Raw genomic sequence first — 56,549 nt, 5'->3', positions numbered from 1 at the left:
CTTGTCCGGGTCCGGATTTTCGATGCCCGAGGCCGCCGCGTGCGCACCCTCGAACAGGCACGGCTCTCGGGCCGCAGTGACGAACTGGTGTGGAACGGGCGCGACGATGCGGGCGATCGGGTACGCGTCGGCCCCTACGTGGTCCTGCTGGAAGCCGTACAGGCCGAGGGCGGCACCACCACTGAACTCAAAGAGACGGTTGTGGTGGCCCGCCCCCTGAACTGACTCACAGCCGGTCGCTCTCATCCCCAACCGGCGCTATGCGCGCTCGAAAAGCGCCCCTTCGATCGTGAGGCCCGGCCCGAAGGCCATGGCCACCCCCTGATCGGGCGGGGCGCCGTCCCCCCGGTCGGCCTGCTCAAAGATGCGCTTCAGGACGAACAGAATGGTCGGGGAGCTCATGTTGCCGTAGCGCCGAAGGACCTCTAGGCTCGGCTGCACGTCGCTTGGGGCGAGGCCGAGGACGTCCTGCGCCCGCTCCACGACGGCCCGCCCCCCCGGATGAACGGCCCAGAAGTCCAGGTCTGCCGGCCCCCGGTTGTTGGCGCCCAGAAGCCCATCGACGTAGCCCGGCAGGTGGTCGGCAATCACATCCGGGACCCGCGACGAGAGTCCCATCAGGAAGCCCGTATTGCCAATCGCCCAGGTCATGTCCTCCATCGAGTCGTCGTCCAGGCGACTCTGGCCGTCGACGTAGGTCATCCGGCCGCGGGCCTCCCGGTCCGTCCGTGCAGAGAGCACCGTGGCCGCCGCGCCGTCCGAGAACAGGGAGTTGACGACGACGCTTTCCAGGGTGTCGTCGATCTGGAAGTGGAGCGTGCATAACTCCGCACATACGACCAGCACCCGGGCGTCGGACTGGCTCTGGCAAAAGCTGTGGGCCACCCGAAGCGCGTTAAAAGCCGCGTAGCATCCCATGAAGCCGATAAAGGTACGCTCGGTGTCCGCGGGCAGGCCCAGCCGCTTTACAAGCTCAATGTCGAGCCCCGGGGCAAAGAAGCCGGTACAACTCACGGCCACCACGTGCGTGATGTCATCCGCCCCTGCATCGGCCGCGTCGAGGGCCCGGCCTGCGACGTCTTCGGCCAGCGGAATGGCCGCCTCTCGGTACTTTTCGTTGCGCTCCTTCGTGGAGGGGGCCGGGTCGAGCGACCAGTTCTCCGGAAAGAAGGTAAACGCCTCTGGATCATCCTCCCCGTAGTCGTCCACACACGAGTATCGGTAGTCGATGGCCGATTGCTCATAGAGCGCCGGCAGGCGGGCCCGGAGCGGCTCGGGCAGGCGCTCGATCCGTTGCATGAACTCCGCGGCTTCTGGCTGGGGCTCACGGAGGGATGGGTTGCCGGTCGCAATCGACTCGATGACAGTATGCATGGGGACGCTGGGCGGTCGGGAGAGGGCGGAAGACGCAGGTACAATTTCCCCGAACGCGTAACCCGCGTGGGAGTTGGCCCCATCGCGTCACGGCTGGTTTCTCCGCCGTTCAGCCCGTCTATTTGCACTCCGACCGCGCCTCATGTCCGACCTTCCCGCTCTCTCCCGCGGCGACGTTCGCAACTGGACCGAGCAGCGATTCTTTGATCGGGGAGACACTTACTTCCAGCAAGATCGCATCCAGCATCCTCGGCGGGTGGGAAATACCCTCAAAGCCGAGTGTCGGGGCTCTCAGCCCCAGCCCTACCATGTCGAAGCCACGCTGGACGCAGAAGGGATTTTGGACGCGGAGTGCTCCTGCCCGATGGGCGGGGGCGGGTACTGCAAGCACGTCGTGGCCCTGCTGCTTACCTGGGTTGAGTCGGCCGAGGCATTCTCCACGCAGGCCTCCCTGGAAGAGACCCTCCATCAGCGACCGAAAGGGCAGCTCGTGGATCTTCTCTTGCGGATGGTCGATCGACACCCGGACCTCGAACGGCTCGTCACCGCGTCCGCTCAGGCCGACGCCCCTCTCGATCCCGACCGGTTGCGAAGGGACATCGAAGCGGCCTTCCAGGCCGCCGCCCCGAGCCACGACTACGGTGCGCACTCGACGACAAACGTCGTAGATAATGTGCAGCCGTACCTGAGCTTGGGGGACGACCTGGCCAGACAGGGGCGGCAAGACGACGCAGTGACGGCCTATCGGCTATTCACCGAGATCGGCTGTGAGCACTACCTGAAGATCCCGGGCGACAACGAGCGCCTGGCCGATCTCATCCGGGCCTGCACCGAGCGGCTCGGAGACGCACTCGCGGACATGGATGCCCCTGATCTCCGCGAAGAAATTCTCCGGACCCTCTTCGAAGCATACGTGACGGACCTTGACCTCGGCGGGAACGGCCTCGGCGACGCTGCCAAAAGGATTCTCTTGAACGCCTCCCGGCCCGCGGAGCGACAGCAGATTTCCGAATGGGTGCGCGCTCGTCTGCCCGAGATGGACGGCCCCGCAGACGGCCGCCGCGTGATCGTCCTCGGATCATCTGGGCCCTGGTCCCAAGACCGGACCCGCAAAGCCCTGGGCGGCTTTCTCTTGGACCTCCTCGACGACTCGCTCGACGAAGAGACGGCCCTTCAACTTTGCCGAGACACCGGACGGACGGAGGACCTTGTCGGGCGCCTGTTGTCACGAGGCCGGATGGAAGAAGCGCTCGGTGCCGTAGAGTCCCTCCCCGACCGCACGCTCTTTCGCCTTGCGCCCACGTTTGCGGAGCACGACGCCACCGAGGCGCTGTACAATCTCGGCCTCGACCGGCTCCACGCAGGGACCGATCCCCAGTTCATGTCTTGGATTCGAGACCAGGCCGAGGAGCGCGGCGACCTGGAGCGGGCCCTTTCCCTGAGCCGACGCCTCTTTTGGGATCAGCGCAGCCCCGACGCGTATGAGCGGGTCCGCGCCGTAGCTCGTCGACTGGACCGCTGGGCGGAGGTGCAATCCGACATTCACGATCACCTTCGGAGCCGGGGGGCCTGCCACCTGCTCACTCGGCTTCACCTCGCCGACCGCAATGTGGACGCGGCCCTGGAGACCCTCCCGGACGCCACACTCACCGACCCTCGGTCCTCCCTCGCCCTCGACGTCGCCGAGGCGGCCGAGGCCCCTCATCCGGAGGCGGCCATGGACATCTACACAGATCGCGGTCGGGCCCTCATCGAAGCGCGAGGGCGCGACAACTACCAGACCGCGGCTGCCCTCTACGGGCGCGTGAAGGCTCTGTGCGACCGAGTCGACCCCGATCGCTGGCCCGATGTGCTGGGGGCGCTCTACGACGAGGAGTTGCATCGTCTCCCGGCAGCCCGTGACGAGTTTGAACAGGCGGGGCTATTGTGAGCCGTCCCGCCTGAGGCATGGACCCACGTTGGGCTGAGGCGACCGTCGGTGTGCCGTTTAGACGCGGGGCCGTTGCTTCGAGCGTCGTTTGCGCGACCCAACCGGGCCCAGGCCGGCCGTTCGGAGGCGCCGTTCCATGAGGCGAAAGAACGCCTCCCGCTCCGACGTCCGCACCACGGCCTGCTCATGTGCCTCCGACAGGGCGAGCGGGTAGCCGTCGCCTTTTCGGCATTCCTGGAGGACCGTGGCGTGAACGCGATCCAGAAGCGCTGGGGTCTCGACCACCCATCGGGGCACCTCTACACGCCCGATCTCGCCCCCGGCCGGCCCCGGCACCTTCACGTAGAAAAAGGAGATGTCCGTCCCGGTCGGGTATTCGCCCTGAATGTGCGAGGCCGACCCGAAGACGGCCGATCGCTCCCCCGGAGCGAGCACCGCGTCCAGCACGTGACGGTCGAGCACACCATCCAGCCGGGGCTCAGGCGGAACGTTGGTCGGGCCAACTGGGGGATCAGGCTCAAGGTCACCCCCCACGAACCGGAGCAGGTTGACGACCTCGGTGCTGGCCGGCATGCTCACGTAGGATGCCAGCGCGAGGCCTGCATCCCGGATGTCTTCGAGGTGCTCCGTGTACCGGGCAATCAGCTCGTCTTCGAGGGCCTCGTGGTCCATGCCGCGCACCATCCACCGAATGAGCGTCCCGTCGGCCAGAGCCACGAGGGGACGATCCTGTACCCGAGCCGATGTCGCCGCGCTGAGAAGATGCTCCAGCTCCAATTCGTCACGGAGGGCCGAGACCAGCTCGGTCGTGATTGTCTCGACCCGGGCGTCAAAGCGGTTGTCGATTTCCTCTCGGAAGTGGAGTCTCGGCACCGCGTCGAGGCGCGCGTCTTCTGTAGTGCCGTACTGAAACGCGACCTGGCTCACGTTCAGCAGAAAAAAGGGCGGCTCCACGTGGCGGGCCGGGTAGATCTGTGAGCCGTCAGTCGCCACCACCGTGATGGGAGACGGACGCTCCGGAGGGGCGTGCACGGCGGCGGGCGGCTCGCGCATCTGCGCCACCAAACGACGGGGCTGGGCCGTGGTCACTGCCTCTCGCACCGCCTTCCAGTTCTCGTGGCCAATGCGGAGCAGGGCCCTACACCGTTCCCGCTGCGCGGTTCGACGGCTCGTCCGGTCGGCCTGGAACTCCGTAAACTCGTCCAACTGGTCTCGAAGCTGTCGAAGGTCAAGCATCTCTTCCAAGGATTGGATACGGTCACTTCGAGATTCTGCCGCGCGTTCCGGATATTGGGGATGCCGCTTTGTGCGGGGCGCCCCCCACCAACGTTTGATGCATCCCCTTCCTTCCCTCATGGCCGACCGAACAGCGCGCGAAACCCTGGGCCTCGTCGTGGACGTGGCGATGATGGTCCTCATCGTCGCCAACCTCACCCTCTTGATCGTGGACTGGGGGTTTGCCAGCCCGGTGGTCCAGACGCAAATGCAAAACTACGCCCCGGCGCTATACACCTGGTACGACCAGACGATCCACCAGCATTTTCTGCTATACGACCTCGCGTTCGTCGCGATCTTCGTGGTGGAAATCCTCGTGCGCTGGGGCCTGGCCATCTACCGGCAGCGCTACCACCGCTGGTTCTTCTACCCGTTCGTGCACTGGTACGACGTGCTTGGCTGCATTCCGGTCGGGTCGCTGCGGTCGCTCCGCCTGCTCCGGCTCGTGGCCATGATTCCGAAGCTGCAGCGCACCGGCCTCGTCGACCTCCGAGAGACGTATTTCTACAAGACGTTCGAGAAATACCGCGACATTGTGCTGGAGGAGATCAGCGACCGCGTGACGGTCCGGATCATTGAGGGCCTGCAGAAGGAGATTCGCACAAGCCAGGAGGTCACCCGGCGGATCGGACGCGAGGTGATTGCGCCGCAGCGAGAGGCCCTGATTGAAGCGGTGACGCACCGCCTGCAGGAGGCCACGGCGGTTGCCTACGAGCAACAGCAGGAGGACTTCCACGAGTACCTCGATTCGGTCATCGAGGACGCCGTGGATCGGAATCGCGAGATCAGCACCATTGCCGCACTGCCGGGCGTGGGGCGCCCCGTGGCTACATTGCTGGAAAATGCGATCAGCGACATCGTGTTTAACGTCGTCAACCAGATGGTGACCGACGTCTGCTCGTTCGACAACGACCAGGCGATCACACAGGTCACTTCGGTTTCGGCAGACGCTCTGATGAGTCCCAAATACGACCAGCGACTGAACCAACTCGCCCGGTCGGTCGTGCTCCAATCGCTTGACGTAATCAAGGACCACGTACAAATCCGGCGCTGGAAAGAATCGGCTCCCCTTGCCGCCTCCTCGGAGTAACCTTCTTGCCGTGGCTGCCCTGTACGTTCACGTGCCGTTTCGGAAGGCGCCCCGTCCCCACGACCACGCGTACACCACGCGTGACCCGGCGCCCGGCGCGTCCGCCTACGCGACCGCCCTGGCCCAGGAGATCGGCCGGTACTCCAATTCGCTTCTCACGGATACAGAGCTCCGAACACTTTATGTGGGTGGCGGACGGCCGTCGCTCTGTCCGCCGAAGGCACTGCGTCCGCTCGTGGAGGCTCTGGGGCGCGCGGTTGACCCTTCCGGCTTCGAAGAAGTGACCGTCGAACTGCATCCCGCCGACGCGTCCCCGGCGTACCTGGCAACCCTTCGCCGCTGGGGCGTCACACGGCTGAGCATTGAGGGCCTTTCGTTCGTCGGAGCAGACCGGTCCGAGGGAGGCGCGGCACACTCCCCGAACGACCTCGCGCAGTCCCTCCGACGAGTCCGACGAGCCGGCTTCGACGACTTCTCGGTGGACCTGCGGTTCGGCGGTGCCGGCCTGTCGCGGGCCGCCTGGAAAGCAAGCCTGCACCGGGCCGTAACGTTAAACATTCCCCACCTCACGCTCCACGAGATGACGACGGGCGACCCAGACAAGCGCGCTGACCAGCTGGCCTTCGCCCTCTCTTTCCTCCGGGCCAAGGGCTACGAGCCCTACGAGCTCACCCACTTCGCCCGGCCCGGCCACCGCTCCGGCCACCAGGAACACGTCTACGCTCACGGCTCCGTCCTGGGCCTCGGCCCCGGCGCGGAGAGCTTTTGGTGGCCCGCTCGGGCCGCTCCCTCAACGGCACAGCGGTGGGCGAACGTCGCGGACCTGCCGACGTACGTAGAGCGACTTCAAAACGGCGACTCCCCTGTCGCTCGGACCGAGACGCTGGAGACATCGGCCCTCGCCCGCGAATACGTTCTTCTCCGCCTCCGCACGCTGGAAGGACTGAACCTGAACACCCTTGCCGACCGATACGACGTCGCCCTGCGAGCCCGCAGGCCCAACACGCTGCGGCGCCTTCGCAACGAGGGTCTGACCCACGACGACCCGGACCGCGTGCGCCTGACGGACCGCGGCCGTCTTCTCACCGACGCCATCACACACCGGCTGGTTCGTACGACGTGAGGCATGGCGGGCCCGCTCGCGCTCCTCATGAAATAGACCCGTGGGCCCCGCCTTGGAACCGCCGCACGTTTGCCAAGGTGCTCTCCACAGTCGCCTCAATGCCAACAATTCGCCGCGCCAAGACCGAGGCCGACCTGGACGCCGCCCGTCGCCTGTTTCGGGCGTATGTCGAGGGCCTGGACTTCGACCTCGCCTTCCAAGAGTTTGAGGCGGAGATGAGGGCCCTGCCCGGCCCGTACGCTCCGCCGAACGGGGCCATTTTGCTGGCGGACGTGGAGGAGACGCCCGTGGGCGTCGTGGCCGTCCAGCCGCTCGACGAGGAGGGCGTCTGTGAAATGAAGCGCCTCTACGTGCGGCCGGCCCATCGGGGACAGGGGCTCGGCCGGGCCCTGGCATCGGCACTTATCGAGGAGGCCCGAGCCCTGGGCTACCACACGATGCGCCTCGACACGGTGGCCTCCATGACCGCTGCGCGGCGCCTCTACCGGTCTCTTGGGTTCGAAGAGCGGGACGCGTACTATCACAACCCGCTTCCGGAGGCCGTGTATATGGAACGTGCTCTCTAATCGCCCCCCTCACACTCGCATGCGTCTTGCCTCCCTCCTACTGGTCGTGGCCCTCGGCTCGCTTCCCTTCTCTGGATGCGCGGACGAGGGCGCCGAGACCTCAACGGACGGATTTGAGGTCGAAGGCTCCCTCTCCTTCCTCACTCCGAGCGCGGATACGCTGCGGACGATCGGTGTAGACATTGCCGATACGGACGCCGAACGCAAACAGGGGCTGATGCGACAACGCTCGCTGGGGTATGATCGGGGCATGCTCTTTATCTTCGACTCGGTTGACGAGGGGGGCATGTGGATGAAGAACACCCCGCTTCCCCTCGACATTGTGTTCGTGGCTCCCGACTCGCAGGTCATCAACATTGCCCGCCGGACGACGCCCTTCTCGGAGGAATCCATCGAGCCGGCCGCTCCCCGAAAGTTCGTCGTCGAGGTTCGTGCCGGCTTTGCCGACCGCTTCGGCCTCACGGACAGCACACGGGTCCGGTGGGCACACACCGACTGACCAGCCCGCTCTCCCTCATCTCTCATCCCCTCTCTCATGCGACGCCTACTTGGACTCACGCTCTCGGCCGGACTCCTGCTTCTGAGCGGACTCGCCTGCGGTACCCCCGACCCCTCCGGATCGACCGAGGCCGACACAACGGAGACGATCCCCTTCACCACGGAAGGCCGCCTGGCGTTCATTCAAGATGGAGACTCAACGGTAACCATCGACCTCGAGATTGCCGACACCGACTCGGCGCGGGAGCGCGGCATGATGCAGCGAACGGGGTTCCCCAACGATCGAAGCGGCATGCTTTTCCCCTTCGACGAAGAGCGGCCGCAGAGCTTCTGGATGTCGAATACGCCTGTGGCGCTTGACATCGTCTTCGTCGGCGCGGACTCGCAGATCGTCAACATCGCCAAGTACACCACCCCCTTCTCCAATGAGCGCTATGAGTCCGACGCTCCGGCCCAGTTCGTACTGGAGGTGCCGGCCGGGTTTGCCGACTCCCACGGGCTGCTGGAGGGCGACCGCATTCGGTGGCGACGGCTGGAGTGAGGCCTGGGCGGTCTCCCCGAGGGAAGGCGGGCCCAGAATCGGAAGACGGCGCGTCAGTCCACCCGGACGTACACCGACTCGGGGCCGTCCAGAAATGCACGACTAATCGCAAAGGTGTCCGCCCGGACGCCCCATTGCGCATCCTCAAGGTACTCGCCGTAGGTTGCCCGTCGCTCGAGCGTCTCGTCGCGGTAGACCTCAACGGTGTCGCGGTCCGTAAAGAGGACCGTCTCCGTCCTCCCCGTTGATCTCGGAGTGGACACCCCAAGGTCCCCAAAGCAACACACCGTGCGCCGCCACTCCCATTCGCCACGCAGCGCCGTGGTGTCCGGCGTGAAGCGTGCGAAATCAATCCGCTCCACGCCTTGGGCCGCTTCGTCGGACCCGACGATCGAACAGCCCCACGTGAGCAGGCACATTATGGTCACGGCGGTGAAAAGGCGGGACATGGCAGACGAGGGCATGGTCGGCTCGGGGGGGCGGAAGGTTCAGGCTCACCGTTCCTACACACATCTCCGTGCCAGATGACCACTCGGAAGCACTGCCTGCCCAACGGGTCCCTGACCGTTTCTACACCCCGAACGACTCGCCGCACGCGCACTCTCGAGAGGCCTGGGGATTAGAGAAGTGAAAGCCGTCCCCATTGAGTCCGTGCGTGAAGTCGAGCTCCGAGCCGTCGAGATAGAGCCGGGTCTTTGTGTCGAAGACCACCGGGACCCCGTTGTGCTCCTCCACCTCATCGTCCTCTTTGACGGTCGTTTCCCACCCGAGGTCGTACGTCAGCCCGGAACAGCCGCCCGGCACCACCGCCACGCGAAGGAGGGTCTCGCCCAGGTCTACCTCTTCGTCCGACGCGACCGACTCAATCTGGTCGAGGGCCCGGTCCGTGATCGAAAGGGTCATAGCGAGAGCGAAATGAGTCCACCAGTCAACGGGTTACTCCGTACCGCAGGCCCAAATCGAAAGTTTCTCCTCCCTCTCCTCTTTTCTTTCCGACGCCCCCAATCGCGTCAATCTCATTTCCGCGCCTCGTCATCGACCGCCAACATCCTATAAAAATGTAACGGGCCGAGCGCCCGCGGGAACGACCCCGTATCCCCCCTGTTGTAACCGCACGTTGACACAAGAGAGACAGCGTAAACATCGGTTTACACTCGGGTCCGATACGCCGCCCGAGTTTCCGATGACATTCCGCACCGGATCATGCACGACACCCCAAGGGACTGCTTATGAGCACGTCTGAGACGGAGTATCTAGAGGGAAAGGCCAGCGAGGACTACAAGCATGGCTTCTACACCGACATCGACGCGGAAACGGCCCCCGAGGGCCTGACCGAGGATGTCGTCCGCTACATCTCTCACCGCAAGGACGAGCCGGAGTGGCTTCTGGAGTGGCGGCTGAAGGCGTTCCGCCACGCCCGCGACCGAATCGACGGGGGTGAAACCATCGACTGGGCCCACCTCGACTACGAAGCGCCCAAGTTCGATGAGATTAGCTACTTCTCCGCTCCGAAGGAGACGGCCAGCTATGACAGCATCGACGAGGTGCCGGACGAGATCTTGGAAACGTTCGAGCGGCTCGGCATTCCGCTGGAGGAGCAGAAGGCCCTGACCGGCGTGGCCGTCGACGCCGTGATGGACAGCGTCTCCGTGGCCACCACGTTCAAGGAGAAGCTGGAAGAGAAGGGCGTGATCTTCAAGTCCTTTGGCGAGGCCGCAAAGGAGCACCCGGAGATCGTGCGCCAGCACATGGGCACGGTCATCCCGTACACCGACAACCTGTACGCCGCAATCAACTCGGCGGTCTTCAGCGACGGGTCGTTCGTGTACGTGCCGGAAGGCGTGACCTGCCCGATGGAGCTGTCCACCTACTTCCGCATCAACGAGGCGGGCACCGGCCAGTTTGAGCGCACGCTGATCGTTGCCGAGCCCGGCGCCTACGTGAGCTATCTGGAGGGCTGCACCGCCCCGATGCGCAAGGAGAACCAGTTGCACGCGGCGGTCGTCGAGCTCATTGCCCACGAGGACGCCGAGATCAAGTACTCCACGATCCAGAACTGGTACCCGGGCGACCCGGACACCGGTGAGGGCGGTGTCTACAACCTCGTTACCAAGCGGGGCCTCTGCAAGGGCGACAATTCCAAGATCAGCTGGACCCAGCTGGAGACCGGTTCGGCCGTGACGCAGAAATACCCGTCCGTCATTCTAGCCGGCGACGACTCGGTCGGCGAGTTCTACTCGGTGGCCTTCACCAAGGGGCACCAGCAGGCCGACACGGGCACGAAGATGCAGCACATCGGCAAGAACACGAAGAGCACCATCATCTCGAAGGGCATCTCGGCCGACGTGGCGGACAACAGCTACCGCGGCCAGGTGAAGGTGAGCAAGAACGCCGACAACGCCCGCAACTTCTCGCAGTGCGACTCGATGCTGCTCGGGCCGGACTGCGGGGCGCACACCTATCCGTACATTGAAAGCAACAATCCCTCGGCGCAGATCGAGCACGAGGCGACCACCTCGAAGGTGGGAGACGACCAGATGTTCTACTGCCACCAGCGCGGCCTCGGCGAGGAGGAAGCCCTCAAGCTGATCGTCAACGGCTTCTGTCAGGAGGTCCTCCAGGAGCTTCCGATGGAGTTTGCCGTGGAGGCGAAGGAGCTCCTCGACATCGAGCTCGAAGGCAGCGTTGGGTAGGATCACGAGAGCAGAAGCCCCACGGGGGCGTGCGACGGGGCCTTTCCGTTCACGCTCCCGGGTCTCTTCTGCTCCGGCCTCCAGACCCTGGCCTCTTCTTGCGACCGACGATATTCTTCTCGCGCTACACCACTCACACACAGATAAGACATGGCACTTCTAGAAATTGAAAACCTGCATGTTGGTGTCGAAGATGAAGACATTCGCATTCTCAATGGGGTAGACTTGACCTTGGACACGGGCGACCTCCACGCCATTATGGGCCCCAACGGCTCCGGCAAGAGCACACTCGCCTCGGTCCTCGCCGGGCGCGAGGAGTACGAGGTTCTAGAGGGAAGCATCCGCTACGACGGCGAGGACCTCTTGGAGCTGGAGCCCGAGGAGCGCGCCGAGGAGGGCATCTTTCTTGCCTTCCAGTACCCGGTGGAGCTTCCCGGCGTGAGCATGACCAACTTTCTGAAAGAGGCCGTCAACTCCGTCCGCGAGGCACGCGGCCAGGAGGAGCTTTCCTCCACCGAGTTCCTTCAGCAGATGCGCGAGCGGGCCGACATGCTGGACCTCGACGCCGACCTGACGAAGCGGTCGGTCAACGAAGGCTTCTCTGGGGGCGAGAAGAAGCGGAACGAGATCTTTCAACTCGCGATGCTAGAGCCGCGCCTCGCCATCCTCGACGAGACCGACTCGGGGCTCGACATCGACGCGCTGCAGAGCGTGGCCAGCGGCGTCAACAAGCTTCGGGATGGCGATCGGGGCTTCCTCGTGATCACGCACTACGAGCGCATCCTGCAGTACATTGTCCCCGACCGCATACACGTCATGATGGACGGTCAGATTGCACGCTCCGGCGACAAAGACCTTGCCGAGACGCTGGAGGAGCACGGCTACGAATGGATCCGCGAGGAAGTCGCCGCGGCCGCGGCATAACTGCCCCGCCGTCCCGGTCGCACCCCTGCGATCGGGCTTTTCGGCTGCCCCCTTCTCCGCGTTTCTGTCTTTCCAATCTCCCCCGTCCCCATGACCACCGCCCTTGACACCGACGTCCGTCCCGAAGACCGGTTCATCTCGGCTTTTGAGGTAAACCACGGGCAGGCCCTTAACGGAACGAACGCCTCGATCGCCCAGCAGCGCGAGGACGCCATCGAGCGTTTCGCCCAGCTTGGCATTCCGACCAACGACCTGGAGGCCTGGAAGTACACGAACATCGCAAAGACCATCGACCGGCCCTACACCCTCCCGCTGGCCCCGGAGGGCCCCTCGCTCGAGCCGAGTGACATCGCCCCTTTCACGATCGACGCGATGGATGCCCACCGTGTCGTGCTCGTCAACGGCCGCATCGACGAGTCGCTCTCCGACATCGGCGACCTGCCGTCGGGCGTCGTGATCAGCAGCCTCGCCCAGGCCGGCGAGGACCACCCCGACACCGTGGAAGAACATTACGGCCAGTACGCCGACTTTGAGGACGAGGCACTCACGGCCCTCAACACCGCCTTTGTGCAGGACGGCGCCTTCGTGTACGTGCCCTCCGGCACGATCGTCGAGAAGCCCATTTTCTTCCTCCACGTCACGGCCGGGGCGGAGGATCTTTTCCTGCAGCCCCGCCACCTGTTCGTGGTCGAGGACGGGGCGATCGCCAAGATCGTCGAGGCCCAGCATTCCCTGACCGACGCGCAGACGTTCACGAACACGGTGAGCGAGGCCTTCGTCGGCGAGCGGGCCAACCTGGAACACTACCTCGTGCAGGACGAGGGGCCGAACGCCTCTCAGGTCCACACGCGCGCTGGCCAGCAGGAAGACGACAGCGTGTACTCGACCAACACCATCACCTTCAGTGGGGAAGTGGTCCGCAACAACGCCACGGTCGAGGTGAACGGCTCCTTCTGCGAGTCGAACCTGTACGGCCTCTGCATTGGCAAGGGCGAGATGCACGTGGACAACCACACCCAGATGAACCACGTGCAGCCGGACTGCAACAGCAACGAGCTGTACAAGCACGTCCTCAACGACGAGTCGACCGCCGTCTTCAATGGCAAGGTGCTGGTGACCCGCGGGTCTCAGCGGATCGACGCCTACCAGCAGAACGACACGATTGTGCTGACCACCGACGCGAACATTTACACGAAGCCGGAGCTTGAAATTTACGCCGACGACGTGGTCTGCAGCCACGGCGCGACCACCGGCCAGGTGAATGAGGAGGGCGTTTTCTACCTCCGCTCACGGGGCCTCTCGGAGCGCCGGGCGCACATTTTGATGCTACAGGCCTTCACCGACGAAGTGCTGAGCGAATACAGGATCGACAGCCTCCGCAACTACATCACGGACAAGATCCGGCGCCGCTTCGGCAGCTACTTCGAGTAAGCCTGTGAAGGAAAAGACGTGTGAGGGGCATCCTCGATCACACGCCCACACGTTCCTTCTACACCTTCCCCCAATCCGTCATGCCCGCGACGACACACCCAACGTCCCAGACGGCCTCGTTCGACGTAGAGGCGCTCCGTGCGGATTTCCCCGCACTCGAGCAGGACGTGTACGACGACACGCCCCTCGCCTACCTCGACAACGCGGCTACCTCGCAGAAGCCGACCTCGGTGATCGAGCGGCTGGATGACTTCTACCGCGAGGAGAACAGCAACGTGCACCGGGGCGTCCACCGGCTCAGCCAGGACGCCACGGAATCCTACGAGTCGGCCCGGAAGTCGCTGGCGCGCTTCCTCAACGCGCCAGACCCCGACCAGATCATCTTTACGCGGGGCACGACGGAGGGGCTCAACCTCGTCTCCTCCACCTTTGGCCGCATGGTCGTGGAGGAGGGCGACGAGATCCTCCTCACGGAGATGGAGCACCACTCCAACATCGTTCCCTGGCAGATGCTGGCCGAGCGGGCGGGGGCGTCGATCGAGGTGCTGCCCGTTACGGACCGCGGCGAGCTGCGGATGGACCTGCTTCCGGAGATGCTCACCGCGGACACGGCGCTCATGGCCATCAGCCACGTCTCCAACACGCTGGGCACCATCAACCCGATGGCGGACGTCATCGACGTGGCCCACGCCGAGGAGGTGCCCGTCGTCGTGGACGGGGCGCAGTCGGCGCCGCACATGCCCGTCGACGTGCAGGCGCTCGACGCCGACTTCTTCGTGTTTTCGGGGCACAAGGTCTTCGGGCCCACCGGCATCGGCGTCCTCTACGGGAAGCGTGAGCACCTCGAGGCGATGCCGCCCTATCAGGGCGGCGGCGACATGATCGACCAGGTGTCGTTCGACGGGTCGACCTACGACGGGCTGCCCCACAAGTTTGAAGCCGGCACGCCGAACATTGCCGACGCGGTCGGGCTCGGCACCGCCGTCGAGTACATCATGGACCTGGACTGGGACGCCGTGCAGGCCCACGAGGACGATGTGCTCCGCTACGCCACTGAGCACGTGCAGGATGTTGAGGGCACCCAGATCGTGGGCACCGCCGCCAACAAGACGAGTGTCCTTTCGTTCGTCTTCGACGACATCCACCCGTACGACGCCGGGACGGTGCTCGACCGTGAGGGCGTCGCCGTGCGCACGGGGCATCACTGTACGCAGCCGCTTCTGGAGCGGTACGGCCTCCCCGGCACCATTCGCGCGTCGTTCGCGGCCTACAACACCCACGAAGACGTAGACCGGCTGGTCGAGGGCCTCCAGAAGGTGCGGCACATGTTCGGCTGAGGCAACCACACCGCCAGCACGACCGTACACCTGTTCACACAACGCTTTCCATCCCCCCTGCTCTCGCCGTCATGCCCGCTACCGATACAGTCACGGACCGCGCGCAGCAGATCGTCGATGAGTTTTCCCTCTTCGACGACTGGATGAGCCGATACGAGTACCTCATCGAGCTCGGTGACGACATTCCCCTGCTCGAGGAGGAGAAAAAGACCGACGAAAACTACGTTCACGGCTGCCAGTCGGATGTCTGGATCGAGACGGAGCTCGATGAAGACGATCGGGCCCTCTGCGTGCAGGGGGACAGCAACGCCAAAATCACGAAGGGATTGGCCGCGCTCATCATTCGCGTGATCAACGAACAGCCCCCCGAGGCCGTCGCGAACGCCGACTTTGACTTTCTTGATGACATCGGCCTGCACGAGCATCTGAGCTCGCAGCGAAATAACGGGCTGAAGGCCATGATTGAGACCGTACAGGAGCGCGCCCGTCAGACGTAAAGTGCAATGCATGAGAAGCGTGGCGTGATGCCGTGAGGGCTTCCGTCTCACGCGTCATCCACCACATCTTCTCCAACGGCGCTCGTCCCCGCGGCGACCCACTTCACTCGCAAGACATTCCTAACTCTCCAATTACAACATGAGTCCTTCAGGTGCGATGCCCGGCGGAATGGGTGGCATGGGCGGCATGCCCGGCGGCGGGGGCGGAGGCGCCGCCGACATTCCCGACGACAAAGAACAATCCGAGATTGAGCTTCCGGAAACCATTCCGGACCACGTTCAGGACACACCGGACGACGAGCTGTATCAGCGAGTCGTGGAGTCGCTCCGCGAGATCTACGATCCGGAGATCCCGGTCAACATCTACGACCTTGGCTTGATCTACCACCTCCAGGTGGACGCGGACGGGCACGCAGATGTCCTGATGACACTCACGGCGCCGAACTGCCCCGCCGCGGGCGTCTTGCCCGGCCAAGCCGAAGACGCCGTGCGAGAGACCGACGGCATCGAGAGCGTAAACCTGGAGATGACCTTCGAGCCGCCCTTCTCCCCGCAGATGATGTCCGAAGAAGCCCGTCTCGAACTCGGCTTCATGTAGCTCCCCACAACGACTTCGGAAGAGTGAATTTCACCGAACTCGTTCCCGCTCGACGCTTGTAGTTTCAAATCCGCCGATGACCCACGCCCGTACCATTGCGATGGCAGACACCCTCCTCGCCGACGAGCGAGCGGAGGACGTGGCCGCAATGGTGGGGCCGTTGCTCGAGTCCGTATCGGCCCCGGCCGCCGAAACGGGGCAGATCCTGCTCCGTGGACGAATGGCACGCGTCGAGATGATCCATCGGAATCGGCCCCCGCAGGCACTCGACCTGCTTCCGTCCCTGGACGAAGTGGCCGATGCGTGCACCTGTGCACGAGCAGAGGTCGCGCTCTGGCGAGGATGGGCCCATGCGCGGATCGCCGAGACAACGGCGGAGGCAACCCAGGCCCTGCACCTGCTGAAGCAGAGCCAGGAGCTCTTTGCGTCAATTTGCGACCCGCAGGGCCGATGCTGGGCACTCCTCGGACGGGCCGAGGCCTACGCCGCACTCGAGGAAAACGGCCTCTTGCATCGCGTGCTTGCTGACGCATCGGGCCTCCTCGACCGCCTCCACGATGCACAGGCCGATCGAGTATACCACGCTCTTCGAGATCGCTCGCCCTCGGAGGCCCCTGAACGCCGTTCGGGGCCGTCCGCCACGACGACCGACCCGTCAAGGGTGGTCGACGGATTCGTGGCCGAGAGCTCTGAGATGCAGGCCGTGGCCGATACGATCCAGAAGATTCGGCCCAGCGACAGCCCCGTCCTGATCACTGGAGAAAATGGGGCGGGAAAGCGTCTCGTGGCCCGCACGATCCACGCAACGAGTACTCGGGCCGACGGCCCCATCGAACACGTCTCTTGCGACCCAACACAGGCAGGGGAGTCGTTGGAGGCGAAACTGTTTGGGATCGAGAACGACGATCCAACTCAGTCTGGGGCCGTGCAGGCGGCCGATGGAGGAACGCTTGTCATCGAAGACATTGACGGCCTCCCTCTTTCCCTGCAAGGGTCGTTGCTCGATTTCTTGGACACAGGAACCGTTCCGCCGACGGGTGACGATGCCCCCTCCGTGGACGTCCGTCTTCTCGCCACCACGACGGCCGACCTTGACGCCCGCGTCAACGAGGACCGGTTCCGGCCCGCGCTCCGCAATCGGCTGCGCATCATTTCGGTCCACGTCCCGCCTCTCCGCAAGCGGCGCCCCGACATTCCCTTGCTCGCCCGTCATTTTCTCAACCAGATGCGTCCGGAGGGCTCATCTGTGGTCTCCATCACCCAGCCGGCCATGGAGGCCCTTCTCCGGTACAACTGGCCCGGAAACGTGCGACAGCTTCGCAACGAGATTGAGCGGGCGCTGGTGCACGTGCAGAGCGAGCCCGCCCCCACAATCACGCTCGACATGCTCCTCAACACCATCGTCGAGGGTGCACGTCGGCGAACCGCGGCGCATGCTCCACAGGAAGCCCCGGACGCCATTTTAGAGCCCGACCAGACGCTCAGCGACGTGCTCTCCCGCACCGAAAAAGCCGTCATCGAGCGGGTCCTCCGGGCGTGCGACGGCCAAGTGACCGCCTCGGCGGACGTGCTCGGCCTCACCCGACAGGGGCTCTACAAGAAGATGAAGCGGCTCGACATCGACGCCTCCGCCTTCCACCCGACCTCGGAGCCGGCATCCGCCTCCTGACCGCCCCACTCTCTCGCAATTGCGCTCTCGCCATGCCTTCCGACCCCCCCTCTTCCAAAGCAGAGGCATCGGCCGCGGTTGATGTCCAGTTGGACCATGCCTCGATCATGACCACGGACCTCGATACGGCCGTCTCCTTCTACGTCGATCTCATCGGGCTCTCGCTCCGCACCGTGGAGGATGACCCCGTACGCGACGGACGGCGGTGCGCTCTGCTGATGGACGACCGAGGGCAGGACGTCGTGGAACTCATCGAAATGGAAGAGATGAAGCACCCGTCGGTGCCAGGGCGGGGCGGCATCCATCACCTCGGATTTTCTCTCCCCCCTCGCGAGTGGCACTCCCTACGCTCTCGCCTCGACGCGGCCGACCACGCCTATGAAGAAGTGAAGGGACGGCTCTTTGCCCGAGATGCCGACGGGCTGGTGCTGGAAATCGAAAAGGGATAACCTCCCCTCTCTTTACTCTTCGTCTGTCTTCGCCCCTGGAGTCCGCACCCCGTCGGTCAGTTCGTTCTCGTCATCGGGGCGAATGTCTATGCCCTTCTGTTGCAGGAGGCGTCCGCACATCTCCACAGCCTCCACGAGCCCCTCGCTGAGGTTGTCGTTCCGAATCCCGCGTCGGATTCGGGCCACTACCTCCGCCCAGTCCTCGGGATCCACTCGCTGGTTGATGCCGGCATCCCCGAGCACTTCAATCCGGTGCTCTCGGAGGGAGACGAAAAGCAGGATGCCGGTTCGGTCGCGCGTGGCGAAGACTTCTTCCTCCACGAAGGCCTGCATGGCCCGGCGATGCACTGTGGCGTCGAGGCGATCGGTTCCGGCCAGGAGGCGCTGCAACGGATAGACGTATCGCGCAAGGAGGCCCCCTACGGTGCCGGCTGCAAGCACAGAAAGCGCCACCCCCCACGGCGCGAAGAGCCACCCCAGGCCCCATCCGTCATAAAATTGCAGCGTAAGCAAGACGGCCGTGAGGACAAGCAAGACCGCCGCGCCAGTGCCCCGCCACACCGCAACCTCGTAGTCACTGCTACGCGGCACCACCACGGGCACAATTTCCCCGGCCGTCCGCTCTTCGGCACGCTCCACCGCATCCCGGATTTGATCCTGGTCGAGCCGATCAATCATTGCGTCCATGAGCCACCACGGAATTTGGAACGAGGGGGAGCGAAGGGCCGGGAGATCTAGGTCCTACGAGAAGGGCAACCATCGGGAGGCCACAACGAGCCTTTTCTTCATTGGGGAGCACCGGCACCGCCGGATCCAGGCCCTCCTTGCGACGGTGCTTCCGAGGAAGATCGCTGCCGCTGCTTCTCGATGATCTTAAGGGCCTGCTCGGCCTGGCGCACGAAAGGCGATCCTTCTTCGGAAAACCGCTTCACCTGTTCAAACTCTTTCGTCGCCTGATCCAGCCGATTGATCTGCAGCAGCGCAAGGCCCTTCTGGAAGCGCGCCGGGACGAACGTCGAGTCCTCGTCGAGCACGGCGTTGATGGCCTTAATGCCGCGCATGGGACGGTTCGTAAGCAGAAAGGCCTCGCCCATCCGGGTTCGGGCGTCGAGGTCGTCCGGGCGCTGATCCACGACGGCCTCGTAGGCCCGTCCCGCGTGGCGCGCCACGTCAAGGACCTGCTGCCGCTGCCCCTCCCCTTGCAACTGCTGCATCCATCGATACAGGAGGTCCGCAGCCCGGCGCTCGGCGTCGACTGCGCCGGTGGCCGCCGCAATGTCTTTTTGCAGCACGGCCGCCCGCCCCGGCTGTCCAACGCCGATCAGAAGATTGACCAACTCCGCCTGGGCCGCACGCTTGTCTGCGCCAGAGGCCTGTTCGATCTCGGTCTCCAACGAATCGATCTGCCCCGCCATCGCCCCGGTGGACGACGTGCCGGCCTGGTCGAGGAGGGTCTGGAGGTCCGTCAACTCGCCCCCCCCACTCGCTCCCCCGGATTGCCTGGGCGGCGATTCTCCAACGGATCCGGTGGAAGAGGCCTCATTCCCGGCCGAGGCCGCGGACGCATCTGCCCCCTGTTCTCCCCCCCACTCGTACTGCGCGCTCCACTGCGTCGCAAAAAAGAGGCCGACGACCAGCACCAGCGCCCCCCCAACGAGCAGGGCAATCTGCTGGCCCATGGCCTTCTGCGTCTTTTCCGACGGGGACGGCGTGCCGCTATCGGAGTCCGCCTCGCTCGCGTCCGAAGAAGGACTCGTGGGCAGGTCCGCGGCCACCGGACGCGTCCCCGTTGGCGAGTTCGCCGAGGAAAGGTCCTGGAGGGCCTCGCCGCACTGGCTACAGTAGCGGGCCCCCGGCGGGTTTTCCCAACCGCACTGGTTGCAGAAAACGGACGGCTCGTCGTCCGTCTCGGCCGAGCTCGTTTTGGGTTCTGCCGACTCCTTCCGCTCATCTCCGCCTCCCTCTTCTTCGGCTCTGTGGGTCTCATCTCCCCCTTCGTCGGTCGCCGAATCTGCCGAATCCCCATCCTCTACGGCCGTCCCACAGAGGTCACAGCGATCCGCCGACGCCGGCACACGGGCGCCACAGGACGGACATGGACGAGTCGTGTCGGGCATGATCTAGTTGTGCTTCCAACTACGAGTACAGGGCGTTCGGACTATTCCTCTTCGGACTTGTGTGACGCGTCCACGGCCTCACTCAGCTTGTCCGAGGGCTGAAAGACCGGTTTGTACCGATCCTCAATCTGGACGGGCTCGTTCGTCTGAGGGTTGCGCCCGGTCCTCGGTGCCCGGTGCTGGACCTCAAACACGCCGAACTCACGGAGCTCAATGCGCCTGCCCTCTTTCATGGCCTGGCGCACCGCCGTCATAAATCCCTCGACGACCGCTCGTGTCTCGATCTTCGTAAGGCCGGTTCCATCGGCAATCTGGTCGATAAGGTCTGCCTTCGTCATGGACATGGAGAAGCCAGGGGCGAATGAAGAGGGACATGCAATTTGAAGTGTCTGAACGCTCCCGCCGAAGTCGTGATTCGGAAAGCCCCGAGAATCTCGGTGTGCGTGAAACGCGTCTCGCGAACCGGCTTCTCATTCATGCCCGGGTGCTCCGAGCGGGAAGGGCCTGCACACCGTTCCCGGCCTCGGACGGGGACGCCAACACAGCCCCAGCGGTGGCCTGCCTCTGGGGGCGTGGCGCTGGCCCTCGCAAAGCGGGTCTGAGTCAGGGGGAGTCTCGAGAAACATTTGGGGCCCTGCAGAGAACCATAGAGTCGGTATTGGTGCCACCGTCATATGCCTTCGGACCAACACTTTCTCTCGATGCAGGCTCGCCTCCCCATTCAACTCCTGGTTCTTCTTCTGTGCAGCCCCGCCCTGGCCCTTGGCCAGTCGCCAAGCCAGTGGCAGCAGCACGTCGACTACGACATGAACGTTCGCTTGAATCCGGAGACGCACCAGGTTGACGGCCGTCAGCGGCTCACCTACACCAACAACTCGCCGGACACGCTCCGCACGGTGTACTACCACCTCTACTTCAACGCCTTTCAGCCGCAGTCGATGATGGCGGAGCGCAACCGGCACCTCCCCGACCCCGATGGCCGTACGGTGCCGCGCATCTTCAACCTAACGCCGGACGAGCAGGGCCGGCAGACGGTGACCTCGCTCACGCAGGACGGCACACCCGTCTCCTATGAGGTATACGATACGGTTCTGCGGGTGGATCTTGCCGAGCCCATACCGCCCGGCACCTCCACCACCTTCGTCATGGACTACCGCTCGCAGGTCCCCCTCCAGACGCGCCGCAGTGGACGCGACAGCCGCGGGGATGACATCGATTACACCATGACGCAGTGGTACCCCAAGATGGCGGAGTACGACGAGCGGGGCTGGCACGCCAACTACTACATCAACCGCGAATACTACGCGCCGTACGGCACGTTTGACGTGGAGATCACCCTCCCCGCCGAATACACAATTGGCGCCACCGGCGTTTTACAGAACCCCGACGAGGTGGGGCACGGCTACGACATTGACGGCAGCGGCACGTGGCGCCCGTCGGACGGCCTGCCAGACGCGGACACGCTCACCTGGCACTTTCGGGCCGAAGACGTCCATAATTTCGCGTGGTCGGCCGACCCCGACTACATTCACGACAAGGTGACCGCGGACGGCACCACCCACCACATCCTCTACAAGCCCGGGGTGGCCGAGCAGTGGCGCCCCTTGAGGAGCGACATGCCGGACCTCACGACGTTCTTTGGCCAGGAGTACGGGGACTACCCGTATCCGCAGATGACCGTGGCGCAGGGGGGCGACGGCGGCATGGAGTACCCGATGTTTACGGTTATCAGCAGCTACGACGGACCCGAATTTGAGGAGAAGAGCAGCTACCGGTCGATCCTCGGCACCACGGTCCACGAGTTTGCCCATATGTGGTACTACTCGGCCCTCGGCAGCAACGAGGCCGACTACGCCTGGATGGACGAGGGCTTTACGAGCTACGCCACGACGGAAGGGATGGCCCACCTCGCGGGACAACCCGCGAATCACACCGGCGCCCGCCAGAGCGTCGTGACCATGCACCAGCTCGGACTGGAGGAGCCGTTCAGCACCCCCGCCGACTGGTTCTCCACCAACACCGCGTACGGCATCACGTCGTACCCCGGCGGACAGATGCTGGTGGACATGCTGGGCTACGTCATCGGCGACGCGCAGCGCGATCAGTGGCTGCGGCGCTACTTCCGCGAGCGCGAGGGCATGCACCCCGACCCCTTCGACCTGGAGCTGTTCGCGGAGCAGGAGAGCGGGCTCATGCTCGACTGGTATTTCCAGCAGGTGACCGAGTCCACCCGTGCCGTCGACGACGCGATCGCGGACCTCGATCAGGAACGAGCGGACGACAGCGTGGCGGTGGACCTCACCCTGGAGCGAAAGGGCGCCCTGCGCCTGCCGCAGGACGTGAAGCTCACGCTGGCCGACGGCTCCACGCAGTGGCTCAATGTGCCCCTCGCCTCGATGCACGGACACAAGCCGGTGCCGGACGACTGGATTGTGACGGAGCCGTGGCCCTGGGTTGCCCCGGAAACCACGGTGTCGGTGACGCTCGATCGTCGTGTCGAGAAGGCGGTGATCGACCCGAATGGCGAGACGCCGGACGTGAACCGCCTCAACAACGCCACGACTCTGCCCCTCAAGACGCGCGTGCTCCGCGCCCCCCAGTCGCGCTGGTCGCACTACGAGCTGGGCGTCCGGCCGCTGGCCGGGTACGCGCACGACTTTGGGTTTGGGGGCGGCGTGCAGGTGCGCGGGCAGTATTTTCGGGGCGAGCGTCGGCTCCGCGGCACGGTCACCCTCTGGCCCGAGGTGCTGTTTTCCGGGGGGGACGACCCGACGCTGCTGGATGCTTCAAGCCCTGGACGCGGTTTCGATACGGGTTCGTGGTTTAGCGGGCTTGACTACGAGCTTGGCTACGAGCACCCATTCACTCCGTTTGGGGCCCGCGCCACGGTTGAGCTCTCAGCCGCAAAGCATCTCGGCGTGCTCGAAAATCGGCTCTCTTTTCAAACGCCGCTCCGATCACCGCTTGCGGAGACGAACGAGCGCCTCCGGTTTTCCCTGCTCCAGCAACTGAACCCGAGTGATCGAGCATTTGGGATCCGGAATGCGGGCCTCCTCTGTTCGACGCCTCAACGTGTCGGCTCTTGCGTTCCCGTCCGGAGTAATCCGTGGGGAGAATCCCACGCCGTATCGGCCCGCCTCGACTACACACTCGCAAGCGGGGACGACCGGCTGAACGCCTCCGCCGAGCTTGGCGGGACGCTCCTCGGGTTCACCGGCAATCGAGGAGGAGCGGAACGCTTCAGCCCCTTTGACCAGGCCTCCCGCGTTTCGCTGACTGCTCAGAAGACGGCGGACTTGGGCGCTCTGACGGGCCGGGCGAATCTTCAGTTCGGCCTCGGGGCCGACGGCCTGCTCCCACACAAGCGCTTCGTGTTGGGCGGACGCTCGTTAGAGGCACAGTGGCGCAGCGACACGTATCGGCAGGCAAGTGCGGCCTTCGAGCAGCCCGTGTCGGATGCCCACCTGGTCGGCTTCGGGCCAGCGGGCCCGGTCGCGTATCTCCGGGCCGCCAACGGGCGTCTCGGGCTTAGTGGCGAAAACATCACGGCCGGTCGGCTCTCGCTCGGCGGCACCCCATTCCCCACCGTGAACGCCCTCTCGCCCCTGCGCCTTTCCGCCTTCTCGGGCATCGGCACGACGTGGAATGAGGGCGCGTTTCTGTCTGGATTTGCCGCGGACAACCTGAAGGCCGACGCCGGATTTGGGGCCCGCTACAACATCTCCGAGATCCCCCACCTCGACCGCTGGACGGCCCAGTCGGATTTCCTGCAGGGGCTCGACGTGGTGGCCAAGTTTCCCCTCTGGGCCAGCGACCCGGGCCTCATTGAGGGCAGCACCGACGAGTTCGACTTCCGCTGGCTAATCGGCATCCAGGCGGATCTGTAGCATATAGTTTCTGACGATTAGCCCCCATTCTGCTCCTGCATCTCGCGCTGGCGCATCGGCATCGCGTCGATGGTGTCGAAGAGGGAGCGCGCGGAGACAGGCTCTGCGTCACGGCGCTTCTCGGTGCCGTCTTTGCCCACCAGCACGACCCGGAACGCGTCCGGCGCCACGTCGAACCGCTTGCGCAGCCGCCGGGCCGCTGCCTCCGTCAGCGGCCGCGGATCGGCGCCCGGAGCGGTGCGGTACGCGCCCTGGTCGCTGTCCGTCACGGTGAGCAACAGAAGGTCGCGGTCCCGAAACCCCGCGTCGCGGTCGGCGAAGGCTTGCTGCTGCTGGGGCAGGGCTTCACTGGTGTCTCCGGGCGCAAATACGAAGAGCAGCCGGTGCTCCCACCGATGATCTTCGAGGCGGAAGTCAATCGTGTCGGCAGGGGTAGCCATGACCACAATAGGCAGCACCAAAAAGACGCAAGCAAGGAACAGCTGTCGCATCGAATAAGGGCGTTGTCGTTGGGGGCTGGAGCACTCTTTCCCCTGGTCTACAGGGTCCATTTCCAGCAGTGCCGCCGGGCGCACGGCCCCGCCAGCCAGACCCCTGTGGTCCGAAATCAGTCTGTGGCTGTTCCCGATCGTTTGTCGGGGGCGTCTTCGAAGCGGGCAGCAGCAAACAAGTCGAAGGCCTCCGGCGTGTCGTCCCCACACGCCATGTCTGCCAGCAGGCGCCCCATCCGAAAGCCGTAGCCCATGCCGTGGCCCGTGAACCCGGTGGCAAAGACCCCCTCCGGGTGCTCGGGCACGCGCCCGACCACGGGCCGTCCGTCCGGCGAAAAGCCCATGGTCCCGCTCCAGCGGTGCTCGATGGCGAGTGACTGGCTCCACGGAAAGTGGGTGTGGAGGTAGCGCTCGATGGTGGCCTGCACCGCCGGGGTCGTAGCGTCGGTGCTCGTCTCCTCGGCCTCCCGGTGCGAGTGGCGTCCGCCCCCGACGAGCACGCGCCGGTCGCCCTGTTGCCGCACGTAGAACCCGCCGCGGTGCGAGTACACCGGCACCGGGATGTGCCTTCCATGGGCCGGGGCCGTCGCCAACATCTGGGCCCGCACTGGACGGACGAGGGCCGACGCTTCGGGCACCAGCTCCGACAGGGCCGGCCCAAGAGCAAAGACCACGCGGGGCGCTCGGAAGTGCCGATCGGGCGTTTCCAGGACCGCCCCCGCGTCGCGCCAGTGCACGCGGTGGACCGGGTGTTGGGTGTGTACCTTAGCCTCGCTCTCCGAAGCAATGTGATGGACGAGTTGGAGCGGATTGACGAGCGCCCCGGTGGTCATGAAAAGACTGCCGTGGAATCCCGTGGCTCCGATCCGATTGTTGGTCTCCTCCGCGTCGAGGTGGACGGCCGGCGCCCCCGCCGTGCGGAGGCACGGGAGGCTGGCCCGAAGCCGCTTGTCTTCTTTTTCGGTACCGGCCGCCACGAGCCCGCCGTCGGCCCGCCACGAAAACGCAGTGCCCCGCAGTTCCGCCGAGAGCAGGTCGCGGTTTTCTCGTGTGAACTGCCACAGTCGACGGGCCGTCTGCGCTCCGTAGCGCTCCATGTCCGTGCGGTAATCGGCGTGCGTGCCCTGCAGCACAAAGCCTGCATTCCGCCCACTCGCTCCCGCCCCCAGGGTCCGGGCCTCCAGCAGGCCAACGTTGAGCGACGGAGCGCGGCGCCCCAGCCAGTAGGCCGTTGAGCACCCGACGATGCCCCCGCCGACGACGATGACGTCGTAGGCCGTTTCCTGCGTTCGGTGGGCCTGCTGCCAGATGGAGACCGTCATGCAATCGGGTAGGGCTGTTGCCGGAAAAGATCTGTGGCGGCGAGCATTCGCGTCCACATGCGCTCTCGTACGGAGACAACACCCGCTCGATTCGGGGACAATGGATTGCGATGGCTCCCGCTATCCGTCCCCCTGCACGTCCACCAAAATTCGGCCCTGCACCTCGCCCGCCAGAACCTCTTCGCTCGCCTGCGGCAGGTCCTCGAGCGCAATGGTCCGGGCGTGAATGCGATCAAGGTGTGCGTCGGAAAGCAGATCTGCGAGTCGGGTCCAGGCCGTTCGGCGACGGTCGTTGGGACACGTATTCGAGTCAATGCCCAGGAGATTGACCCCCCGGAGGATGAACGGAAGAACCGTCGTCCGCAGCTCGTGTCCCCCCGCATTTCCGAACGACGCCACACTGCCGTGGCGCTCTAGTTGCGCAATGAGCGTCGCGAGCGTGTCTCCGCCCACCGCGTCGATCGCTCCCGCCCAGCGGGCCGACTCCATGGGACGGCCCGGACCGTCCTCAAACGTACGACGATGCACAATTCGGTCCGCCCCGAGCGATCGAAGGTATGCGTGCGCCGCTTCACTTCCCGTAGCAGCGACAACCTCATGCCCGAGCGCCCCCAGCAACGCAACGGCAATGCTTCCGGCCCCGCCCGATGCTCCGGTCACAACGACCGCCCCATCCCCCGGAGATACGTCGTGTTCGTCGAGCGCCATGACCGAGAGCATCGCGGTGAGGCCGGCCGTCCCGATGACCATGGCGTGGGCCGGGGCCAATCCGTCGGGGAGCGGGACAAGCTTGCGTCCCGCCACCCTCGCTTGTTGGCTGTATCCTCCCCAGTCGACCTCGCCCAGTTGCCAACCGGTTCCGATTACGTGATCCCCCTTTTCGAACGCGTCGTGAGCAGTGTCGAGGACGCGCCCGACCAGGTCGATGCCCGGCACAATGGGATAGTCTCCCCGGATCACCTGCCCGCGGCCCGTTACCGCCAGGCCATCTTTGTAATTCAGGCTCGAATACAAGACCTCCAGGTGCACCTCCTCCCTCCCAGCCCTCGGAAGAGCGTCGGGCCGGAGTTGCCGAATCTGCGCCTGAATCTCTCCCCCTGAGTCGTCGAGCACAAGTGCCGAAAACATAAAAGTCAGGGATTGGGTCAAGTGGACATTGCACGCACCCCATGCCACACCGACCGCCCCCAGTTGGTTCGTCCGCCCCCACGAGGCTCTCCGCAGGATGTGCCAGGCCCGCTCCCCGGAATCACTTTGCCAATTGTTCGTATAAAGAAGTAGTATGCTGTTCTCAAGCTGTGTACGTGCAGTACAGCGAGTGTCTCCGTGCTCCGCTCAGGGCGCTGCGACTTCGCGGATCTCGGCTTTATGTCCACCGGGCAGCTTCTGATGGACGCCCCCACTTGGCCCCCTTCGCTATGGACACGACCACAGACGCCATATTCGGTGCCTATCCGACGCGCTGCATGCTCGGGCTCGTCGCCAGTCTCGCCCTCCTGATTGCCCTGACTCACCTTCCGATCCAACGGCCCACTCCGAGGGTTGGGTGGACAGCCAGTTCGTCGGCCGACCGAATCCGGCTCAGCGACGTCGTGGCCGAGGAGTCCGCCGAGACGGACGCAGAACGTGTGGCCGGTCGCGCCCCTCCCCCCACCGGCACCGCCCCCTCTCCCGACGCACCATCGGAGACCCAATCTCGTTCGGGGCCGTCCCCGGACACTGGGAACTCCAAGCCCGGCGATTCAGGCCCCACAGCAGATCGAGAGAGGGCACAGTTTGCGAGCACGCTCGACGCCTCGGACCAGACGCCACGGATCGTCGGGGGCAAGGGGAGCCTGTACCTCAACCTGAATTACCCCGAGGAGGCACGCGCACAGGGAATTGAGGGGCGATTGGAGCTTGAGTTTCTCGTCCAGCCCGATGGGAGCGTGACGGACATTGAGGTGGCGAGCCCCCTCCATCCGCTGTGCGACTCTGCCGCCGTGGACGGGATCCGGTCGGTCGAGTTTATTCCCGCCAAGGTGGACGGAGATCCCGTTCCGATCCGCCTCCGCCTCCCCATCCGGTTCAAGATCTCGAGCCGCGCCACCGCGGGCCGGACCTCTCCGCAAGACTCCTAGCTCACGACGTGTATCGGAAACGTTTGCGTCGAGAAAAAGTACTCAGTAGTGCTCACGTTGAAAGCGCTTCCGAGCCCCTACACACACAGCCCCCTACCGCCATGCCCACTCCGACCGCCGCTCCTGAGTCCGACGTAGAGACCCCCGAGGATTTTCTTCCGATCAACGGCACCGACTACGTCGAGTTTTACGTCGGCAACGCCAAACAGGCGGCTCACTACTACGCACATCTGTTTGGCTTTCAGATTGAGGGCTACTTGGGCCCGGAAACGGGGCACGAGGAGAAGGTGAGCTACCTCCTTATACAGAACGACATCCGGTTCGTGCTGTCGTCCGCCCTCGGGCCAGACTCTCCCATCGGCGAGCACGTCCAGCGGCACGGGGACGGCGTGAAGGACATCGCGCTCTGGGTGGACGATGCGGCCTCATCGTTCGAGGAAACGACGAAGCGGGGCGCGCCCCCCATCCAGGAACCCACCGTGCACGAGGACGAGCACGGACAGGTGGTCACCGCCACGATTGCCACCTACGGCGACACCGTACACACCTTCGTTGAACGGTCGAACTACGACGGGCCCTTCCTCCCCGGTTTTGAGCGCTGGGAGAACGAATTCTGGTCGCCGCCGGCGCCGACGGGGCTGCAGTACGTAGACCATTGTGTGGGCAACGTCCACGAGGGCGACATGGACAAGTACGTGGAGTACTACGCCCAAACGATGGGCTTCTACAACATGCTCCACTTTACCGACCAGGACATCTCCACCGAATATTCGGCCCTGATGTCAAAGGTCATGGCCAACGGCGATGAGAAGATTAAATTCCCCATCAACGAGCCCGCCGAGGGCAAAAAGAAAAGCCAGATCGAGGAGTATCTTGAGTTCTACCGAGGGGCCGGCGTGCAGCACATCGCGCTCGCTACCGACGACGTCATTGCGTCCGTGCGCGAACTTCGTCGCCGCGGCGTCGAGTTTCTCCACGTTCCAGATACGTACTACGACCGAGAGGTGCTTGCCGAGCGCGTGGGCTCCATCAACGAATCCATTGACGACCTAGAGGAGCTCGGCATCTTGGTGGATCGCGACCCGGACGGCTACCTGCTTCAGGTCTTTACCAAGCCGGTCCAGGACCGCCCCACGGTCTTCTTCGAGATCATTCAGCGAGAAGGCGCTCGCTCGTTCGGGGCCGGCAATTTCAAGGCCTTGTTTAAGGCCATGGAGCGAGAGCAGGAGCGTCGCGGCAACTTGTAATTGGTCACCACGGGGGATCTCCCAAAGCGGATTTCAAGGCGCTGAACCGCGTCTCAATCGGTCTTCAATCAGCGGCCTGGGCCTCGGCTGAAGCCCCATCGCCGAGGCGCATTCGGGCCGCCCCCTTCGGAAAGACCGTCAGCGTCGCAAAGCCGCTCCTCTTTAAATTTTTCCGGGACGGGCTTGCGTTCTGCACGGCTGAGGTCTACGTTAAGCAATTGTCGATTTGCCCTTCGCTGGCGCCAGTGCTCTGTCGCCGCTAACGCACGGCCTCCTCTTCGTCTATGGTCCCGTCCGCCTCCGACGCTTGGCGTTCTGCGCTTCGCGACCTTCGCGAGACGCTTCCGGAGCGAACGGTCCAGAACTGGCTCGATCCGATCCAGCCGCTGAGCCTGTCGACGGATGAAGGGGCCCCTACGCTGCGCCTCCAGGTGCCCACTCCGTTTGGCATCCAGTACCTGCGGAGTCGATTTCAGCGCTCCATCCGACAGGCGGTGAGTGAGGCTGTGGGGGAGCCGACCGACGTGGCCTACCAGGTAGCCCCGGAGGACGAACGTCCCGACGAAATTTCCGCCGGCTCCACCTCCACCGAGTCCTCCGGCCAAAAGGCAGACGCTCCCTCGTCCGCATCGCCTGCCGATCGGTCCTCCGCCGGAACGTCCTCTCCCGACGAACAGAGCAGTCGCCCCTCGGCTCAGCCCCGTCCGTCCGGGCCCTCCGCCCCGTCCGCTACGGAGCCAGAACCGGTCCGCCGGTCTTCATCGTCAGAGCCGGCGTCGGGCGGGGCGGCTTCGTCCGCTGGACAGGCGGCATCCCGCTCCCCCTCCGACGACCTTGCGGACTCGTCAAGTGCTTCTTCGGAAGAGGGCTCCCCCGCACCGTCGCCCGCGCAGGGCGAGGCAGGCTCTCCGGACGAGCGATCGGCGCTTTACGAGCAGGCCAAGCAGCACCTTCGCCCCGAGTACTCGTTCGACGAGTTCGTGGAAGGCGATGGCAATCGCCTGGCCCGGAGCGCCGCCTTCGCCGTGGCCCAAGAGCCGGGCAGCACCAATTACAACCCCCTGTTGGTATACGGCGGCGTGGGACTCGGCAAAACGCACCTGGCTCAGGCCGTCGCCAACTACGCCCTCGAGCACAACACGGCCGAGCGGGTGCTCTACGTGTCCAGCGACCGGTTCACGAGCCAGTTCGTGCAGTCAGTCCGCGAAAATCGGATCGCGGCGTTTTCGAGCTACTACCGCCAGGCCGACCTCCTCATCGTCGACGACGTTCAGTTCTTCGGCGAGAAAGAGAAAACCCAGGAGGAGTTCTTCCACATCTTCAACGACCTGCACCAAAACGGCAAGCAGATCTTTCTGTGTGCCGATCGGCCCCCGGCGGAAATTCCGGGCATTGAGGAGCGGTTGCTCTCACGCTTTCAGTGGGGCTTGAGTGCCGACATTCAGCGCCCAGACCTCGAAACCCGCATCGCAATCCTACAGCGCAAGGCCGCCCGCCAGGACATTGCCGTCTCCCCGGACGTGCTGGAGCTGATTGCCCAGCGCATCGACTCAAACGTACGCCAACTCGAAGGCGCCCTCACTCGCCTCACGGCCCTCGTTCAGCTCGACGACAAGAAGCTGGATCTGGACACGGCCCGACGTTTCCTCCGCGAGCACACAGATGAAGGGGCCGATTCGCTGAGCGCAGACGACATTATCGAACAGGTCGCCGAGCACTACCGCCTCGAGAAGGGCGATCTGCTTTCCCGCTCCCGCAAGCAGACAGTGGCCCAGGCCCGTCAGATCGCCATGTACCTCTGCCGTGAATTGACGGACGAGTCGTACGACCACATTGGCTCTCGCTTCGGCGGACGCGACCACTCCACTGTGATCCACGCCTATCGCAAGATCGAAGACGCCCTGGAGTCCGACGCCGAGTTGCAGGGCACCATTTCTTCCTTACAGTCCAGCCTTCAAGATCGGTCGCTGTCTTCAAGTCTGTAGCGGCACCTTCTCCTCCGGCCCATGTCCACCCTTGATACTCGGTCCATTCACGCCGGCGAGCCGGAGCCACGGATTGAGGGCGCCGTGTCGATGCCGGTGTTCCAGACCGCCACGTACGCCCACGATGACCCGGGCGCGACGCCCCGGTACATCCGATATAACAATTCTCCCAACCACGAGGCACTCCACGAAAAGCTCGCGTCCCTCACCCGGACGGACGGTGCCCTCGTCACGGCGAGCGGCATGGCGGCCATCTCTTCCGCCCTTTTGAGCGTACTCGAGGCCGGCGACCACCTCGTAGCGCCACAGAGCCTTTACGGCGGCACCCTTGCTCTTTTCAACGACCTGCTCCCCCGCTTTGGGGTGACCCATACACTTGTCGCCGACGATGCGCCCGATGCGTGGACGTCGGCCCTTCAGCCGAACACCGCGGTGCTCTTCACTGAATCGATCGCAAATCCCCTTCTTGGCATCCCCGACCTGAAGGGGATGGTCGATGTTGCCAAGAACCACGGGCTTGCGACCGTCATCGACAACACGTTTGCCTCCCCGGTCAACCTCCGCCCCGCCACCCTGGGGTTCGACCTGGTGGTCCACTCTGCCACCAAATATTTAGGGGGGCATTCGGACCTTGCCGCGGGCGTGGTGGCCGGGGCCTCGGCGTGGCTGGAGGATGTGCGCCGCACGGCGAAGCTGCTCGGGGGCACCCTGGACCCACACGCGTGCTTTCTTCTGCACCGCAGTCTCAAAACCCTCGGGGTTCGGGTCCGCCAGCAAAACGCGACCGCTGGCCACCTCGCCAGGGCACTGACGGAGCACGAGGGCATTGAGCAGGTCCACCACCCCAGCCTTCCGTCCCACCCCAACCGGGATCGGGCGCAGGCCCTACTCGACGGGTTCGGGGGCATGGTTAGTCTCCGGCTCTCCCCTGCGGTCGAGATCGACCCGTTTTTCGAAGCCCTCTCGCTTCCCCTGCGTGCCCCCAGCCTTGGCGGCGTCGAGACGCTCGTGACGCAACCCATCCACACGTCCCACCAGGACGTGGATCCGTCGATCCGACACGCCCTCGGAATTACTGAGCGCGTTGTGCGGGTGTCTGTCGGGCTGGAAGGGGCTGGCGATCTCATCGAAGATTTCACCGGGGCCCTCGACGCCGGACTGGGGGACTAGCTCGTTCTCCCCCCGTCGCCTCCTGCCCTCGTGCCCCATGTCACAGCGCATCATGGTCGTTCTGTCGCTGTACGTCGCACTCGGTCTCGGAGGGACTGCCCGACGAGGCTCTACGTGAAATGATTGCCCGTAAGGGGACGGACCAGTCGATCTTGTGGTCGAAGACACCCGATCACGAACATTCAGTCCGGTCGGGCCCCAAACGCCTCATCGGCGAGGCAGGAGGCCTGAGGCCGACGCCCGTGCGCCGGCGGAGAGGATCTGTTGCAGCCCGACGTGCGGGTCCGCGGACAGCGGGAAGACGCTTCGAAGCCGCCTGTAGGGCTTCGAAGGCACTTCCACCCGTCGGTCAACCGGACTCTGGAATCACCTGAATGTCCAGGGTGGCCTCAAGCCCATGGCCAATGTCGATGGTCGCCGTATACGCCCCGACGAACCGGATGTCCTCATCGAGCTCGATGGCACGCCGGTCGATGTCGAAGCCTCGGTTCGAGAGCTCGACGGCAATCTGCTGGGTCGTCACGGTTCCAAAGATGCGGTTGTCCTCCCCCACCTTCGCGGTGAAGACCACCTGCATGTCTTCCAGCTCGTCTTTCAGCTCCTCGGCCTGCTCTTCTTTGGCGGCCTCCTTGCGGGCTTGCTGTTGCTGTTCATCGCGCAGCTGGCGAATCGCGCCGTCGGTGGCCACTCGCGCGAGCCCCTGTGGGATCAAGTAGTTGCGGCCGTAGCCGTCGGCCACGTCGTGGACCTCCCCTTTTTCGCCAAGGTGCTCCACGTCGTTGAGAAGAATAATCTGCATGATGCAATCGGATCAAATCGGTCGGAAAGGGTGGAGACAGTCCGTCCAGGTCGGCTACCGGACCGACTCGGACACGTAGGGCATGAGGGCGAGGTGCCGGGCACGCTTGATCGCCTTCGTAATCTGACGCTGCACGCGGGCCGGAACGCCCGTCACGCGACGCGGCAGGATCTTGCCCTGATTGTTGATGAACTGCTCCAGGAACTCGGTGTCCTTGTAGTCCACGTATTCGAGGTGTTCGTAGTCGACGTCGTTTTGGTCAGCCATGGGTCATTGAAAGCCTAAGTTCGAGAGACTCGGAAACGCAGGGATCTGGACGCGCTACTCCGCGTCGTCCTCTTCGTCGGACTCGTCCGCCGCTTCTTCTTCGGCGGCCTCCTGCGCCTGGCGCTGCTTGCGCTTCTCATGGTGGCGTTGCATCTTCGCGTCCATACGCAGGGTGAGGTAGCGGAGCACGTCGTCGTTGACCTCCAGCTCCCGTTCAAGCCGCTGAATGAGCGCACCCGGGGCCTGAAAATACATGTTCACGTAGTAGCCACTGCGCTTGCGATCGATCTCGTAGGCGAGGCGTTGGTTGCCCCACTCGTCGACCTCAAGCACGTCGCCCTCGTTGCTCTCGATAAGGTGATTCACCTTGCGGACAATGTCGTCCACTTGGTTTTGCTTCACGACCCCACTGATGACGTACGTGAGCTCGTACTGATACTTTTCTGCCATGTCGTGTGCTTGGTCCCTTTGGGATGGAATGAAGTCATGCCCCTCGTAGAACCCCGACAGCCGTCGGTGTGCGGAGGAGCAGGGAAAAACCGCAATGTGTGTGTACGACCGCGCCCCAACAAGGTCGCACAATGGCCTTGAAAACAGGGTGAGGATTTGGGGTGGCATCAGCCAGCAACGACCCCGAGTGCAGCACCTGATCGTCGAGCGTCACTGCGCGGCCAGAAGCCGGAACGGGATTTTGGGACGCGTATTGCGTGGCTGCTTTTCCTGAGGGGACACGCGACGTGAGCCACGCAACGCCCTACAGATTTGCCAGTTTCTCGGCGTGCTCTTCGGCGCGGAGGGCATCAATAATCGGATCGATTCCGCCTTCGATGACGGGCTGGAGGGAATGATTTTTCTGCCCCCCCTCTAAACGATGGTCGGTCACGCGGTCTTGGGGAAAGTTGTAGGTCCGAATCTTCGCCGACCGGTCCCCGCTCCCCACCATGGACCGGCGGGCCTCTTCACGTTCGGCCTGCTGTTCCTGCCGTTTTTTCTCGTAGACGCGAGAGCGCAGGACGCGCATCGCCTTCGAGCGGTTCTTGTGCTGACTCTTTTCGTCCTGGCAGGACACCTCCACGCCCGACGGCCCGTGCTTGATGCGTACGGCCGAGTCGGTCGTGTTTACGGACTGGCCGCCAGGCCCGGTGGCCTTGAACGTTTCGATGGTGAGGTCGCTCGGGTTGATGTCCACGTCCACCTCTTCGGCCTCCGGCAGGACCGCCACCGTGGCCGCCGAGGTGTGAATGCGGCCGCTCGACTCGGTTTCGGGGACGCGCTGCACGCGATGCACGCCCGCCTCGTACTTGAGCGTGCCGTACACGTCCTCCCCCTTGACGCCGAAAATAACTTCTCGAAATCCACCCTGTGTGCCCGGCGACGCGTCAATGAGCTCGTAGGCCCATCCCTGCTGCTTCGCATACTGCGTGTAGAGCCGAAACAGATCGCCGGCAAAGAGCGACGCCTCGTCCCCTCCTGCTCCGGCCCGAATCTCCACGATCGCGTTTTTCTCGTCCTCTGGGTCTTTCGGAATGAGCTTCTGCTTCAGATCCTCCTCCACCGCCGGAAGCTTTTGCTCAAGCTGTTCAAGCTCCTCTTTCGCCAGGGCCTCCATCTCTCCACTCTCGTCCCGAATCATCTCTTCAAGCTCGTCCCGCTCGTCGAGGAGTCGTTCGAACCGGTCGATGGCCTCCACGACCTCTTCGAGGCGGCTGTGCTCCTGGCCCAGCTCTCGCATCCGGTCCGGGTTGTTGGCGACCTCCGGGTCCGCCATGAGGCTTTCAACCTCCTCAAAGCGCCGCTTGACCTTATCGAGCTTCTCGCGTTCGATCATAGAGAGGGAAGGCTTGACGTATCAACAGCAGAGACACTGTACGGGGGCATGGGCATCGGGTTCGTCCAGCGGGGCGGCCCTCCGTGTCCAGAACCGCGGCCGACCGTGGGCATCATGAGCCAGGAGGCCCACGGCGCCCTGGAATGGAGGGCCTCTCTCCTTCTTCTCGTCTCACGGCCCGCCCCCGCAGCAGAACCGCCAATTTGCGCCGTCGCCATGGAGAGCTAAGAGGGACCTGCAGTTCTGGCCGGTGGGGCCGCGTTCACCTCAGAGGCGGGCCTCGATGGGGGGACATCACCGATAACTTTCTTCCGCGGTTTTGGACTTTATTGTCTGCCCACAACAACAATCATCGCGCAGATGGCTCACTCCACCGTCACGCTCTTCGCGAGGTTGCGGGGCTGGTCGACGTGGCACCCCCGTAGCACCGCGATGTGGTACGACAGGAGCTGCAGCGGGATGACCGTGAGAAGGGGCGAGAGAAATTCTTTCGTGCGCGGAATTTCGACGACGACCTCGCAGAGCGACTCCAGTTCTTCGTCCTTGTCGTCGGTAATTGCGATGACTGAGCCCTCTCGTGCCGCCACCTCTTCGATGTTCGAGAGCACCTTGTCGTAGGTGCTGTCTTTCATGGCGATGAAGACCACCGGCATGGAGCGGTCAATCAGCGCGATCGGGCCGTGCTTCATTTCGGCCGCCGGGTAGCCCTCGGCGTGGATGTACGAGATCTCTTTGAGCTTGAGCGCCCCCTCCAGCGCCACGGGAAAGTTGTATCCGCGCCCCAGGTACAAGAAATTCGACGCGTACCGGTAGGTGTGGGCCATCGACTTGAGCGCGCCGTTGCTCGCGTCCAGCACACGGCGCACCTTGTCGGGCACCCCCGCGAGGGCACGGATGTTGTCGGCCAGCTCCGCCTTCGACAGCGTGCGCCCCTCCGACAGCTTGAGGGCGATCATCGAGAGGACCGTGACCTGCGCGGTGAAGGCCTTCGTGGATGCGACGCCAATCTCGGGCCCGGCGTGCAGGTAGACGCCCGCATCCGTCTCTCGGGCGATGGTCGACCCCACGACGTTGCAGATGCCAAAGCAGGGGATGTCTTTGCTGTGGGCCTCTCGCACCGCCGCCAAGGTATCGGCCGTCTCGCCGCTCTGGGAGATCACGAGCACCACGTCGCCCTCCCGCAGTACCGGATCGCGGTAGCGAAACTCACTCGCGTACTCGACCTCCACCGGGACGCGGGCCGCCGACTCGATAAGGTACTCCCCCACGAGGCCCGCGTGCCAGGAGGTCCCACACGCCGCAATGACGATCCGATCGGCCTCTCGCAGCTGATCCCAGTGGCCATGGAGGCCCCCAAGGTGAATCTGGTTGTCCTCCGGCCGCACCCGACCCCGCATCGCGTCCTCCAGGGCATCGGGCTGTTCCATAATCTCCTTCAGCATGAAGTGGTCGTATCCTCCCTTCTCAATCTCGCCAAGCGACCATTCCAGTTCGTGGATCTCTTTTTTCAGCGGTTCATTGTCGATGGTCGTCACTTCGTACCCGGAGCGGCGCAGGGTCGCCATCTCTCCATCCTCCAGGTAGACGACCTGTCGGGTGTGCTCAACCAGGGGGGCGGCGTCGGATCCCAGAAAGTACTCGCCGTCGCCCACCCCCAGGAGGAGTGGGCTTCCGTTGCGGGCCGCAATGAGAAGGTCTGGATCCTCTCCCGACACGATGGCGATGCCGTACGCCCCGACCACCTGCGTGAGAGCCTGCCGCACTGCCTCCGAGAGGGACAGGTCCGTGGCCCGCTTCACCTCTTCAATGAGCTTTACGAGCACCTCCGTATCGGTCTCGCTCTGGAACGTGTAGCCCTTCTCTTCGAGTTGCTCCTTCAGGGTCCCATGATTTTCAATGATGCCGTTGTGCACCAGGGCGAAGGCCCCGTCGGAGCTGACGTGAGGGTGCGCATTGACGTCATTCGGGGCCCCGTGCGTTGCCCAGCGCGTGTGCCCGATCCCCACGCTTCCCGCCATGGGCGCGCCGTCAAGGCTATTTCGGAGATCGTCGACCTTTCCCTCCTGCTTGTGAACATGAAGATCAGCGTCGTCGACCGTCGCGAGGCCGGCCGAGTCGTATCCGCGATATTCGAGGCGCTTCAGTCCCGTGAGCAACAGGTCTTCGGCTTCTCGATCTCCGATGTATCCGACAATTCCGCACATGAGCGTCCAGATGGAATGGGTTGAGGAAAGAGATGGAAGAACAGGACGTCCCGGCAGGGACGGTCCCGCACCTACAACGAAACTCCAGAAGGTCGAGGAAATGCCCCGCAAAAAACCTACCAGGGGACGCGGGATCGATTAGTACCGGTCAAGCGAAAATTTCTCGCCCAGGTACCGCTTCCGCACTTCGGGGTCGGCCGCAAGCTCTTCCGCGGTGCCATGCTTTAAGATTTGCCCTTCGTATAGTAAATAGGCACGATCCGTGATTGCAAGGGTCTCGTGCACGTTGTGATCTGTAATTAACACCCCGATGCCGCGCTCCTGGAGGCCCGCAACGATGCCCTGGATGTCTTCGACGGCAATGGGATCCACCCCGGCGAATGGCTCGTCAAGCAACAGGAACCGGGGACGGGTGGACAGGGCCCGGGCAATTTCGGTGCGGCGGCGCTCCCCCCCGGACAGCTCGTATCCTTTCGACTCTCGCACCCGCTCCAATCCAAATTCCTGGATGAGCGACTCCACCCGGGCCGTACGGTCCTCGTCGCCCATCGACTGAAATTCGAGAACAGCGTGCAAGTTGCTCTCTACCGTAAGCTCCCGGAAGACGGAGGTCTCCTGGGCCAAATACCCCACCCCCCGGCGTGCCCGCTTGTACATCGGAAGCTGCGTGATCTCGTCACCCTCCAGGTGGATCGCCCCGTCATTCGGACGAATCATGCCCACGATCATGTGGAAGGTTGTCGTCTTGCCCGCCCCATTCGGCCCGAGGAGGCCCACGATTTCCCCCTGCTCCACCTCCAGGCTGACGTCGTCAACCACGGCCCGCTTGTCGTACCGCTTCGTGAGGTGCCGGGCGGCAAGCGTCGCCGGCTCTCCGGACACCTCTCGGTCCGTAAAAGACCCGTTGGGAGACGAGGCGTTCATGAGTCGGGGGTGGGGGGCGTATCGGTGGTATCAGCCGGTTCAGTTACGTGCGGGAGCGTTCGGAGGGAGTCGGGCACCGTCCCGGGGCGTGCTGTAGAATCCGGGGGAAGACGTCCCGACACCGGGTCCTGCCAGAAAAGAAGCGGCGTGGACTCGGTGGAGAACGGTCCACCGGGCACAGCCCGGGTGCTTGAGTCGGGCTGGGCGCTCCAGTCTCTCCCAACACCGGGTCGTGCGATTGGTCCCGCCCCGGGACGGCGGGGCTCGGGCGAGTCCCCAACAAGCCGTCGGCGGACCCGCGCATCACGAAGCAATTCTTTGGGGGTCGGGCGCCGGTCTGGGGTCCATTGAAAGCCCTCCAGTTCAAAAGGGTCCGGAATGGTCTCATTGTTCCGGTAGTACGTGGTCTGTGTGCCCCCGATGACGCTCACGCGCTCGACGCTCTCGTCGACGAAGCGAAGCGCAATGCGATCGCCGGAGGTACGGGCCGCCCCGTTCAACGAATCATTTTCGGCCGCCAGGAACCGGATGGCTCGGGCATTCGGGCGTGCACGAATGCGGCGGAGGGCCCCACCCCCAAAGAAGGCGGTGATGGTTTCGGCCTTCAGTTGCTGAATTCGATCCAGGACCGAATCCCGCTGGGCCGCAAATCCGGAGCCCCGCACGAACACCGTATCAGGGCTGCGGTCGCGGGCCCGCACCCGGATCGAGTCTCCCCACACCTGGCTGTCTTCGAACCACGTCATGGGCGACTGAAACAAGCGGGTCTCTTCGATCGGCAACGAGCTATCAGCCTGCGCCGTGGGGGTGGCCCACGCTCCTGGCGGCGCCTCGGAGGCGCGGCTGTCTCCCTGCTGCGCTGCGGTGCCGGGGCGGCGGGCCGTGTCCGCCGCGGCCGCACGAGCGGACGTGTCGGGCACCGGCTGGGCCCGACCTCGAGCCGGACCGGGGGAGGGGTCGGACTCCTCCTGCAATGTGTCCGGAGGCGGGCCCGAGGGCAGGTCTGGGCCACGCGACCCCGGCTGGACCCGCGCCGTCAGCGAGTCTCGGGAGGGGCGGGTGGTATCAATGGACACGTCGCGTCCGGCCAGGCTGTCAGGACTGGTGGCCACGACGCGGTCGTACACCGCCGAGTCCGCCACAGCGGACAGGTCGCGCTGCCAGATGCGCACCGAATCCACCGCCACCAGCCGACGATGCGTGTCTGTGCGGAAGGCCTCCAGCCGGCGTGCCCGGACCACCAACGTATCGCTCGGGGCCCCCGTCGAATCCATCCGAACGCGCACCAGAAGCGCGTCCCCCTCTACCCGACTGTAACGACGAGCCTCCCGGTTGTCCGCTCGGTCGCCGAACAGATACGTCCGCGCCGTGGTGTCGGCGTCCGCCTCGCCGTCTCCTTGTCGGTCAATGAAGACATTTCCGTAGGCAATGGACCGGTCGCGATCGCGATAGTACGTAAGCGAATCAGCGAGAAGCGTCACCCCCGGCTCGGTGAGGCGTACTCGCCCCCCGAACTCTGCACGCCCCTCGTCGGACCAGTAGGTCCCACGCTGGGCCTGTAGCTCGCGGTCGTCATCGACGAGGACGACACTGTCGGGAAAGACCGAGCGTTTCTCCGAGGCGTAGTACCGCGCACTGTCGGCCCGCACGTCCACATCCCCGTTCGTCAACCGCACCGCCCCTCGGGCATCTCCAACCTCCGTTGCACGGTCGTACCGCACGGTATCGGCGCGCAGGGTGTCGCCCCGCTCGTAAATAACCACGTCGCGGATAAACAAAAGATCGCTCCGCCTGAGGTAGCGCCGACCGTAGGCCGACTGCAACCGTGTGGTGTCCTGCCGGACGAAGACGTTCCCAAACATCTCCTGCACGCGCTCTCCGTTCAGCGAGTGTGTGCTCAGGGAGTCGGCGTTGACGAGCACACGCGAGGATTCACCTGTGTCGGACGGGGACGAAACGGGCCGGGGCGGAGCCCCCTCCTCACCGGTCGGCAACGAGTCCAGGCCTGCCGGCTCCACGCCGGTCGGGGCCACGCGGGACGTATCCTCTGTAGACTGCGCTCGAACGTCTCCCGTCGCCAACAGAACGCCTCCGAGGACCGCTCCAAGCACGGCGCGGCTCAGAAGGCACCACGTCCAATGGCCCAGTGACCCGGTCATACAAACCGTGCGGCGGGGAAACCTTGAAGACAGACAATTTGCTCGGCGGCGGGGTTTCTACACCAAAGCCCCCAGACAGGGGTTCCTCTCAGGACGGGTTGTGCTATAGTGCAAGGTATGTGCAGCACACCGAAAGGGGGCGCGTCTCTGCCCAAAAAGAGCTTCCGTGTACTCTAACAGACCTCGATTCAGAGCCCATCAACCGAACGGACCAGTTGCAATTGTCGGATGGATGGGCTCCAAGTCAAGCTTGGAGCGACGGCGAAGAAGTGCTTTCAGAGTGCTACCGGTCGAGCGAAGAGGCGATTTGCAGCCCTCAGGGCGCACGGCTACGGCTGAGCGTCGCCGTTGTCGTCTTCGTTCTCCACCTCCACCTCCGCCGAGAACCGCCCAAGCTGGTAGGTATCAAGGGTTTCATCTGCCACAAGCCCATTTCCTTGCACCACCTCCGACGGCGTTCGGATGCGCACGAACCGGCGGGTGCGGATCGTCCGGTCGGCCTGATGCCAGGTGAGTTTCTCACTTTTGAGTCGTTTGTTGTCGTCCGTGGTGACGACCACGTCCCGGTACGCATCCAGGATGCCTTTCTGGTCCTGAAACACCAGGCTGTCGGCCCTGACCGTCGCCGACGAGTCGCCCTCCTCATTGAACAGAACGACGCGTACCCGGGCGGAATCGCTCATGGAACGCCAGACGGAATAGGTGCTGTCCCCGTCCTCATACTGCTCCATGCGGCGGGCACGGAGGACCGCTCGGGGACGCCCCTTCTCTGACATCGCAAACTCAGCGTTCCAGCTCACGTGGGTCGGGGCCAACCCCCGGGCCGAAGCGTCCCGGGCCGAAGCGTCCGACTCAGTCCGGTGCTGGCATCCTGCACCGAGACTCCCCCCTGCCATCGCCCCAGCCAGGACCATCCCGAGAACAAGGTGCCGACCACGAGTGAAAGGGGCCACCATTTTCTGTGTACGGGTTGTGCTGTGTGTGAGGGGCGCGTCTCTTACGCCAGGACCGACCCGTACGTCTCTGCTTGTCAGAACGGGCGTGCGGTCCCTACTGCCAGGGCCCGTGTGTCCAGACGGGAGCCGCGAGGTGAGTTTCACCGGCGAAGCGGGCGCCGCGGGCCAAGCTCACGCGGTGCTGACGGCAACCGTTGCCTCTGGGGCGGCAGACGTGACGCATCTTTTCGAAGGCAGTCAGGCAAGACGCCCGCTGAGGGGGGCTCTTCATTGATTTCGGCCCTCGGCCCGCACAGGGTTCCGGACGACGATCACAGCGCTATGCCGAAGAGCGCGTGCTTCGAAAGAGTGTACACCTGCCCCACAACAGCGCGAGTCATTTAGAGGACTTCTCACGTGGCATCCGTAACAGTTTCCACTGATATTGCTTCGAGGAGGATCCCACGATTGCTTGTTCTCCGTTCCTTTTTTCAATCGAGGAGCAAGGGGGTTTTCCGTCACGCCATTTCACAGTCTGGATCTTGTCTCTTACATTGGCACTGAATTTGCTCCGATTAGGTGTTGAGTTTCTTCACGGGTCAAGAAGACGAACGCTCCGCCCCAAATTCAGATCCACCCTTGGGTTCAACCCCGTCGTCCTGAGCAAGCGTGAAACGCCTTGCCCAGGGCCGGACGTGCTCCCGAAGCTGCTCCCCCGAACCGAGCACGGGTATTTTTACACGGCATCCCTGTTGGCCGCGCCTCCGCCAGATTCAGGGCGGTTCCCCCCGCCGACACGTGCCCCGGAACGCTACGCTGCATACGTCCCAAACTGACGATTTTCCGTTCGCTTGATGATGCACCCGCGGTTCATTGTGCACAGTGTTGGGGGTCCAAACAGTCCGTGCTCGTCTTTCCCCAGCAACCGGAACCTCTGAGGCTTCTGCGTAGCAGCCCTCGGGTACACATTTTCTTCACCACTTTCCGTCCAGACGATCTGCTTTATCATCATGAGCTTCGACGCTGAGACTGCTTCTTCCGAGACCGTCATCATTCACGTCGGGGAAGCCCTTGACTTTCGGAACGCGGACGACTTTAAGGCGACGTTTCAGGAACACGTGGATGAAGGAATTCGGCAGTTCATCCTCGACTTTTCCGACACGGAGGTGCTCGACTCTACCGGTCTCGGATCGATCTTCTCGTTGTACCGGGCTGTCTCACCGGACGACGGGAAGGTCGCCTTCGCGGACGTCTCTGAGCCGGTTCAGGTGGTCGTGCAACTCACCCGCACGTACAAAGTCTTTCGTCAGTTTCCGTCGGTAGAGGCGGCACGAGAGGCCTTTGCGGGGTAGTCGTCCAGCCGCACCCGGGCTTTTGCATCGACGGCGGCCTCTCCTGTTGGATTCAGATTCGGCTCTATGGAGTCCCTCACGAAGACGTACACGGACCTCGACCGTGCAATCAACGAGGTGCGATCCCTTTCCGAGGAATGGCCAGCCTCCTCGGAAATCGTCACACTCGACGACGAGACCCTGCACTGCACATGTCTTGTGCTCCACGAGTGGATCGCCAACCTGCACCAACACGCTCGGTTTCAGAAAAACACCCCCATGGTCAAAATCCAGTTGACCTGCGAGGCCGGCCGGGTTGCGTGTTTCGTGCTCGACAATTCGGACGGCTTTGACCTCACGTCTTATCTCCCCGCCGACGATGAGGATTTAGAGCCCTTCCCTGAACGGGGCATGGGGCTCCGAATCATCGAGACCTGTACCGACGAACTGTCCTACGCGCCGACGGAGGACGGTCTTCACTGCTTCGAATTTATCATCCCCGCCGACCACGATCCATGGATGAACACACTATTCTAATTGTCGAGGATGACAGCACGGTTCGGGAGCTTCTGAAGTACCGCCTCGGCAAGCACTACGAGGTCTACACCGCCGTGAACGGCGAAGAGGCCCTGGATCAGATCGAGGAGGCCGTCCCCGATCTCATCATCTCGGACATTATGATGCCGAAGATGGACGGCTTCGCGCTACAGTCGGCCCTGCAAACCGACAAGAACACACGCGTCATCCCCTTTATCTTCCTTACGGCCCGCGCCGACGAGGAGGCGCGCCAGCAGGGCGAACGGAAGGGCGTCGACGACTACATCACGAAGCCCTTCGACATGGAAACCCTGCTCTCTCGCGTAGAGCGCCTCCTGGAACGCATCGATATGTTCCAGACCCAGCTCGACGCAGAAATTGGGCGGGACTTTTCCAATCGCCTGCTCCCGGACGAGACGCCCGAGGTGGACGGCTACACGCTGGATGTCCACAGCGAGTCGCGAGAGCAGGGAGGCGGCGATCTTTTCGACTGGACCGAGACAGACGAGGGCACCTACTTTCTGACGATCGGGGATGTGATGGGCAAGGGCCTTCGGGCGAAGTTTTACGCCTTCAGCTTCCTGAGCTACGTGCGTGGCACCCTCCACACCTTGCTGGAGGAGTCGACCTCCCCGGCTGCGTTGATGAGCGAGCTGAACGACATGCTTCTCAACGACGACGTGCTGGAGGACACGTTTGCCACGTTCCTCCTCCTCCACTGGGACCCCGACGCTGGCACGGTCACGTACGCGAACGCTGGCCACTGCCGGCCTGTGCTCGTCACCCCGGAGGGGGCCGAAATTCCCGAACATGGCGATCTCATCCTGGGGCTGGAGGAGGACGTGTCGTTCTCGGAAATGACGCTCGACCTCGCCCCCGGCTCCGCGCTCGTGTCCTACACCGACGGCCTCACCGAACAGCGCACTGAGGACGGCGGGATGCTGGGCGAAGATGGAGTCCGGGAGCTTGTCCTGGAGGCGTACGACCAGGAGGCCCCCATCGAGGCCCTCCTGGACGGCGTTCTCTCCCAGAGCGCCTCCGACAGTTTTGAGGACGACCTTCTCGTCGTCTGGCTGCGGCACTTGGCTGAATAACCCTTCCTTCGGCGGCTCGCTGGACGTTCAGCCACAGCTCAGCCCGGCAGTTCAGGCCGCCTCCAGCGACGCTGTCTGGTCTGCTGTCTTGGCCCGACGGGCTTGGTAGTCCGTCTTCAGAAGGGCATACAGGCCTTTGTTCCAGTAGCGTCCGTCGCGGCGCAGATAGTCCCGGGCCGTTCCCTCCTTTGCAAACCCCATCCCCTCGACCAGGTCCCGCCACGCCGTGTGATACTCGAACGTCTCTGCACTCACACGGTGCAGGGCCAGTTGGTCGAAGCAGTACGAAAGCAACAGCTCGAACGAGTCGCGGCCGTAACCACGCCCCCAGTAGTCCCGGTCGCCAATCGTGATGCCAACCTTTGCGCGTCGGCTATGGGGACTGATGTGCGTCGCATACGCCACCCCGATAAGCGTCCCCTCATCATGGGTGTGGACTTCAAACGTCCGGTGCGACGGGGCCGGGTCCTCACACATGCGTTCAAACCGAGCCTTGAACGCCCCGAACGACTCCTCCTCATACGGAACTTCGCTGTCGAGGCGGTTCAGTTCCGGGTCGTTGTTCCAGCGGAAGTGGGTGTGGATGTTCTCCATCTGGAGCGGGGTAAATTCGACCTGCGTTCCGCGCAACGGTGTGACTTCGTGGACCGGAGAGGGAATATCCATCATGGAAGCGCTTCCAACTTTTCGGAGAATGACGAGCGTTGCGGTCAAAGTTCACTGTTACTGCCTAAAGAAACGCGTGCGTCCGCCGAATGCAAAAATTTGGGGCAGGGGGTACAGGCGGCTGCACCAACTCAATCCAGATCTCCCGGGCGTTCAGCGCCGGTTCTTCCTCTCCTCCCGGGCCCATTGGCGCAGGACCTCGTAGTTTACTTTTAGTTGCCCTTCCACCGCCCGTTCGGGCATCTCGTAAAACGCGTCGGGGAGCTTAAATCGAGGAAGCGAACCTGACAGGACCCGTCGCCAGGTCTCCGGTCGCAGGGGGCCCTGAGCCTGGATGAAGCCCACCGGACGCCGTCCGTACTCTGCGTCGGGAACCGCCACGACCGCCGCCCGCTCGACCGCCTCGAGTTGTTCGAGGGCCGCCTCAATCTCTTCTGGCTGGATGTTCTCCCCCCCGGAGACGAACTGTCGGTCGATGCGCCCTTCCACGTGAAGGCGTCCCTGAGCGTCGAAGCGCCCCACATCTCCGGTTGGGTACCACCCATCTACACGCGGGTCGCGGAGGGTGCCTTCTTCGAGTCGTCCAATGCACAGGGGGACTCCGGCGACCAAGACGTGTCCGTCCTCCGCAATCCGGACGCGGCGGTGCGGAAGGCGACGCCCAGCGGTCTGCAGGTCCGCGAGGGCCCCTCCCGGGGGGGTGGTGGTCACCTGCGAGGCCATCTCGGTAGAGCCGTAGCTGGTGTGGAGCGGCCACGACCGGGCGTGTCCTCGACGCAGGAGCCCTTCCGGGATCGGGCCGCCCCCCACGAGCACCGCGCGCACCCACTCCGGCGCCTGTCCGTCTCGGGCCTCCAGGAGGCGACGCAGCTGGGTCGCGACGAGGGACAGGTGCGTCGCCCCCGTTCTGGCCAGCGCCCCCGACACGGACGCGTCTTGATCCGGGACCGCGACGGCCGCCCCGGCGAGCGCACACCGGACGAGGATGGCCAGGCCCCCAACATGATACAGCGGAAGGGAAAGCAGCCACCGATCCCCGGCCCGAAGCGGCACGTTGGCGTTGGCCCCCTTCGCACTGTACAGATGGTTCGCCCACGAATGAAGGACGGCGGTCGGGCGGCCCGTGCTGCCGGACGTAAAGAGGATGGTGGCTCGACGATGAATGGGCCGGCCCGTCGCGACTGAACGGCCCGAGGCGTTCCGGACCACCAGCGATTCAGGGGACTCCGCCTCAGTCCCACCATCGGCCAGCACATCAGGGTCCCGGGTAATGAGTCCCCGAACACGGAGCCGTTTCGCAGCGCGCCGGACTTCTGCGGCCGGAAGCCGGGTACTGATGGGAGTCGCCACGGCCCCCTCCCGCCACAGCGCCCACAGGAGCACCACGAACGCCGGGCCTCGGGGAAGACGAAGCGCCACCCGCGTGCCGCCGGCATAGCCGTGCTCACGCAGACGCGCCCCGGTCGCCGCGACCGCCGCATCGAGCTCCGCGTACGTCCACCGCCGGGAGGGCGCCCAGAGTGCCAGGGCGTCGGGACGCGCCTGGGCGTGACGACGAAGTGGACATGGAGCACGCGGGCCGAAAGCCATAAGGCAGGATCAGGCTGAAAATTGTTCGACGAGGTTGAGCCGATCCCACGCGATGCGGGAGGTCGAGGGCGCTGCGACGGAGGCCACGTCCACGTTCGGCCCCCCGAGCGGAAGCGGTGGGGTGTACACGTCGGCCGCGAGGCGATCGTAGGTGGACAGGCCGACCGGGACCTCCGGGCCAGTGGCCGCCAGGGCCACGAGCATTCGAAGCCCAACCCCAGACTCGTACGCAGCACTGAAGACCGGGGTCGCATCCGTCTCCTGCGCAGCCCGGCACCAGGATTTCGTCTTTACGAGTCCGCCGAGAAGGGTCGGCTTGAGTACGACGGCTGACACATTCGGGCCGTCGAAAAGGACCTTGGGCGTCGTTTCCCGAGTGGTTTCGTCGAGCGCAACGGAAAGGCTCGTCTTCTCGATCAGATCGTTCAGGCGAGTCGGATCGGCGAGCGGCTCTTCAACATAGGAAATCCTAAGATCCTCAGTGGCTCTCCCAAACGTCAAGGCCTCGTCGAACGACCAGGTGCGATTGGCGTCTGCACGAAGGGCAACGGAATCGTCAAGGGCGTTCCGGATTGCCCGCACTCGGTCGATGTCGTCCTCGACGCCCCCCTGCCCCACCTTCACTTTGAGGGCCCGGTAGCCCTCTTCCTGCCGCCGAACGGCCTGTGCGGGACCGTTCGCCACGGAGCGCGGAAGAAGGGCATTCAGCGTCACGGTGCGCCGCGGCGTCCCGAGCACCTCAGCCACAGAGCCCGGACGGGCCGCAGCGGCCAGATCCACCATGGCACTTTCCATCGCAAACCGGAGGGACGGGGGGGCGCTGGCATCGAGGGGACGCGCTCGCAGCGCCTCTTCGAGCGGCTTTCGTTGAACATCCGGGAGGCCCTTGCCCATCCACTGCGGAAGCACAGTGCGGGCGTGCTCTTCAACCTCCGCCAGCGTCTCGGGACTGAAGCCGGGCAACGGCGCGGCGTCGCCCCACCCCACATGTCCCTCCGTTGTTTCGACGCGTACGAGCCCACCTCGGCGCCGGGTCACCTCGTCGTCCCCGAGTTGGAGCGGCGCCGTCAGGGGGAGTTCGTACCGGTAGAAGGCCCCTTCCGAAATAACCACAGGCACGGGAGGCATCAGAGATTCCAGCCAACGACGAACAGAAGGGCCCAGAGCATGAGAATCCGCCCTGTCGCCCCGAGCAATGGGTTCAGCTTCTTGGGGGCCCGCGTCCCGACCATCGTCCGAATCGGCCGGATCGTGAGCGGAAGCAACACGAGGGGCAGCGCCGCCCACGGGTGGGGAGCCCCCGCCATGCCCGCCGCGAGCCCCCCCGCAAGCAGCAGGGCAGCCACCAGACAGCCCCCGTACGCGACCCCCCCAAAACGGCGGCCGAAGCGCACGACGAGGGTTCGCTTGCCCGCCTCGCGGTCCTCGGCCAGGTCGCGTACATTGTTCACCAGCAAGATGCCAATCGAAAGCAGCCCAGGCCCTGCCCCCGCCAGGAGCACGTCCACGGGCAGGGAGAGCGCCTGCACGTAGTAGGTCCCCCCCACCGCCACCGGCCCAAAGAAGACGAACACGAACAGATCGGCGAGTCCCAGAGCGGCCAGCGAGTAGCGGCCCGCGGTGTACCACACGGCTGCGCCGATGGACGCGAGGCCCACGACGAGGATGGGCCACCCACCTCGCACGATGAGGTAAAACCCCGCCAGCACAGCGAGGCCAAAGACAAGGATCGTGGCCCGCCGCATCGTCTCCGGCGCCACCAGGCCGGCCTGCGTGACCCGAAGCGGCCCCACCCGATCCTGGGTGTCTGCCCCCTGCACGAAGTCGGCGTAGTCGTTGTGGTAGTTGACCCCCACCTGGATGAGAATGGCGCCCACAAGCGCCAGGGCCGCTGAAGGAAGGTGCCACACGCCCGCTTCAACGGCCATGCCCGTCCCTACGAGGACGGGAGCGACGGCCGCCCCGAGCGTCTTGGGACGGGCCGCCCAGAGCCAGACGCGGGCCTGGCGGATGTCTTGGGCGTTTGTCGAGTCGTCCATGAGCAATCCAAACAACCAGAAAAGAAGTGTCCAATTCCATCGCGTGTCACAACGCTGGACGGAACGAGGTCGATCCCTGTCCAGCCCCCACCCAGGAACCTCAGTGCGGTCGAAAAATGTTGTGTTCTTGCGGTCTTCCCTGCTGACATTCGCCCCCGCGGAGGCCATTTTTCAGAACGCTCTTCAGTTCACCACTCTCCACGCCCCCATGCCGTCTCGCCGAACATTTCTCCGTCAGTGCGGCCTTGCACTCGCCGCCTCCCCCGTCTTGTCTTCCCTTCCATCCTGGCTCTCCTCCGCAGACGGCTTCGAGTCGCTCCGGGGAGGGGTCGGGACCTTCACCCAGCGCGGCGGCACCATTGGGTGGCTCGCCACCCCCAACGGGCTCGCGGTCGTGGACACCCAATCCCCCGACTCGGCGCCCGACTGCTGGACGGGCCTCCAGAATCGGTCCCAGGGCCCCCTCTCCCTCGTGATCAACACGCACCACCACGGCGATCATGTCGGCGGCAATGGGGTGTTTGCACAACACACCGACCGCCTTGTGGCCCACGCGAACGTGCCTGACCTGATGCGGGCGAGTGCCGAGGACGGAGCGGCCGACGACATGACCTATCCCACCGACACGTTCGAGGAGACGTGGTCCGAGACGGTCGGCAACGAGACGCTTCGGCTTCGTCACCGCGGCCCGGCGCACACGGGCGGCGACGCGATCGTCGTCTTCGAGAACGCAAACATCGTCCACGTGGGCGACCTTGTCTTCAACCGGGCGTACCCGTTCATCGACGTGGCGGGCGGGGCCGACTCGAAGAACTGGATTTCGAGTCTCGAAACGATTCACGATGCGCTTGATGACGATACGATCGTCATCCACGGCCACGGCAACCCGGAGTTCGGCGTGACCGGCGGGCGGGAGGACCTGCTCGTGATGCGCGACTTCCTCAAGGCGCTCAACGAGTACGTCACCCAGCAGCGCCAGGCGGGCGCCTCTCTTGAGGAGATGAAACAGACGGAGGTGCTGGAGGGCTTCGAGGCCTTCAACTTCGACTGGGCCCTTTCGCTGGCCGACTGCATTGAGGCCGTCTACCGGGAGCAAACGACGGGATGAGACGCAGGACGCAGCGGAAGCCTCGGGCGCCTGCGGGGTTCTCCCTGATCACCGCTCCTCCACGGCGCTCTCGACCGCCGCTTCCAGGCGGTCGTGCACTTGCCGATTGGCCGCACGGTCGGTTTGAATTTCGATGAGCGCCGACTGCTCGGACCGACAGGCACGAGCGTAAACGCGTCGCAGTCCCGATGGCGACTCGGGGTGGTGGTACGGCAGATCGAAGGTCGCCGCCGCGTCCTCGAAGTCCCGGCCGTGGGGCGTCGTGAAGTATGGATCGAACTCGTCGTGCTCGCGGATGGGCAGGAAGTGGAAGATGCCCCCGCCGTCGTTGTTGACCACGACCACGACGACCTGGCGGTCCTGGAGGAGGGCGAGGCCATTCAGGTCGTGCCACAGGGCAAGGTCACCAATGAGGAGCGTCACGGGGCCGTCGCGGCCCGTCGCCACGCCCGCCGCCGTCGCCACCGTGCCGTCGATGCCACTCGCCCCCCGATTTGCGTAGGCCGGCCCTCCCGGCCCGGTGGGGCTGGCGTGTCGGTTGAGGTCCCGGACCGGCATGCTGCTGGCCGCCACGAGGGCGTGATCCGACGGCATGTCTTCGCTCAGGACCGTCGCCACGAGCGGCTCGGTGAGCGCATCCGTCTCATCCGCGTGCGTCCGCACAACGGCTTCGGCCCGATCGCTCGCCGTCGTCCAGGCAGTTCGCCAGTCGGTCGCGCTCGGCCTGTCGTCGAGCCGTGCAATAAGCGCGTCGGTGAATGCGGGCACGTCGGCCTCGACGTGATGGGTGACGCGGTGGTCCGGGTCGATACGGGACGGGTCGGGGCGCACCACGGCCCACACCTCCGGGGCGCTGTCGCGGAGAAAGAGGCGCAGCCGCTTCGACGCAAAGCGCCCGCCCACCTGCAGCACGGCCTCCGGCCCGTGGGCCTCGCGGAAGGTGTCGGAGGTGAGCACCAGGTCGCCGTACGGCACCTGTCCAGCGCCCTGTCCCGTCCCCAGCCGGAGCCGCGAGGTGAGGTCGGGCACGAGCGGCCACCCCAGGTGGGTCGCGAGACGTTGCACAGCGTCCGCCGCGGCGGCGGTGTCGAGCCGCCCCGCCACGACGAGTCCCTTCTCGGTGCCGCCGAGCTTTCCGGCCAGGGCCTCCACCTCCGGGCCCGAGGGCGTAGGGACGGGCGTGGGGTACTGCGTGTACGGCTTCGCGCCCACGGCCCACTCTTCCACCGCGGCGGGGACCGAAATAGAAGACTCCGACTCGACCGGCTCCAGGGGCTTCCGAAACATGCAGTTCACGTGCACCGGGCCCGCGGGGGGGCGCCGGGTCTGATGCAGGGCCTGGTCAGCCGTCGTCAGGACGTACGCGGGATCGATCTCGCCGGACGGCGGGGGGACGTCGGCCTGCCACCGCACGTAGTCCCCAAAGATCTTGACCTGATCGATCGTCTGGTTGGCCCCGGTGTCCCGCAGTTCCGGGGGCCGGTCGGCCGTCAGGAGGAGCATCGGGACACCGTCGACGGAGGCCTCCACCACGGCGGGCAGTCCGTTGGCGACGGCGGTGCCGGAGGTGGTGACCCAGGCGGCGGGCCCCTGCCCCGCCCGCGCTGCCCCCAACGCCGCAAACGCGGCCCCCCGCTCGTCCACGTGCAGGACGGAGTTCGCCCCCGGGTGGCGCGCGATGGCAACGGTAAGCGGGGTGGAACGAGATCCCGGCGCGACGAAGAAGGTCTCGACGCCGTTCCGCACGAGCTCCTCGACGAACAGCTGCGTCCAGCGGTAGGTAAGATTGGGCGCGTCGAGGACGGACCAGGAAGGATCGGCCACGGGGAAGCGCAGTTGGTGAGGGGAATCTACCGGGAGGGCGTCCGGGGATCGGCCACGCCCATGATGGCAGCGAAGTCGCCGATCTTCTGCTCGATCTCCTCCCACTCCCGATCCGGCACCGACCCCTCGACGATGCCCGCCCCTGAAAACAGGTTGATCTGCGTCTCTTCCACGAGGCCCGCCCGAAGGCCCACCGCAAACTCTGCGGCGTCTCGCCCCACCCATCCCACCGGGCCGGCGTACCACCCCCGATCGAACGGCTCCTGGGCACGGATCGCCGCCACCGCGTCGTCGGTGGGCACCCCGCCCACCGCGGGCGTGGGATGCAGCGCCCTCAACACATCTGTCGTCGTCGCGTCGGAGTGCAGTGTGCCGGCAATCCGTGCATGAAGGTGCCGTCCACGGGCCAACGCGAGCTCCCCCGTTTTCTTCGGCACGCGGACGGTGCTACAGACTGCGGCGAGGTCGTCCCGGATGGCGTCTCGGACGAACGCATGTTCTCGCCGCTCCTTCGGGCTCTCCAGGAGTTCCTTTCGGAGGGCCACATCCTCTACCTCCGTCTCCCCCCGGGGCCGCGTGCCGGCCACCGCCTCACTGACGACGGCCCGTCCCTCCCGACGAAACAGGCGCTCCGGGGAGGCTCCGACGAACGCCGCCCCGCCCGCCGGGCGCACCGCAAAGTGATAGCACTCCGGCGTCGCGGGCTCCAGGTGGCTCAGCACGAGGAGTGGGTCCATCGACGCGCCGAGCGAAAGGGCCACACGCCGGGCCAAGACCACCTTGTCGAGGGCCCCTCCGTCGATTGCGTCGAGTGCCCAGCGCACCATTCGGGTCCACTCTTGGTGGCCCGGCACGTCCTGTCGCTGCCGGGGCCGGGGCAGGGCCGTGTGCTCATCGGGCACGGGCAGGGCCACCGCGTCCAGGGTGCTCAGAATCTCATCGACGCGGTCGGCGTCCCGAGGCAGCACCAGGGTGCACGCGAGACGCAGGGCATCGCCCACCTCTACGAGCTCGAACCGAGGCAGAACGAAGCGGTACGTGCCGAACGGTGCCCACCGCTCATCGGGACGCTCCTGCGCCGAGGGCTGCCCGGCATCGAACCGGAGCCCTCCGTAGTACCGAACCTGCGGCCCCGCCTCCGCAAGGCGCTCATCCAGGGCGCGCCCCAGGGCCTCGTACTCGATGGGGGCCGTGTGGCTCACCACGACGTCCGCGGCCCCACAGGCCGCCACCGTGCGGTCCTCGTTTCGTCCCGACCAGTAGACCGCCTCGGGGACCGGTCGGGCCCGAACCCAATCAATCGGCCGCACGGCTCCCGGGACCGGCACGCTCACGCGGACCGTGTGGGGGGACACCGACGATTGAACCGCGGCACGGATGCGGTCCGCAAGGGCCGCCCGGACGTCGCCGGCCCTGTCGATGTCACGAAGGACGGTGGGATCGAGATCGAGCATGGAGGTGCACGCAAGAAAACGGAGTGCGGATGAACGAGGACGGACGGCGCGCCCCACACGCCGTCCCCCACAGGTCGCGGGGGGGACCCGCTAGGAGGCCTCAACCGACGCGCCGTCGCTCGAGAGATGGGCCGTGCAATTGAGCTTCCGGGCCCGCACGCGTCCCTCTTCGCAGATCACGTGGTTGACGCATGTATTGGCGTGGTCGAGGTCGGGCATGTGCTCCAGCCCATACCCGTCGAGAAGGGTTGCGAGCAGCACGCGCAGGTACCGGCCGTGCGTCACGACGAGGGCCGCCCCCCCGGCCTCTCGCGCAAGGATGTGCCGAAGCGCGTGCCGGGCCCGCCCCTGCACATCCCGAATAGACTCGCCTCCCGTCGGACCACGCTCGTACGCACCGTCCCGCCAGGCCGACTTGAGGGCCTCAACCGACGCATCCCGCTCTGAAGACGGCGCCTCGCCCTCAAAAACCCCCCAGTCCATTTCGCTCAGGTCTCGCAGGTACGTGCGGGAAAGCGGCGCGTGGTCCGCCGCCAGGATGTCGGCGGTCTGTATTGCCCGCCGAAGCGTACTGGCGTAGAGCGCATCGATGTCCGCCGACGCAAAGCGACGGGCCAGCGCCTGGGCTTGCTCGCGACCGGTTGCATTCAATGTGCTGTCAATGCCGCCCCCCTGCATGATGCCACGCCGATTGTACTCGGTCTCGCCGTGCCGCACCAGGTACAGGGTGGTGTGCGAGCTCGGGAGGACTGATCGCAGACCGTCACGCATAGAGGTATTGTGGGGAGGCGTAGGGAAAACTGATGCCGCTCAGCCGGACTGTGCTTTTATGTATCGTCCGTGCCCGACTTCTGATGGCTGTGCAGGTTGTTGAGAATGTTTTCGGTAATGTCGTCCACCTGCGGCAGGGAAAGGCGGTGCTTGAGCGCCACCCGCACGATGAGCCCCCGCAGCACCTGGTCGGCCACCGGCAGTGGATAAAGCACTCGCCGCAAAGGGCGCACGATGTACCCGATCGCCCCTCCCAGCACCCCCCATCGAAGGAGCACAAACCCCAAAAGCCCCACTCCGAGGGCCGCGTACATCTCCGCGGCCGCAAGGGCACTCATCGTCGCCACGTAGTAGAGCGCCTGCGCGAGCACATGGTCGAGCATCGACACAAGCCGAACCGCTAGGAGGCTCGGGAGGGCTGGACTCAACAGGGCCCAGGCGACAAACAACAGGACCGCGCCCCCTCCTGCCCACTCTACGGGAAGACTCCATAGCATCCCCGGCAGCGCCCACGCCACGACAGTTCGGGCGGACTCGATCCAGGTGTCGGCCCAGCGCAGCAACTGGCCCAGCGGCACGTGATCGAGCACCGTCCCGGCGTACTCCTTCACATCCTGCTCCCTCACGTGGTACCACCGTCCGCCTTCCGTGAGGAGGCCATACGGCGTGTCGATGTACGGGGTCGAAGAGCCCTCCATCTGGGCCGGGGCGTAATGATCATTCCGCGACGCAGCTGACAGTCCCTTTGCGGACGTTGCAGCGGACCAGAACGTACAGGGGTCCGGGGGTGCGGTTTCAACGTAGACTGAAAGTTGACGACTTCCCCTTCCGGGCCGTCGCACCCGTCCCGCCACTCGGGAAAACCCTCTACACAAGAGCTTCCGGTTAGCCGTCCGGTTGCAGAACCAGCTCGTCGCCCACCCGAATCCGAAACTGGGGGGCTTCCATTCCGGCGGCCTCCAGGGCCGGCCGGAGCATGGCTTGCAGGGCCCGTGCGGTATTTACGCGCGGCTGGGTGGCAGAGTCGAGACGTCGTTCCACCTGCTCTCGAAAGGCTCCCTTCACGGCCCCCAGTGCCCGTGTGCGAACGGCCTCGGGCATGTCCGACGGAAGCACTCGGATCCACCCGCTCGCCTGCGAGCGCACCTCCAGCCGGGCGAGGTCTGGCTCCACGCTGTGGACGGACAGTGACGGGAGGGTGACGCCCACCCGCCCATTCTCCTCCACCGCGATCATGGACGGATCGAGCGCCCGCACATCAAAGCCGTAGGAAACCGTGCCGGGGACCCGGACCTGGGTTTGGGATCCCCCCTGCAGGAGCGGAAGGGCGCTCGGTTGGGTCTGCCGCAACAGGTACGTGATCCATGAGGGCGTGAGGTACTGCGCCGAGTCGATCCGCACCGTGACCCTTACGTCCAGCGTGCCCGTCACGAGGAACGAGGCCGGGGCCTCCTCCTGAATCGTCGTGAGGACGGTTTTTTGCACCCTCGTGTCCGATGGGCCCTGTTCCCACAGCAGGAGCCCCACCGACAAGAGGACCCCCACAATTACGCCGCCCCCGACGGCAGCACGCACATTTGAGGTCATGGTCGACGACAACGAAAAATGCCGGCGAGATGTCGAGCGGGCGTCGGGTTACAGCCCGAGCAGCACGAGGGCAAGACAGGCCAAGGCCAGCCCGATGCGGTTGGGGCGCGAGAGCCGCTCCCCCCAGACGGTGACCCCGAGCAGGGCCGCGAAGACCATGATGGCAATGTTGTTTGCCGGAAAGACGAGCGGCCCCGGCAGCACCTCGATGGCACGAAGCAGAAATTCGAGGGACCCGTAGTTCACAATCCCCAGCAGGACGCCCCAGCCGAGGGCTCTTGGGGTCGGCCAGTGGCCCCCCTGAAGCCCTCGCCGCACCACAATCACTGCCCCCACGAGGAAGGCCACCCCGAAGGCCAGGAGCAGAAACAAGACCCGGCTGTTTCCGGCCCCAAAGCCCTCCTCGAACGCTTTCATCGACACGTCCACCGCGCCCCCGGAGCAGAACGTGAGGGCCAGCACCCCTGCGGCGTGCCAGTCAACTCCCGACAGCACCGACCGGGGCTCCACTGGGCCCTCGGGGTTGGAGGCAGGGGAAACGCCGGCCGGCACAGGCTTGGGCGCTGAGTGCTGATGGGCCAGCAGAAAGAATGCCCCCATTGCCAGAATCATTCCGAGGCCCTGTGCAAGGGTCGGCACCTCGTCCCATACCCCCCACGACGCCAGAAAGGGCACGACGACAGAGACCCGCATCACCCCAATCGCCAGTGACATCCCCGCCACCTCGGTGGCCCACGCCAACACAAAAAACCCCGCAATCAGCACGCCCCCCGTTCCCGCCCCCAGAGCAAGCAGCTCGCCAGACAGGGTGAGGCCCTGATCCACCTCTCGTCCCCCCAGGCCCAGAAGGCCCAACGCAACGGCGACGGCGGCGGCGTAATTCACCGTCAGGAGGGCCGTCCGGTCCAGCTGCTGCCGCCCGGCCTGCTTGAAGATCATGCCGATGGCCACGCTGCACGCAACGGCAAAGACCAGAAAGATCATCGGTTGGGGTCGGGGGTACGTTCTGGATCGACGGTCGTCTCCCAAGAGGCGTGCCGGGGCGACCTCTTCCACTCTGCTACGCTATGTAAGCACGCAGAAATACGTTTATTCGAG

The 56,549-nt window shown here is 64.8% G+C and carries 52 protein-coding genes (1 of these 52 running past the window's edge); 24 read left to right on the top strand and 28 right to left on the bottom strand.

From position 1 onward, the window contains the following. A protein-coding gene (locus V5A20_RS00260; protein ID WP_332326503.1) for a lamin tail domain-containing protein crosses the window boundary here: on the top strand, positions 1–225 show its 3' end. It extends 2,298 nt beyond the left edge of the window; the window shows 225 of its 2,523 coding nt (coding positions 2,299–2,523); its start codon lies off the left edge, out of view; it ends in the stop codon at positions 223–225. 33 nt (positions 226–258) lie between these two features. Here V5A20_RS00260 and V5A20_RS00255 read toward each other — a convergent pair whose 3' ends face one another. Further along, a complete protein-coding gene (locus tag V5A20_RS00255; RefSeq protein WP_332314369.1) occupies positions 259–1,374 on the bottom strand; it encodes a type III polyketide synthase in 1,116 nt (371 codons plus the stop codon). 142 nt (positions 1,375–1,516) lie between these two features. On the opposite strand from V5A20_RS00255, the gene V5A20_RS00250 reads away from it, so the two are divergent. Next, the gene (locus V5A20_RS00250; RefSeq protein ID WP_332326502.1) at positions 1,517–3,304 is read left to right on the top strand and encodes an SWIM zinc finger family protein; all 1,788 of its coding nucleotides are present in this window, start codon (positions 1,517–1,519) and stop codon (positions 3,302–3,304) included. 57 nt (positions 3,305–3,361) lie between these two features. Here the strand turns inward: V5A20_RS00250 and V5A20_RS00245 are convergent, their stop codons facing one another. Continuing rightward, positions 3,362–4,540, bottom strand: coding sequence for a DNA double-strand break repair nuclease NurA (locus V5A20_RS00245; protein ID WP_332314367.1), 1,179 nt, complete (start codon positions 4,538–4,540; stop codon positions 3,362–3,364). Positions 4,541–4,658: 118 nt separating this feature from the next. On the opposite strand from V5A20_RS00245, the gene V5A20_RS00240 reads away from it, so the two are divergent. From V5A20_RS00240 to V5A20_RS00220, 5 genes are all read left to right on the top strand, one after another. Next, the gene (locus tag V5A20_RS00240) at positions 4,659–5,669 is read left to right on the top strand and encodes a hypothetical protein (protein ID WP_332314366.1); all 1,011 of its coding nucleotides are present in this window, start codon (positions 4,659–4,661) and stop codon (positions 5,667–5,669) included. Between the two features lie 10 nt (positions 5,670–5,679). Then, the gene (locus V5A20_RS00235) at positions 5,680–6,792 is read left to right on the top strand and encodes a coproporphyrinogen-III oxidase family protein (RefSeq protein WP_332314365.1); all 1,113 of its coding nucleotides are present in this window, start codon (positions 5,680–5,682) and stop codon (positions 6,790–6,792) included. A 98-nt stretch (positions 6,793–6,890) separates the two neighbouring features. Continuing rightward, positions 6,891–7,358, top strand: a complete 468-nt coding sequence (locus V5A20_RS00230; protein WP_332326501.1) for a GNAT family N-acetyltransferase — start codon at positions 6,891–6,893, stop codon at positions 7,356–7,358. A 19-nt stretch (positions 7,359–7,377) separates the two neighbouring features. Then, positions 7,378–7,857, top strand: coding sequence for a DUF192 domain-containing protein (locus V5A20_RS00225; protein ID WP_332314363.1), 480 nt, complete (start codon positions 7,378–7,380; stop codon positions 7,855–7,857). Between the two features lie 36 nt (positions 7,858–7,893). Next, a complete protein-coding gene (locus tag V5A20_RS00220; RefSeq protein ID WP_332314362.1) occupies positions 7,894–8,397 on the top strand; it encodes a DUF192 domain-containing protein in 504 nt (167 codons plus the stop codon). Positions 8,398–8,450: 53 nt separating this feature from the next. On the opposite strand, the gene V5A20_RS00215 is transcribed toward V5A20_RS00220, so the two are convergent. Together V5A20_RS00215 and V5A20_RS00210 are read right to left on the bottom strand one after the other, a co-directional pair. Next, complete coding sequence (locus V5A20_RS00215) at positions 8,451–8,846, bottom strand: hypothetical protein (RefSeq protein ID WP_332314361.1); 396 nt, start codon at positions 8,844–8,846, stop codon at positions 8,451–8,453. Positions 8,847–8,967: 121 nt separating this feature from the next. Continuing rightward, on the bottom strand, positions 8,968–9,300 hold the full coding sequence (locus tag V5A20_RS00210; RefSeq protein WP_332314360.1) for a HesB/IscA family protein: 333 nt from the start codon (positions 9,298–9,300) through the stop codon (positions 8,968–8,970). Between the two features lie 326 nt (positions 9,301–9,626). Between V5A20_RS00210 and sufB the strand changes: the two genes are divergently transcribed. The 8 genes from sufB (at position 9,627) to V5A20_RS00170 (ending at position 17,995) form a co-directional block, all read left to right on the top strand. Next, complete coding sequence (sufB, locus tag V5A20_RS00205) at positions 9,627–11,090, top strand: Fe-S cluster assembly protein SufB (protein WP_332314359.1); 1,464 nt, start codon at positions 9,627–9,629, stop codon at positions 11,088–11,090. 150 nt (positions 11,091–11,240) lie between these two features. Further along, entirely contained in the window at positions 11,241–12,014 is a 774-nt protein-coding gene (sufC, locus tag V5A20_RS00200; protein ID WP_332314358.1) for a Fe-S cluster assembly ATPase SufC, read from the top strand. Between the two features lie 90 nt (positions 12,015–12,104). Continuing rightward, the gene (sufD, locus tag V5A20_RS00195; protein ID WP_332314357.1) at positions 12,105–13,445 is read left to right on the top strand and encodes a Fe-S cluster assembly protein SufD; all 1,341 of its coding nucleotides are present in this window, start codon (positions 12,105–12,107) and stop codon (positions 13,443–13,445) included. 80 nt (positions 13,446–13,525) lie between these two features. Further along, positions 13,526–14,782 carry a cysteine desulfurase gene (locus V5A20_RS00190; RefSeq protein ID WP_332314356.1) on the top strand — a complete coding sequence of 419 codons (1,257 nt, stop codon included), beginning with the start codon at positions 13,526–13,528 and terminating at the stop codon, positions 14,780–14,782. A 71-nt stretch (positions 14,783–14,853) separates the two neighbouring features. Next, on the top strand, positions 14,854–15,279 hold the full coding sequence (locus V5A20_RS00185) for a SufE family protein (protein WP_332314355.1): 426 nt from the start codon (positions 14,854–14,856) through the stop codon (positions 15,277–15,279). Positions 15,280–15,466: 187 nt separating this feature from the next. After that, on the top strand, positions 15,467–15,877 hold the full coding sequence (locus V5A20_RS00180) for an SUF system Fe-S cluster assembly protein (protein ID WP_442978374.1): 411 nt from the start codon (positions 15,467–15,469) through the stop codon (positions 15,875–15,877). 76 nt (positions 15,878–15,953) lie between these two features. Next, a complete protein-coding gene (locus V5A20_RS00175) occupies positions 15,954–17,546 on the top strand; it encodes a sigma 54-interacting transcriptional regulator (protein WP_332314353.1) in 1,593 nt (530 codons plus the stop codon). Between the two features lie 32 nt (positions 17,547–17,578). Continuing rightward, on the top strand, positions 17,579–17,995 hold the full coding sequence (locus V5A20_RS00170) for a VOC family protein (RefSeq protein WP_332314352.1): 417 nt from the start codon (positions 17,579–17,581) through the stop codon (positions 17,993–17,995). A 12-nt stretch (positions 17,996–18,007) separates the two neighbouring features. On the opposite strand, the gene V5A20_RS00165 is transcribed toward V5A20_RS00170, so the two are convergent. The 3 genes from V5A20_RS00165 to V5A20_RS00155 all read right to left on the bottom strand — a co-directional run bounded on the left by V5A20_RS00165 (position 18,008) and on the right by V5A20_RS00155 (position 20,456). Further along, entirely contained in the window at positions 18,008–18,682 is a 675-nt protein-coding gene (locus V5A20_RS00165) for a TPM domain-containing protein (RefSeq protein ID WP_332326500.1), read from the bottom strand. 98 nt (positions 18,683–18,780) lie between these two features. Beyond that, positions 18,781–20,112, bottom strand: coding sequence for a zinc ribbon domain-containing protein (locus V5A20_RS00160; protein ID WP_332314350.1), 1,332 nt, complete (start codon positions 20,110–20,112; stop codon positions 18,781–18,783). 41 nt (positions 20,113–20,153) lie between these two features. Then, complete coding sequence (locus V5A20_RS00155; protein WP_332314349.1) at positions 20,154–20,456, bottom strand: HU family DNA-binding protein; 303 nt, start codon at positions 20,454–20,456, stop codon at positions 20,154–20,156. Between the two features lie 330 nt (positions 20,457–20,786). Between V5A20_RS00155 and V5A20_RS00150 the strand changes: the two genes are divergently transcribed. Further along, a complete protein-coding gene (locus tag V5A20_RS00150; protein ID WP_332314348.1) occupies positions 20,787–23,999 on the top strand; it encodes a M1 family metallopeptidase in 3,213 nt (1,070 codons plus the stop codon). 17 nt (positions 24,000–24,016) lie between these two features. Here the strand turns inward: V5A20_RS00150 and V5A20_RS00145 are convergent, their stop codons facing one another. The 3 genes from V5A20_RS00145 to V5A20_RS00135 form a co-directional block, all read right to left on the bottom strand. Then, positions 24,017–24,439, bottom strand: a complete 423-nt coding sequence (locus tag V5A20_RS00145) for a DUF4174 domain-containing protein (protein WP_263789510.1) — start codon at positions 24,437–24,439, stop codon at positions 24,017–24,019. Positions 24,440–24,606: 167 nt separating this feature from the next. Continuing rightward, complete coding sequence (locus tag V5A20_RS00140) at positions 24,607–25,812, bottom strand: NAD(P)/FAD-dependent oxidoreductase (protein WP_332326499.1); 1,206 nt, start codon at positions 25,810–25,812, stop codon at positions 24,607–24,609. A 120-nt stretch (positions 25,813–25,932) separates the two neighbouring features. Beyond that, a complete protein-coding gene (locus V5A20_RS00135) occupies positions 25,933–26,940 on the bottom strand; it encodes an MDR family oxidoreductase (protein WP_332314346.1) in 1,008 nt (335 codons plus the stop codon). 290 nt (positions 26,941–27,230) lie between these two features. On the opposite strand from V5A20_RS00135, the gene V5A20_RS00130 reads away from it, so the two are divergent. From V5A20_RS00130 to V5A20_RS00115, 4 genes are all read left to right on the top strand, one after another. Then, the gene (locus tag V5A20_RS00130) at positions 27,231–27,932 is read left to right on the top strand and encodes an energy transducer TonB (RefSeq protein WP_332326498.1); all 702 of its coding nucleotides are present in this window, start codon (positions 27,231–27,233) and stop codon (positions 27,930–27,932) included. 101 nt (positions 27,933–28,033) lie between these two features. Next, entirely contained in the window at positions 28,034–29,179 is a 1,146-nt protein-coding gene (hppD, locus tag V5A20_RS00125) for a 4-hydroxyphenylpyruvate dioxygenase (RefSeq protein WP_332314344.1), read from the top strand. Between the two features lie 284 nt (positions 29,180–29,463). Continuing rightward, on the top strand, positions 29,464–31,164 hold the full coding sequence (dnaA, locus tag V5A20_RS00120) for a chromosomal replication initiator protein DnaA (protein WP_332314343.1): 1,701 nt from the start codon (positions 29,464–29,466) through the stop codon (positions 31,162–31,164). A 21-nt stretch (positions 31,165–31,185) separates the two neighbouring features. Further along, on the top strand, positions 31,186–32,334 hold the full coding sequence (locus V5A20_RS00115; protein WP_332314342.1) for a trans-sulfuration enzyme family protein: 1,149 nt from the start codon (positions 31,186–31,188) through the stop codon (positions 32,332–32,334). A 349-nt stretch (positions 32,335–32,683) separates the two neighbouring features. Here V5A20_RS00115 and rplI read toward each other — a convergent pair whose 3' ends face one another. The 8 genes from rplI to lptC form a co-directional block, all read right to left on the bottom strand. After that, positions 32,684–33,133: a 50S ribosomal protein L9 gene (rplI, locus tag V5A20_RS00110; protein WP_332314341.1), complete on the bottom strand. Its 450-nt coding sequence runs from the start codon at positions 33,131–33,133 to the stop codon at positions 32,684–32,686. 54 nt (positions 33,134–33,187) lie between these two features. Next, positions 33,188–33,400, bottom strand: a complete 213-nt coding sequence (rpsR, locus tag V5A20_RS00105; RefSeq protein WP_011404118.1) for a 30S ribosomal protein S18 — start codon at positions 33,398–33,400, stop codon at positions 33,188–33,190. Positions 33,401–33,454: 54 nt separating this feature from the next. Next, entirely contained in the window at positions 33,455–33,850 is a 396-nt protein-coding gene (rpsF, locus tag V5A20_RS00100; RefSeq protein WP_332314340.1) for a 30S ribosomal protein S6, read from the bottom strand. A gap of 304 nt (positions 33,851–34,154) precedes the next feature. Continuing rightward, complete coding sequence (gene prfA / locus V5A20_RS00095; RefSeq protein ID WP_332314339.1) at positions 34,155–35,228, bottom strand: peptide chain release factor 1; 1,074 nt, start codon at positions 35,226–35,228, stop codon at positions 34,155–34,157. A 365-nt stretch (positions 35,229–35,593) separates the two neighbouring features. Continuing rightward, entirely contained in the window at positions 35,594–37,432 is a 1,839-nt protein-coding gene (gene glmS / locus V5A20_RS00090; protein WP_332314338.1) for a glutamine--fructose-6-phosphate transaminase (isomerizing), read from the bottom strand. Between the two features lie 138 nt (positions 37,433–37,570). Beyond that, positions 37,571–38,356, bottom strand: a complete 786-nt coding sequence (gene lptB, locus V5A20_RS00085) for an LPS export ABC transporter ATP-binding protein (RefSeq protein WP_332314337.1) — start codon at positions 38,354–38,356, stop codon at positions 37,571–37,573. Beyond that, positions 38,353–40,515: an OstA-like protein gene (locus V5A20_RS00080; RefSeq protein WP_332326497.1), complete on the bottom strand. Its 2,163-nt coding sequence runs from the start codon at positions 40,513–40,515 to the stop codon at positions 38,353–38,355. The genes lptB and V5A20_RS00080 overlap by 4 nt, the downstream gene beginning before the upstream one ends. 329 nt (positions 40,516–40,844) lie before the next feature. Further along, the gene (gene lptC, locus V5A20_RS00075) at positions 40,845–41,411 is read right to left on the bottom strand and encodes an LPS export ABC transporter periplasmic protein LptC (protein ID WP_332314424.1); all 567 of its coding nucleotides are present in this window, start codon (positions 41,409–41,411) and stop codon (positions 40,845–40,847) included. 1,049 nt (positions 41,412–42,460) lie between these two features. On the opposite strand from lptC, the gene V5A20_RS00070 reads away from it, so the two are divergent. From V5A20_RS00070 to V5A20_RS00060, 3 genes are all read left to right on the top strand, one after another. Further along, complete coding sequence (locus V5A20_RS00070; protein WP_332314335.1) at positions 42,461–42,802, top strand: STAS domain-containing protein; 342 nt, start codon at positions 42,461–42,463, stop codon at positions 42,800–42,802. Positions 42,803–42,868: 66 nt separating this feature from the next. After that, the gene (locus tag V5A20_RS00065; protein ID WP_332314334.1) at positions 42,869–43,318 is read left to right on the top strand and encodes an ATP-binding protein; all 450 of its coding nucleotides are present in this window, start codon (positions 42,869–42,871) and stop codon (positions 43,316–43,318) included. After that, positions 43,297–44,412 carry a fused response regulator/phosphatase gene (locus V5A20_RS00060; protein WP_332314333.1) on the top strand — a complete coding sequence of 372 codons (1,116 nt, stop codon included), beginning with the start codon at positions 43,297–43,299 and terminating at the stop codon, positions 44,410–44,412. The genes V5A20_RS00065 and V5A20_RS00060 overlap by 22 nt, the downstream gene beginning before the upstream one ends. A 51-nt stretch (positions 44,413–44,463) precedes the next feature. Here V5A20_RS00060 and V5A20_RS00055 read toward each other — a convergent pair whose 3' ends face one another. The 4 genes from V5A20_RS00055 to V5A20_RS00040 all read right to left on the bottom strand — a co-directional run bounded on the left by V5A20_RS00055 (position 44,464) and on the right by V5A20_RS00040 (position 48,707). Next, positions 44,464–45,078 (bottom strand): GNAT family N-acetyltransferase, encoded by a 615-nt coding sequence (locus V5A20_RS00055; protein WP_332314332.1) that lies wholly within the window; start codon positions 45,076–45,078, stop codon positions 44,464–44,466. Positions 45,079–45,231: 153 nt separating this feature from the next. Then, positions 45,232–46,668 carry an o-succinylbenzoate--CoA ligase gene (gene menE / locus V5A20_RS00050; RefSeq protein WP_332314331.1) on the bottom strand — a complete coding sequence of 479 codons (1,437 nt, stop codon included), beginning with the start codon at positions 46,666–46,668 and terminating at the stop codon, positions 45,232–45,234. A 9-nt stretch (positions 46,669–46,677) separates the two neighbouring features. After that, positions 46,678–47,796 (bottom strand): o-succinylbenzoate synthase, encoded by a 1,119-nt coding sequence (gene menC, locus V5A20_RS00045; protein WP_332314330.1) that lies wholly within the window; start codon positions 47,794–47,796, stop codon positions 46,678–46,680. Further along, entirely contained in the window at positions 47,796–48,707 is a 912-nt protein-coding gene (locus V5A20_RS00040) for a 1,4-dihydroxy-2-naphthoate polyprenyltransferase (RefSeq protein WP_332326496.1), read from the bottom strand. Before V5A20_RS00040 ends, menC begins: the two co-directional genes overlap by 1 nt. 208 nt (positions 48,708–48,915) lie before the next feature. Between V5A20_RS00040 and V5A20_RS00035 the strand changes: the two genes are divergently transcribed. After that, positions 48,916–49,815: an MBL fold metallo-hydrolase gene (locus V5A20_RS00035; RefSeq protein WP_332326495.1), complete on the top strand. Its 900-nt coding sequence runs from the start codon at positions 48,916–48,918 to the stop codon at positions 49,813–49,815. Between the two features lie 48 nt (positions 49,816–49,863). Here V5A20_RS00035 and menD read toward each other — a convergent pair whose 3' ends face one another. The 6 genes from menD to V5A20_RS00005 all read right to left on the bottom strand — a co-directional run bounded on the left by menD (position 49,864) and on the right by V5A20_RS00005 (position 56,435). Beyond that, positions 49,864–51,639, bottom strand: coding sequence for a 2-succinyl-5-enolpyruvyl-6-hydroxy-3-cyclohexene-1-carboxylic-acid synthase (gene menD, locus V5A20_RS00030; protein WP_332326494.1), 1,776 nt, complete (start codon positions 51,637–51,639; stop codon positions 49,864–49,866). A gap of 26 nt (positions 51,640–51,665) precedes the next feature. Continuing rightward, positions 51,666–53,093: an isochorismate synthase gene (locus V5A20_RS00025; protein WP_332314984.1), complete on the bottom strand. Its 1,428-nt coding sequence runs from the start codon at positions 53,091–53,093 to the stop codon at positions 51,666–51,668. A gap of 90 nt (positions 53,094–53,183) precedes the next feature. Next, entirely contained in the window at positions 53,184–53,864 is a 681-nt protein-coding gene (locus V5A20_RS00020) for a histidine phosphatase family protein (protein WP_332314983.1), read from the bottom strand. A 56-nt stretch (positions 53,865–53,920) separates the two neighbouring features. Further along, entirely contained in the window at positions 53,921–54,562 is a 642-nt protein-coding gene (locus V5A20_RS00015; protein WP_332314982.1) for a hypothetical protein, read from the bottom strand. 187 nt (positions 54,563–54,749) lie between these two features. Beyond that, positions 54,750–55,439 (bottom strand): DUF4230 domain-containing protein, encoded by a 690-nt coding sequence (locus tag V5A20_RS00010; protein ID WP_332314981.1) that lies wholly within the window; start codon positions 55,437–55,439, stop codon positions 54,750–54,752. Positions 55,440–55,499: 60 nt separating this feature from the next. Then, positions 55,500–56,435 (bottom strand): hypothetical protein, encoded by a 936-nt coding sequence (locus V5A20_RS00005; protein WP_332314980.1) that lies wholly within the window; start codon positions 56,433–56,435, stop codon positions 55,500–55,502. Positions 56,436–56,549: the final 114 nt, after the last annotated feature.

It is taken from the genome of Salinibacter sp., assembly GCF_036626415.1.
GTDB lineage: Bacteria > Bacteroidota > Rhodothermia > Rhodothermales > Salinibacteraceae > Salinibacter.
Note: the sequence above shows the minus strand (reverse complement) of the source record. Positions and strands in the feature narration are given on the sequence as shown.

What these genes read in the sequence shown, in the direction of transcription:
- V5A20_RS00255 (WP_332314369.1), bottom strand. Translation starts at nt 1,374, where the DNA reads ATGCATACTGTCATCGAGTCGATTGCGACCGGCAACCCATCCCTCCGT.
- V5A20_RS00250 (WP_332326502.1), top strand. Translation starts at nt 1,517, where the DNA reads ATGTCCGACCTTCCCGCTCTCTCCCGCGGCGACGTTCGCAACTGGACC.
- V5A20_RS00245 (WP_332314367.1), bottom strand. Translation starts at nt 4,540, where the DNA reads ATGCTTGACCTTCGACAGCTTCGAGACCAGTTGGACGAGTTTACGGAG.
- V5A20_RS00240 (WP_332314366.1), top strand. Translation starts at nt 4,659, where the DNA reads ATGGCCGACCGAACAGCGCGCGAAACCCTGGGCCTCGTCGTGGACGTG.
- V5A20_RS00230 (WP_332326501.1), top strand. Translation starts at nt 6,891, where the DNA reads ATGCCAACAATTCGCCGCGCCAAGACCGAGGCCGACCTGGACGCCGCC.
- V5A20_RS00225 (WP_332314363.1), top strand. Translation starts at nt 7,378, where the DNA reads ATGCGTCTTGCCTCCCTCCTACTGGTCGTGGCCCTCGGCTCGCTTCCC.
- V5A20_RS00220 (WP_332314362.1), top strand. Translation starts at nt 7,894, where the DNA reads ATGCGACGCCTACTTGGACTCACGCTCTCGGCCGGACTCCTGCTTCTG.
- V5A20_RS00215 (WP_332314361.1), bottom strand. Translation starts at nt 8,846, where the DNA reads ATGTCCCGCCTTTTCACCGCCGTGACCATAATGTGCCTGCTCACGTGG.
- V5A20_RS00210 (WP_332314360.1), bottom strand. Translation starts at nt 9,300, where the DNA reads ATGACCCTTTCGATCACGGACCGGGCCCTCGACCAGATTGAGTCGGTC.
- sufB (WP_332314359.1), top strand. Translation starts at nt 9,627, where the DNA reads ATGAGCACGTCTGAGACGGAGTATCTAGAGGGAAAGGCCAGCGAGGAC.
- sufC (WP_332314358.1), top strand. Translation starts at nt 11,241, where the DNA reads ATGGCACTTCTAGAAATTGAAAACCTGCATGTTGGTGTCGAAGATGAA.
- sufD (WP_332314357.1), top strand. Translation starts at nt 12,105, where the DNA reads ATGACCACCGCCCTTGACACCGACGTCCGTCCCGAAGACCGGTTCATC.
- V5A20_RS00190 (WP_332314356.1), top strand. Translation starts at nt 13,526, where the DNA reads ATGCCCGCGACGACACACCCAACGTCCCAGACGGCCTCGTTCGACGTA.
- V5A20_RS00185 (WP_332314355.1), top strand. Translation starts at nt 14,854, where the DNA reads ATGCCCGCTACCGATACAGTCACGGACCGCGCGCAGCAGATCGTCGAT.
- V5A20_RS00180 (WP_442978374.1), top strand. Translation starts at nt 15,467, where the DNA reads ATGCCCGGCGGCGGGGGCGGAGGCGCCGCCGACATTCCCGACGACAAA.
- V5A20_RS00175 (WP_332314353.1), top strand. Translation starts at nt 15,954, where the DNA reads ATGACCCACGCCCGTACCATTGCGATGGCAGACACCCTCCTCGCCGAC.
- V5A20_RS00170 (WP_332314352.1), top strand. Translation starts at nt 17,579, where the DNA reads ATGCCTTCCGACCCCCCCTCTTCCAAAGCAGAGGCATCGGCCGCGGTT.
- V5A20_RS00165 (WP_332326500.1), bottom strand. Translation starts at nt 18,682, where the DNA reads ATGGACGCAATGATTGATCGGCTCGACCAGGATCAAATCCGGGATGCG.
- V5A20_RS00160 (WP_332314350.1), bottom strand. Translation starts at nt 20,112, where the DNA reads ATGCCCGACACGACTCGTCCATGTCCGTCCTGTGGCGCCCGTGTGCCG.
- V5A20_RS00155 (WP_332314349.1), bottom strand. Translation starts at nt 20,456, where the DNA reads ATGTCCATGACGAAGGCAGACCTTATCGACCAGATTGCCGATGGAACC.
- V5A20_RS00150 (WP_332314348.1), top strand. Translation starts at nt 20,787, where the DNA reads ATGCCTTCGGACCAACACTTTCTCTCGATGCAGGCTCGCCTCCCCATT.
- V5A20_RS00145 (WP_263789510.1), bottom strand. Translation starts at nt 24,439, where the DNA reads ATGGCTACCCCTGCCGACACGATTGACTTCCGCCTCGAAGATCATCGG.
- V5A20_RS00140 (WP_332326499.1), bottom strand. Translation starts at nt 25,812, where the DNA reads ATGACGGTCTCCATCTGGCAGCAGGCCCACCGAACGCAGGAAACGGCC.
- V5A20_RS00135 (WP_332314346.1), bottom strand. Translation starts at nt 26,940, where the DNA reads ATGTTTTCGGCACTTGTGCTCGACGACTCAGGGGGAGAGATTCAGGCG.
- V5A20_RS00130 (WP_332326498.1), top strand. Translation starts at nt 27,231, where the DNA reads ATGGACACGACCACAGACGCCATATTCGGTGCCTATCCGACGCGCTGC.
- hppD (WP_332314344.1), top strand. Translation starts at nt 28,034, where the DNA reads ATGCCCACTCCGACCGCCGCTCCTGAGTCCGACGTAGAGACCCCCGAG.
- dnaA (WP_332314343.1), top strand. Translation starts at nt 29,464, where the DNA reads ATGGTCCCGTCCGCCTCCGACGCTTGGCGTTCTGCGCTTCGCGACCTT.
- V5A20_RS00115 (WP_332314342.1), top strand. Translation starts at nt 31,186, where the DNA reads ATGTCCACCCTTGATACTCGGTCCATTCACGCCGGCGAGCCGGAGCCA.
- rplI (WP_332314341.1), bottom strand. Translation starts at nt 33,133, where the DNA reads ATGCAGATTATTCTTCTCAACGACGTGGAGCACCTTGGCGAAAAAGGG.
- rpsR (WP_011404118.1), bottom strand. Translation starts at nt 33,400, where the DNA reads ATGGCTGACCAAAACGACGTCGACTACGAACACCTCGAATACGTGGAC.
- rpsF (WP_332314340.1), bottom strand. Translation starts at nt 33,850, where the DNA reads ATGGCAGAAAAGTATCAGTACGAGCTCACGTACGTCATCAGTGGGGTC.
- prfA (WP_332314339.1), bottom strand. Translation starts at nt 35,228, where the DNA reads ATGATCGAACGCGAGAAGCTCGATAAGGTCAAGCGGCGCTTTGAGGAG.
- glmS (WP_332314338.1), bottom strand. Translation starts at nt 37,432, where the DNA reads ATGTGCGGAATTGTCGGATACATCGGAGATCGAGAAGCCGAAGACCTG.
- lptB (WP_332314337.1), bottom strand. Translation starts at nt 38,356, where the DNA reads ATGAACGCCTCGTCTCCCAACGGGTCTTTTACGGACCGAGAGGTGTCC.
- V5A20_RS00080 (WP_332326497.1), bottom strand. Translation starts at nt 40,515, where the DNA reads ATGACCGGGTCACTGGGCCATTGGACGTGGTGCCTTCTGAGCCGCGCC.
- lptC (WP_332314424.1), bottom strand. Translation starts at nt 41,411, where the DNA reads ATGGCAGGGGGGAGTCTCGGTGCAGGATGCCAGCACCGGACTGAGTCG.
- V5A20_RS00070 (WP_332314335.1), top strand. Translation starts at nt 42,461, where the DNA reads ATGAGCTTCGACGCTGAGACTGCTTCTTCCGAGACCGTCATCATTCAC.
- V5A20_RS00065 (WP_332314334.1), top strand. Translation starts at nt 42,869, where the DNA reads ATGGAGTCCCTCACGAAGACGTACACGGACCTCGACCGTGCAATCAAC.
- V5A20_RS00060 (WP_332314333.1), top strand. Translation starts at nt 43,297, where the DNA reads ATGGATGAACACACTATTCTAATTGTCGAGGATGACAGCACGGTTCGG.
- V5A20_RS00055 (WP_332314332.1), bottom strand. Translation starts at nt 45,078, where the DNA reads ATGGATATTCCCTCTCCGGTCCACGAAGTCACACCGTTGCGCGGAACG.
- menE (WP_332314331.1), bottom strand. Translation starts at nt 46,668, where the DNA reads ATGGCTTTCGGCCCGCGTGCTCCATGTCCACTTCGTCGTCACGCCCAG.
- menC (WP_332314330.1), bottom strand. Translation starts at nt 47,796, where the DNA reads ATGCCTCCCGTGCCTGTGGTTATTTCGGAAGGGGCCTTCTACCGGTAC.
- V5A20_RS00040 (WP_332326496.1), bottom strand. Translation starts at nt 48,707, where the DNA reads ATGGACGACTCGACAAACGCCCAAGACATCCGCCAGGCCCGCGTCTGG.
- V5A20_RS00035 (WP_332326495.1), top strand. Translation starts at nt 48,916, where the DNA reads ATGCCGTCTCGCCGAACATTTCTCCGTCAGTGCGGCCTTGCACTCGCC.
- V5A20_RS00025 (WP_332314984.1), bottom strand. Translation starts at nt 53,093, where the DNA reads ATGCTCGATCTCGATCCCACCGTCCTTCGTGACATCGACAGGGCCGGC.
- V5A20_RS00020 (WP_332314983.1), bottom strand. Translation starts at nt 53,864, where the DNA reads ATGCGTGACGGTCTGCGATCAGTCCTCCCGAGCTCGCACACCACCCTG.
- V5A20_RS00015 (WP_332314982.1), bottom strand. Translation starts at nt 54,562, where the DNA reads ATGGAGGGCTCTTCGACCCCGTACATCGACACGCCGTATGGCCTCCTC.
- V5A20_RS00005 (WP_332314980.1), bottom strand. Translation starts at nt 56,435, where the DNA reads ATGATCTTTCTGGTCTTTGCCGTTGCGTGCAGCGTGGCCATCGGCATG.